The 55588-nt window shown below is 38.7% G+C and carries 66 protein-coding genes (1 of these 66 cut by a window edge); 54 read left to right on the top strand and 12 right to left on the bottom strand.

Annotation, left to right across the window (positions count from 1 at the left end; translation table 11 throughout):
* From EG849_RS02020 to EG849_RS02010, 3 genes are all read right to left on the bottom strand, one after another.
* Positions 1-814, bottom strand: the 5' portion of a protein-coding gene (locus tag EG849_RS02020) for a SusD/RagB family nutrient-binding outer membrane lipoprotein (protein WP_125011417.1). The gene continues 905 nt to the left of window position 1, outside the view; the window shows 814 of its 1719 coding nt (coding positions 1-814); the start codon lies at positions 812-814; the stop codon falls past the left edge of the window.
* Between the two features lie 13 nt (positions 815-827).
* Positions 828-3974 carry a SusC/RagA family TonB-linked outer membrane protein gene (locus EG849_RS02015; RefSeq protein ID WP_125011416.1) on the bottom strand — a complete coding sequence of 1049 codons (3147 nt, stop codon included), beginning with the start codon at positions 3972-3974 and terminating at the stop codon, positions 828-830.
* A gap of 117 nt (positions 3975-4091) precedes the next feature.
* A complete protein-coding gene (locus tag EG849_RS02010; protein ID WP_233581736.1) occupies positions 4092-5690 on the bottom strand; it encodes a BamA/TamA family outer membrane protein in 1599 nt (532 codons plus the stop codon).
* 412 nt (positions 5691-6102) lie between these two features.
* Between EG849_RS02010 and rpsL the strand changes: the two genes are divergently transcribed.
* The 4 genes from rpsL to rpsJ all read left to right on the top strand — a co-directional run bounded on the left by rpsL (position 6103) and on the right by rpsJ (position 9521).
* Complete coding sequence (rpsL, locus tag EG849_RS02005) at positions 6103-6486, top strand: 30S ribosomal protein S12 (RefSeq protein ID WP_022828353.1); 384 nt, start codon at positions 6103-6105, stop codon at positions 6484-6486.
* 74 nt (positions 6487-6560) lie between these two features.
* Positions 6561-7037 (top strand): 30S ribosomal protein S7, encoded by a 477-nt coding sequence (gene rpsG / locus EG849_RS02000; RefSeq protein WP_121376831.1) that lies wholly within the window; start codon positions 6561-6563, stop codon positions 7035-7037.
* A gap of 10 nt (positions 7038-7047) precedes the next feature.
* Complete coding sequence (gene fusA / locus EG849_RS01995) at positions 7048-9204, top strand: elongation factor G (protein ID WP_125011414.1); 2157 nt, start codon at positions 7048-7050, stop codon at positions 9202-9204.
* Between the two features lie 11 nt (positions 9205-9215).
* Complete coding sequence (rpsJ, locus tag EG849_RS01990; RefSeq protein ID WP_011963470.1) at positions 9216-9521, top strand: 30S ribosomal protein S10; 306 nt, start codon at positions 9216-9218, stop codon at positions 9519-9521.
* A 62-nt stretch (positions 9522-9583) separates the two neighbouring features.
* Here rpsJ and EG849_RS15805 read toward each other — a convergent pair whose 3' ends face one another.
* The gene (locus EG849_RS15805; RefSeq protein ID WP_233581735.1) at positions 9584-9739 is read right to left on the bottom strand and encodes a hypothetical protein; all 156 of its coding nucleotides are present in this window, start codon (positions 9737-9739) and stop codon (positions 9584-9586) included.
* 184 nt (positions 9740-9923) lie between these two features.
* Between EG849_RS15805 and rplC the strand changes: the two genes are divergently transcribed.
* From rplC to EG849_RS01840, 30 genes are all read left to right on the top strand, one after another.
* On the top strand, positions 9924-10538 hold the full coding sequence (rplC, locus tag EG849_RS01985) for a 50S ribosomal protein L3 (protein WP_125011413.1): 615 nt from the start codon (positions 9924-9926) through the stop codon (positions 10536-10538).
* On the top strand, positions 10538-11167 hold the full coding sequence (gene rplD, locus EG849_RS01980; protein WP_125011412.1) for a 50S ribosomal protein L4: 630 nt from the start codon (positions 10538-10540) through the stop codon (positions 11165-11167). Before rplC ends, rplD begins: the two co-directional genes overlap by 1 nt.
* Before the next feature lie 6 nt (positions 11168-11173).
* The gene (rplW, locus tag EG849_RS01975) at positions 11174-11464 is read left to right on the top strand and encodes a 50S ribosomal protein L23 (protein ID WP_125011411.1); all 291 of its coding nucleotides are present in this window, start codon (positions 11174-11176) and stop codon (positions 11462-11464) included.
* Between the two features lie 14 nt (positions 11465-11478).
* Complete coding sequence (gene rplB, locus EG849_RS01970; RefSeq protein WP_125011410.1) at positions 11479-12303, top strand: 50S ribosomal protein L2; 825 nt, start codon at positions 11479-11481, stop codon at positions 12301-12303.
* A 6-nt stretch (positions 12304-12309) separates the two neighbouring features.
* Positions 12310-12588 (top strand): 30S ribosomal protein S19, encoded by a 279-nt coding sequence (gene rpsS, locus EG849_RS01965; RefSeq protein WP_125011409.1) that lies wholly within the window; start codon positions 12310-12312, stop codon positions 12586-12588.
* Between the two features lie 6 nt (positions 12589-12594).
* Positions 12595-13008, top strand: a complete 414-nt coding sequence (gene rplV, locus EG849_RS01960; protein WP_026706244.1) for a 50S ribosomal protein L22 — start codon at positions 12595-12597, stop codon at positions 13006-13008.
* Position 13009: 1 nt separating this feature from the next.
* Positions 13010-13771 (top strand): 30S ribosomal protein S3, encoded by a 762-nt coding sequence (gene rpsC / locus EG849_RS01955; protein ID WP_125011408.1) that lies wholly within the window; start codon positions 13010-13012, stop codon positions 13769-13771.
* Between the two features lie 18 nt (positions 13772-13789).
* Positions 13790-14215: a 50S ribosomal protein L16 gene (rplP, locus tag EG849_RS01950; protein ID WP_125011407.1), complete on the top strand. Its 426-nt coding sequence runs from the start codon at positions 13790-13792 to the stop codon at positions 14213-14215.
* A gap of 12 nt (positions 14216-14227) precedes the next feature.
* Positions 14228-14419 (top strand): 50S ribosomal protein L29, encoded by a 192-nt coding sequence (rpmC, locus tag EG849_RS01945; RefSeq protein WP_125011406.1) that lies wholly within the window; start codon positions 14228-14230, stop codon positions 14417-14419.
* A gap of 17 nt (positions 14420-14436) precedes the next feature.
* Positions 14437-14697: a 30S ribosomal protein S17 gene (rpsQ, locus tag EG849_RS01940; RefSeq protein ID WP_125011405.1), complete on the top strand. Its 261-nt coding sequence runs from the start codon at positions 14437-14439 to the stop codon at positions 14695-14697.
* A gap of 2 nt (positions 14698-14699) precedes the next feature.
* Positions 14700-15068 carry a 50S ribosomal protein L14 gene (gene rplN / locus EG849_RS01935; RefSeq protein ID WP_072945394.1) on the top strand — a complete coding sequence of 123 codons (369 nt, stop codon included), beginning with the start codon at positions 14700-14702 and terminating at the stop codon, positions 15066-15068.
* Positions 15069-15079: 11 nt separating this feature from the next.
* Complete coding sequence (gene rplX / locus EG849_RS01930; protein ID WP_125011404.1) at positions 15080-15394, top strand: 50S ribosomal protein L24; 315 nt, start codon at positions 15080-15082, stop codon at positions 15392-15394.
* A gap of 2 nt (positions 15395-15396) precedes the next feature.
* Positions 15397-15948, top strand: coding sequence for a 50S ribosomal protein L5 (gene rplE / locus EG849_RS01925; RefSeq protein WP_125011403.1), 552 nt, complete (start codon positions 15397-15399; stop codon positions 15946-15948).
* A 3-nt stretch (positions 15949-15951) separates the two neighbouring features.
* Positions 15952-16221: a 30S ribosomal protein S14 gene (gene rpsN / locus EG849_RS01920; RefSeq protein WP_026706250.1), complete on the top strand. Its 270-nt coding sequence runs from the start codon at positions 15952-15954 to the stop codon at positions 16219-16221.
* 172 nt (positions 16222-16393) lie between these two features.
* Positions 16394-16792: a 30S ribosomal protein S8 gene (gene rpsH / locus EG849_RS01915; protein ID WP_125011402.1), complete on the top strand. Its 399-nt coding sequence runs from the start codon at positions 16394-16396 to the stop codon at positions 16790-16792.
* Positions 16793-16806: 14 nt separating this feature from the next.
* Positions 16807-17349 carry a 50S ribosomal protein L6 gene (gene rplF, locus EG849_RS01910; protein WP_125011401.1) on the top strand — a complete coding sequence of 181 codons (543 nt, stop codon included), beginning with the start codon at positions 16807-16809 and terminating at the stop codon, positions 17347-17349.
* Positions 17350-17362: 13 nt separating this feature from the next.
* Positions 17363-17713, top strand: a complete 351-nt coding sequence (gene rplR, locus EG849_RS01905) for a 50S ribosomal protein L18 (RefSeq protein WP_125011400.1) — start codon at positions 17363-17365, stop codon at positions 17711-17713.
* A 6-nt stretch (positions 17714-17719) separates the two neighbouring features.
* A complete protein-coding gene (rpsE, locus tag EG849_RS01900) occupies positions 17720-18247 on the top strand; it encodes a 30S ribosomal protein S5 (protein ID WP_125011399.1) in 528 nt (175 codons plus the stop codon).
* Positions 18248-18259: 12 nt separating this feature from the next.
* Positions 18260-18442, top strand: a complete 183-nt coding sequence (gene rpmD, locus EG849_RS01895) for a 50S ribosomal protein L30 (protein ID WP_017495010.1) — start codon at positions 18260-18262, stop codon at positions 18440-18442.
* 12 nt (positions 18443-18454) lie between these two features.
* Positions 18455-18910: a 50S ribosomal protein L15 gene (gene rplO / locus EG849_RS01890; RefSeq protein ID WP_125011398.1), complete on the top strand. Its 456-nt coding sequence runs from the start codon at positions 18455-18457 to the stop codon at positions 18908-18910.
* Positions 18911-18924: 14 nt separating this feature from the next.
* Complete coding sequence (secY, locus tag EG849_RS01885) at positions 18925-20262, top strand: preprotein translocase subunit SecY (RefSeq protein WP_125011397.1); 1338 nt, start codon at positions 18925-18927, stop codon at positions 20260-20262.
* Between the two features lie 3 nt (positions 20263-20265).
* Positions 20266-20481, top strand: a complete 216-nt coding sequence (infA, locus tag EG849_RS01880) for a translation initiation factor IF-1 (protein WP_007136545.1) — start codon at positions 20266-20268, stop codon at positions 20479-20481.
* A gap of 4 nt (positions 20482-20485) precedes the next feature.
* Positions 20486-20602, top strand: a complete 117-nt coding sequence (gene ykgO, locus EG849_RS01875; RefSeq protein WP_002987490.1) for a type B 50S ribosomal protein L36 — start codon at positions 20486-20488, stop codon at positions 20600-20602.
* 2 nt (positions 20603-20604) lie between these two features.
* Positions 20605-20979, top strand: a complete 375-nt coding sequence (rpsM, locus tag EG849_RS01870; protein ID WP_125011396.1) for a 30S ribosomal protein S13 — start codon at positions 20605-20607, stop codon at positions 20977-20979.
* Positions 20980-20987: 8 nt separating this feature from the next.
* On the top strand, positions 20988-21371 hold the full coding sequence (gene rpsK / locus EG849_RS01865) for a 30S ribosomal protein S11 (RefSeq protein ID WP_024981527.1): 384 nt from the start codon (positions 20988-20990) through the stop codon (positions 21369-21371).
* An 88-nt stretch (positions 21372-21459) separates the two neighbouring features.
* Positions 21460-22065 (top strand): 30S ribosomal protein S4, encoded by a 606-nt coding sequence (rpsD, locus tag EG849_RS01860; protein ID WP_125011395.1) that lies wholly within the window; start codon positions 21460-21462, stop codon positions 22063-22065.
* 18 nt (positions 22066-22083) lie between these two features.
* On the top strand, positions 22084-23076 hold the full coding sequence (locus EG849_RS01855; protein ID WP_121376811.1) for a DNA-directed RNA polymerase subunit alpha: 993 nt from the start codon (positions 22084-22086) through the stop codon (positions 23074-23076).
* Positions 23077-23139: 63 nt separating this feature from the next.
* Positions 23140-23646: a 50S ribosomal protein L17 gene (gene rplQ / locus EG849_RS01850; RefSeq protein WP_125011394.1), complete on the top strand. Its 507-nt coding sequence runs from the start codon at positions 23140-23142 to the stop codon at positions 23644-23646.
* A gap of 525 nt (positions 23647-24171) precedes the next feature.
* The gene (gene carA, locus EG849_RS01845; protein ID WP_125011393.1) at positions 24172-25284 is read left to right on the top strand and encodes a glutamine-hydrolyzing carbamoyl-phosphate synthase small subunit; all 1113 of its coding nucleotides are present in this window, start codon (positions 24172-24174) and stop codon (positions 25282-25284) included.
* Positions 25285-25386: 102 nt separating this feature from the next.
* Positions 25387-26193 carry an NYN domain-containing protein gene (locus EG849_RS01840; RefSeq protein WP_125011392.1) on the top strand — a complete coding sequence of 269 codons (807 nt, stop codon included), beginning with the start codon at positions 25387-25389 and terminating at the stop codon, positions 26191-26193.
* 60 nt (positions 26194-26253) lie between these two features.
* Here EG849_RS01840 and EG849_RS01835 read toward each other — a convergent pair whose 3' ends face one another.
* From EG849_RS01835 to EG849_RS16100, 3 genes are all read right to left on the bottom strand, one after another.
* Positions 26254-26625 carry an iron chaperone gene (locus tag EG849_RS01835; protein WP_125011391.1) on the bottom strand — a complete coding sequence of 124 codons (372 nt, stop codon included), beginning with the start codon at positions 26623-26625 and terminating at the stop codon, positions 26254-26256.
* A gap of 339 nt (positions 26626-26964) precedes the next feature.
* Positions 26965-27351 carry a hypothetical protein gene (locus EG849_RS01830; protein ID WP_125011390.1) on the bottom strand — a complete coding sequence of 129 codons (387 nt, stop codon included), beginning with the start codon at positions 27349-27351 and terminating at the stop codon, positions 26965-26967.
* A 49-nt stretch (positions 27352-27400) separates the two neighbouring features.
* Positions 27401-27907, bottom strand: coding sequence for an Abi-alpha family protein (locus EG849_RS16100; protein ID WP_233581744.1), 507 nt, complete (start codon positions 27905-27907; stop codon positions 27401-27403).
* Positions 27908-28461: 554 nt separating this feature from the next.
* Between EG849_RS16100 and eno the strand changes: the two genes are divergently transcribed.
* Positions 28462-29754, top strand: coding sequence for a phosphopyruvate hydratase (gene eno, locus EG849_RS01820; RefSeq protein WP_125011388.1), 1293 nt, complete (start codon positions 28462-28464; stop codon positions 29752-29754).
* Between the two features lie 581 nt (positions 29755-30335).
* Entirely contained in the window at positions 30336-31619 is a 1284-nt protein-coding gene (locus EG849_RS01815; protein ID WP_125011387.1) for a citrate synthase, read from the top strand.
* 15 nt (positions 31620-31634) lie between these two features.
* Here the strand turns inward: EG849_RS01815 and EG849_RS01810 are convergent, their stop codons facing one another.
* Positions 31635-32951 (bottom strand): hypothetical protein, encoded by a 1317-nt coding sequence (locus EG849_RS01810; RefSeq protein ID WP_125011386.1) that lies wholly within the window; start codon positions 32949-32951, stop codon positions 31635-31637.
* Positions 32952-33046: 95 nt separating this feature from the next.
* Here EG849_RS01810 and EG849_RS01805 point away from each other — a divergent pair, with 95 nt between their 5' ends.
* From EG849_RS01805 to ctlX, 4 genes are all read left to right on the top strand, one after another.
* Positions 33047-34597: an NAD(P)/FAD-dependent oxidoreductase gene (locus EG849_RS01805; RefSeq protein WP_125011385.1), complete on the top strand. Its 1551-nt coding sequence runs from the start codon at positions 33047-33049 to the stop codon at positions 34595-34597.
* A gap of 95 nt (positions 34598-34692) precedes the next feature.
* Positions 34693-35607 carry a dimethylarginine dimethylaminohydrolase family protein gene (locus EG849_RS01800; RefSeq protein WP_125011384.1) on the top strand — a complete coding sequence of 305 codons (915 nt, stop codon included), beginning with the start codon at positions 34693-34695 and terminating at the stop codon, positions 35605-35607.
* A 16-nt stretch (positions 35608-35623) separates the two neighbouring features.
* Positions 35624-36208 (top strand): hypothetical protein, encoded by a 585-nt coding sequence (locus EG849_RS01795; RefSeq protein WP_125011383.1) that lies wholly within the window; start codon positions 35624-35626, stop codon positions 36206-36208.
* A 51-nt stretch (positions 36209-36259) separates the two neighbouring features.
* Positions 36260-37195: a citrulline utilization hydrolase CtlX gene (gene ctlX / locus EG849_RS01790; RefSeq protein WP_125011382.1), complete on the top strand. Its 936-nt coding sequence runs from the start codon at positions 36260-36262 to the stop codon at positions 37193-37195.
* Between the two features lie 32 nt (positions 37196-37227).
* On the opposite strand, the gene EG849_RS01785 is transcribed toward ctlX, so the two are convergent.
* Both EG849_RS01785 and EG849_RS01780 read right to left on the bottom strand, forming a co-directional pair.
* Complete coding sequence (locus EG849_RS01785) at positions 37228-38673, bottom strand: SDR family oxidoreductase (RefSeq protein ID WP_125011381.1); 1446 nt, start codon at positions 38671-38673, stop codon at positions 37228-37230.
* 34 nt (positions 38674-38707) lie between these two features.
* Complete coding sequence (locus EG849_RS01780) at positions 38708-39340, bottom strand: MarC family NAAT transporter (protein WP_125011380.1); 633 nt, start codon at positions 39338-39340, stop codon at positions 38708-38710.
* A gap of 152 nt (positions 39341-39492) precedes the next feature.
* Here EG849_RS01780 and EG849_RS01775 point away from each other — a divergent pair, with 152 nt between their 5' ends.
* A complete protein-coding gene (locus EG849_RS01775) occupies positions 39493-40590 on the top strand; it encodes a carboxypeptidase-like regulatory domain-containing protein (RefSeq protein WP_125011379.1) in 1098 nt (365 codons plus the stop codon).
* 70 nt (positions 40591-40660) lie between these two features.
* Entirely contained in the window at positions 40661-41026 is a 366-nt protein-coding gene (locus EG849_RS01770; RefSeq protein WP_125011378.1) for a CoA-binding protein, read from the top strand.
* A 57-nt stretch (positions 41027-41083) separates the two neighbouring features.
* Here the strand turns inward: EG849_RS01770 and EG849_RS01765 are convergent, their stop codons facing one another.
* Positions 41084-42586, bottom strand: a complete 1503-nt coding sequence (locus EG849_RS01765; protein WP_125011377.1) for a sodium:solute symporter — start codon at positions 42584-42586, stop codon at positions 41084-41086.
* Positions 42587-42836: 250 nt separating this feature from the next.
* Between EG849_RS01765 and EG849_RS15555 the strand changes: the two genes are divergently transcribed.
* From EG849_RS15555 to EG849_RS01740, 5 genes are all read left to right on the top strand, one after another.
* Entirely contained in the window at positions 42837-43280 is a 444-nt protein-coding gene (locus EG849_RS15555) for a hypothetical protein (protein ID WP_125011376.1), read from the top strand.
* Positions 43281-43308: 28 nt separating this feature from the next.
* Positions 43309-43821 carry a hypothetical protein gene (locus tag EG849_RS01755; protein ID WP_125011375.1) on the top strand — a complete coding sequence of 171 codons (513 nt, stop codon included), beginning with the start codon at positions 43309-43311 and terminating at the stop codon, positions 43819-43821.
* 115 nt (positions 43822-43936) lie between these two features.
* On the top strand, positions 43937-44725 hold the full coding sequence (locus EG849_RS01750) for a fimbrial biogenesis chaperone (RefSeq protein WP_125011374.1): 789 nt from the start codon (positions 43937-43939) through the stop codon (positions 44723-44725).
* The gene (locus EG849_RS01745) at positions 44718-45740 is read left to right on the top strand and encodes a hypothetical protein (RefSeq protein WP_125011373.1); all 1023 of its coding nucleotides are present in this window, start codon (positions 44718-44720) and stop codon (positions 45738-45740) included. Before EG849_RS01750 ends, EG849_RS01745 begins: the two co-directional genes overlap by 8 nt.
* Before the next feature lie 10 nt (positions 45741-45750).
* Positions 45751-48543: a hypothetical protein gene (locus EG849_RS01740; protein WP_125011372.1), complete on the top strand. Its 2793-nt coding sequence runs from the start codon at positions 45751-45753 to the stop codon at positions 48541-48543.
* 173 nt (positions 48544-48716) lie between these two features.
* Here the strand turns inward: EG849_RS01740 and EG849_RS01735 are convergent, their stop codons facing one another.
* Positions 48717-49154 carry a hypothetical protein gene (locus EG849_RS01735; protein WP_125011371.1) on the bottom strand — a complete coding sequence of 146 codons (438 nt, stop codon included), beginning with the start codon at positions 49152-49154 and terminating at the stop codon, positions 48717-48719.
* 199 nt (positions 49155-49353) lie between these two features.
* Here EG849_RS01735 and recR point away from each other — a divergent pair, with 199 nt between their 5' ends.
* The 7 genes from recR to EG849_RS01710 form a co-directional block, all read left to right on the top strand.
* The gene (gene recR / locus EG849_RS01730) at positions 49354-49974 is read left to right on the top strand and encodes a recombination mediator RecR (protein ID WP_125011370.1); all 621 of its coding nucleotides are present in this window, start codon (positions 49354-49356) and stop codon (positions 49972-49974) included.
* Positions 49975-50029: 55 nt separating this feature from the next.
* Positions 50030-50638 carry a polysaccharide biosynthesis/export family protein gene (locus EG849_RS01725; protein WP_317125177.1) on the top strand — a complete coding sequence of 203 codons (609 nt, stop codon included), beginning with the start codon at positions 50030-50032 and terminating at the stop codon, positions 50636-50638.
* On the top strand, positions 50625-50819 hold the full coding sequence (locus tag EG849_RS16015) for a hypothetical protein (protein WP_317125176.1): 195 nt from the start codon (positions 50625-50627) through the stop codon (positions 50817-50819). Before EG849_RS01725 ends, EG849_RS16015 begins: the two co-directional genes overlap by 14 nt.
* A gap of 14 nt (positions 50820-50833) precedes the next feature.
* The gene (locus tag EG849_RS16010; RefSeq protein WP_317125175.1) at positions 50834-52162 is read left to right on the top strand and encodes a GumC domain-containing protein; all 1329 of its coding nucleotides are present in this window, start codon (positions 50834-50836) and stop codon (positions 52160-52162) included.
* A 12-nt stretch (positions 52163-52174) separates the two neighbouring features.
* A complete protein-coding gene (locus EG849_RS16005; protein WP_317125181.1) occupies positions 52175-53140 on the top strand; it encodes a polysaccharide biosynthesis tyrosine autokinase in 966 nt (321 codons plus the stop codon).
* Positions 53141-53258: 118 nt separating this feature from the next.
* Positions 53259-54152 carry an ABC transporter permease gene (locus EG849_RS01715; RefSeq protein ID WP_125011369.1) on the top strand — a complete coding sequence of 298 codons (894 nt, stop codon included), beginning with the start codon at positions 53259-53261 and terminating at the stop codon, positions 54150-54152.
* Positions 54153-55009: 857 nt separating this feature from the next.
* Positions 55010-55588, top strand: a 579-nt coding sequence (locus EG849_RS01710; protein ID WP_125011368.1) for an NAD-dependent epimerase/dehydratase family protein, incomplete at its 3' end; no start/stop codon positions are given.

Here is a 55588-nt window from a genome sequence, read left to right as displayed (position 1 = left end):
TACTGTTATATGAAGCTAAGAAAAATTTGTTTCTTTCATCTGTTGGTGATTGGTTTCTTGTTTGTGTAAACTGAAAATCATCAGCATTAGACGTAAAGAAGTTACCTTCAGATACAAGAGCGTTAAAATCAGCAGCGTTAAACAAACTTGACAAACGGATTTGATTGTATAACTTTAATTTAAAAGTATTTGCAAATTTAATCCATTTTGTAGTGTTTCCAGAGTAATATAAATCATCAACTCCTGGTTTGTTTAAACCTTGATTGCTTGCAATATTTTCTTTTGCAGTTTCAATTAATTCTAAGATAGAAGCATAAATTTCTTGCTGGTCATCAAATGCAGGACTGATAATGGTTTGTAATTGTGTTGCTTGAGAATAAGGAACATCTCCCCATAAATCAACAGCAACAGACATTAAATACGCTTTTTGCATTTGCGCAAGGCCCACATAAACTAAATCTCCAGATTCAGTTCCTTGTTTGATTAATGTTTCAATATCGTTTAAAGTAAGATAGATATTGTTCCATTCGTTTGACAACAAGCTATTGTCAACTTTAGTTCCATATTGATCTTGCTCTTCTCTAACCACCATTTGATGGGTATATACTTGCAATATATCTCCGGCATAAAATTGAAAATCTGTTGCATTTCCAACGTTAACTTCGATATTTGTAAGTAAAAGATTTAATGGTGCTACCGTTGGGTTGTCACGATCGGTATCTACATCGAGATAGTCGTTACAACTTAAAAGAGAAAGTGCTAATCCGAAGACTAAGACCTTGCTTTTTTGGTTTTTAATATTTTTAAGTGTCATAGTGATTTTTTTTTTAGAAAGTTAAATTAAGCTTAAACCCGTATCTCTTAGCTGTTGGAGCTGTAGAAACTTCAATACCTTGAAGGTTTGATGAGCCATAACTTGTTGTGTCTGGATCAAAGTTTGTGTACTTAGGAACGTTAGGTGCATAATACCAAAGGTTATTTCCCATTACACTAAAACTAATTCTACCAAATGGAGTTTTCTCTAAAAGTTTTGTTGGTACATCGTAAGTTAAGCTTATTTCTCTTAATCTGATTACTGTTCCGTCATAAATTCTTGCTTCATCCACACTATTAATTCCGAATGTGTTTCCTCCTGCAGGAGAGAAATAAAGTTCGTTCATGCTAAGTTGTGTCGTATTTGGAATTTGATTTCCGTTTCCATCCAAAATAGGATTTCCGTCATTATCTCCATAAAAACCAGGAATAACAAAAGTTCTTTCTCTGTCTTCCGTATCTTTTGTTACACCACGACCAAGTAATGATTCGATACTAGAAGAAGAAACGTCTCCGCCTTGTTTCCAATCCACTTGTGTTCTTAATGAGAAACCTTTGTATGAGAATGTATTGATAAAACTCATTTTGAAATCTGCGTTAGGATCACCGATGATTCCTGGCTGTAAATCTTGGATGATTCCTCCTCCAGCTTGGTTAATCAAGTAATTTCCGTTAGCATCTCTTGCGAATTTTGTGCCATAGAAAACACCGAATGCTTCTCCTGGAATTACATATCCAATTTCGTTTACATCCAATGCAAATCGATCAAGTCCGTCAATAAGTTTTGTAACTTTATTTACGTTTTTAGTGAATGTTGAGAATAATGTCCATTTAAAGTTTTCAGTTTGAAAAGGTACAAGAGTTAATCCAACCTCAATACCTTTATTTTCCATTTCTCCAAGATTTGTATTGTAAGTTGTGAATCCTGTAGATGCAGGTACGCTTACTGGAGTAATAAGGTCAGTTGTTACTTTTTTGTATAAACTGAAATCCAAAACTACTCTTCTGTTGAAGAATTCTAAATCGGCACCAACTTCAAATTCTTCAGTAAACTCTGGTGTAATTTGTTGATCTGCAAAATCAGCTCTGTTTCCTAAAACAGGATTTCCGTTATAAGCTTGTCCTAAAGAGAATGTTGTATTTAAAAATTCTGCTGGAGCATCACGACCTACTTTTGCATAACCTCCTCTTAATTTTGCAAATGTCAAGACTTCACTTTCCAAATTTAGAGCTTCGGTTAAAATGAAGGAAGCACTTGCAGAAGGGTAGAAGTAAGATCTGTTGTCTGTTGGTAATGTTGAGCTCCAATCATTTCTTCCGGTTGCATTTAGGAATAAAAAGTCTTTATAAGATAAAGTAATATCAGCAAATACCGCTACGTTTCTTTTTCTGGCACTTTCATCAAGAAGGTTTGATACTGCAAGTGCATTTCTCAAATTGAAAACATCAGGAACAATCAATCCTCTACCATAATTAGCAAGTCTTGTTGTTGTATTCTGCAAAACGTTGTTTCCTAAGATTGCGTTAAGACCAATATCTTCAGTCAACTTATAGTCGAAATTTAATAAAAATGTTGACTCAATGTCTTCATTAGAAAAATCATCATAAGTTAATGAACCAACACCACCTTCAGCTCTTGAGCCAATGTCACGAATTTGTTTTCTGTTTAAGTTGTACTTGTTGTAACCAATTCGGTAGGAAGCGGAAATATTGTCGCTAAATTGATAGTTTAAGTTTAAACCAGCTACAGCTCTATCAGTGCTAGTTTGAATTTGATCATGTTCCCATGACCATAATGGATGATCGTAACCCGCATTTGGAGTTACTGATCTTCCGTCAACAGGATTAACATAAGGTAGATTGAAATCCCAGTTTCTAGCTAAGAATAATGTTCTAGCAAAAGAAGAAGAGGAGCCGTCAAATTGATTTTCTCCAAGGAAACCTCCTAATTGATCCGTTGTAGAGTAGCTTAAATTGGCTCCAACGGTTAATCCATTAGCTAATTTAAAGTTACCACCGGCAGAAATAGATGTTCTGTCATAAGTGTTAAATGGAACATATCCGTCTTGTTTTAAATCAGAAATTGTTGCGCTGAAACTTCCGTCTTCACCAGTATAATTGAATCCAATTGTGTTGTCAACAACGATACCTGTTTTGAACAAGTCTTTAACGTTGTTTGGATTAGCGACATAAGGACGTGTAGCTCCTAATTCAGGAAAAGCAGCAAGCATTGCTGGCCATGTAGGAATTGTTTCTAAGGAATCAAATCTTGGTCCCCAAGAACCATTTGCATTTTGGTAATTGAAATTTGCACCTGCTCCATAAGTATTTTGGTAATCAGGTAGATTCGCAATACTTTCAAAGTAAGTACCTGTCCCAACATTTACGCTAAGTTTATTTCCTTTTTTAGAACCAGGAGATCCTGATTTTGTAGTAATTACGATTACACCATTTACAGCTCTTGAACCATATAATGCCGCTGCAGCAGAGCTTTTAAGCACGTTTACAGAAGCAATGTCATTCGGATCTAAACTTGAAAGGGCGGATTCATATCCTCCACCACCAGTTACCTGGCTTTCTGTTGTTACTTGAGTATTGTTATAGGCGATACCGTCAACAATAATCAATGGTTGAGTGTCTCCAGTAAATGAAGTTGTTCCCCTGATAGTAATCTGACTCGCAGCTCCTGCCATACCAGAAGATACATTAACATTTACACCCGCAACTTTTCCGTTCAATGAACGAATTAAGTCTGGCTCCGCGTCTTCTGTAAGATCTTCAGCTTTAATACTACTCACAGAGTATCCCAAGTCTTTTGGGTTTCTTTTGATACCAAATGCCGTTACAACAACTGCTTCAAGTTCAGTAGCGTCATCGGCTAATTTTACATTAATTGCAGTATTAGAGGCAAGGATTTCTTGAGTTTTCATGCCTATAAAAGTGAATACTAATGTTTGTGTCGATGAAGCTTGAACTTGAAACTTACCATCTAAATCTGTTTGCGATCCAGCAGTTGTGCCTTTCACAGTAACACTTACTCCGGGAAGTGGCAGACCATTTGCGTCAGTAACAGTACCGCTAACTGCTCTCTCTTGAGCAAAAGCAAACTGTGCCACCAGAACCATGAAAAATGTCATGAGCCAGTTAATTTTTGTTTTCATTTTATTAAGGTTTGATTAGTTTATTCAAAATTCTTAATAAAACATTAACAAAACAACATTTTTTTTTAATACTTTTTTTGTATATTTATTGAATTTCAATTCTTAAGAAGAATAAGCTTAGAATTTAGCTTTAAAACTGATATGGATAATTGAGTTAGATAGCTTAATTTGTTGGTCATCTTTACTACCATTAGCATATATTAAATTAAATAATCCGTTTTTTGTTAAAAGTCCAAATCCGAAACCTAAACCCAGTAAATTCCCTTCGTTTTTAGTGGTTTTGTCTTGAAAGTATCCAAAGTCAATAATCGAATGCAGATAAATTGTGGGAGCGACAACATATCGATATTCCGTTAGAATCGAATACAAAGCATTGGCTTGCAAGCTATTTTCATTAAATCCGCGAATGGAGTTGATGCCACCAAAGCGATACAATTCATTGGTAATGTAATCTTCGCTTTGAAGATAAAAACTCTGGCTTCTGATATATATAATGTTTTTGTCATTCAAATATAAGTTTTTACGCAAATCAATATTGGCGAAAAACTGATTGTTGTTTGAGTTTTCAGACGTTCTTTTCCCGGTTCCGCCTTTTATGTTTACCAATGTTTTCTCTGGAAAAAAATAATCATCGTTTTTAAATTGTGTAAATTCAAAATTCCCTGTCAGGAAAGAATTTTCGAAATCACGGATAGTAGAGCCTTGTAAATTTTGAATATCGTTTGAAGTTGCGGACTGATAGCCGATGTAGGCTCTGGTGTTGTAATTGAAATAATAGCCCAAATCAATGGCAGTTTGCGTATTTTGAAACGTGCTGTCTTGTTTGAAAATGGTTAGCGAAGCCTTCATTCCGACCGGAGTCCTAAACATGTAGGGCAGTTCGAGCGCGGCATTAAAAGTAGTCTGTTTGTTTCCATCACTTTTCCAATACAGGTTAAAACGTTCGCCGACATTTAAAGAATTGACCAAAAGCAAATCTAGGTAACCGTTTATTTTTAAGTCGCCCTTGTCGTCATTTCCAAAACCGATAAATCCGTCAAAGCGGTTTGGTTTGGCTTTTTCGACATAAACATACACTTTCGTCGTATCGGTTTTGAATAAAATCTCCGGATATTTGGTTTGTGTCACAAACTGAAATTTCTCAAAATCAGCGTGAATGCTTTTCAGGGTTTCTTGGTTGAAAATTTTATTTTTATAACGCCTCCTGATTTCTTTTTTGTGGCCTTCTGGAAATTTATCATAGCCGTTAATTACGATATCGTTTACTTCCCGAAGCTTTTCGGTTTCAAAATTCAAATCGGCAGTCAAAATATTCTTTTCCGATTTTAAATTTACCAAACGCAATTTGGCTAAAGAATAGCCTTTTTGTTCTAGTTTGTTTAAAGTGGCGTTCAAAAAAGTTTCCGTTTCAGAAAAAGCCATCTTCAAAGTATCTTTTTTGCTGTCTAAAACGCCCAAGTTTTTCAGCTCTGAATTTGAACGTATGTTTATATATATGAAATCCGTTTTTTTGCCCAGCTTAAAATTGAAGACAAAAGTGCTGTCGTTCGTTTTTTTATTCGACACAATCTCATTCTCTAAAAAACCAATACGTTTCAGCTTTTCTGAAAATGAATTCGCTTCGTCAGTAATTCCTTTGGCGTTTGCATGAATTTTTTTATAAGAGATAGAGTCAATTGTCCTTAATTCCGAAGTGGCATCTGCCGTAATTTTCAAATACAGGTTTTGTCCCAAAACATTGAAACTAAAAAAAATAAACACAAAAAGGGGTAGGCTTTTTTTCAAAACAATAAAAATTTTTAGAAGCAAAAGGTTCTGGCTTTATCAGTAATCGGTTTTCTTGCTGAAGCCAGTACTCTTTTATTTTGACCCGAAAAAGAATTTAGGTTCCAGAAAAAAATAAAAGGATACTGGCTACCGTCACGGTTAAATGAAAAACGATTTGTATCTTTTTAAGCCTCAGTAAAAGTAACGCAAAAAAACACGAAAAAATATATAAAAAAATAAAGCAGTGCTAATGTGTGTGAAAATTAATTGATTAAGGTTTGTTTAGAAAAAAAATATTCATACATTTGCAACCCCGTAAAAAGCGGGAAATTTAAATCATAAGAAATTTTTAGTATTAATTATGCCAACAATTCAACAATTAGTAAGAACTGGAAGAACTCAGATGACTAAGAAGAGTAAATCGGTTGCTTTAGATTCTTGTCCTCAAAGAAGAGGGGTTTGTACGCGTGTTTACACTACTACACCAAAAAAACCAAACTCTGCAATGCGTAAAGTAGCGCGTGTACGTTTGACAAATGGTAATGAAGTGAATGCTTACATCCCTGGAGAAGGACACAATTTACAAGAGCACTCGATAGTATTAGTTAGGGGTGGAAGGGTAAAAGATTTACCAGGAGTTAGATACCACATCGTTCGTGGAGCGCTTGATACGTCAGGTGTTGCAGGAAGAACGCAAAGAAGATCTAAGTATGGTGCTAAACGCCCAAAAGAAGCAAAAAAGTAATCTTAAACACGTTATAAGTTAAAAGGGCACGTTTTTATACGATGTACATTAGCGAGTAACAAAAAAACGAAGAAATGAGAAAAAGACAGGCCAAAAAAAGACCTCTTTTGCCAGATCCTAAATTTAACGATCAGTTAGTAACACGTTTCGTGAACAACTTGATGTGGGATGGTAAAAAATCAACTGCTTTCAAAGTATTCTATGATGCATTAGAAATCGTAGAAAACAAGAAACAAGACGCAGAAAAATCTTCATTGGAAATCTGGAAAGATGCCTTGACAAACGTTATGCCTCACGTAGAAGTACGTAGCCGTAGAGTTGGTGGAGCTACATTCCAAATCCCAATGCAAATTAGACCAGACAGAAAAATCTCTATGGCAATGAAGTGGATGATACTTTATGCACGTAGAAGAAATGAGAAATCTATGGCTCAAAAATTAGCTTCTGAAGTTTTGGCTGCTGCTAAAGAAGAAGGTGCTGCTGTTAAAAAGAGAATGGATACTCATAAAATGGCTGAAGCAAATAAAGCATTTTCACACTTTAGATTTTAATTTATAGAAAATGGCTAGAGATTTAAGATATACAAGAAACATAGGAATTGCTGCTCACATTGATGCTGGTAAGACAACAACAACTGAGCGTATATTATTCTATACAGGAAAAAATCACAAAATTGGTGAAACGCACGAAGGTTCTGCAACAATGGACTGGATGGCGCAAGAACAAGAGCGTGGTATTACTATTACATCTGCAGCGACAACTTGTGAGTGGAATTTTCCATCAAACCAAGGTAAAGTGTTGCCGGAATCTATTCCGTACCATTTTAATATTATTGATACTCCTGGACACGTTGACTTTACCGTAGAGGTAAACCGTTCGTTACGTGTACTTGATGGGTTGGTTTTCTTGTTTAGTGCAGTTGATGGTGTTGAGCCTCAATCTGAAACAAACTGGAGGCTTGCTGACCAATATAGAGTTCCTCGTATGGGATTCGTAAATAAAATGGACCGTCAAGGTTCTAACTTTTTGAATGTTTGTCAACAAGTTAGGGATATGCTAAAATCAAACGCAGTTGCAATCACTTTGCCAATCGGTGAAGAGAATGATTTCAAAGGTGTAGTTGATTTGGTAAAAAACCAAGCTATTATCTGGCATGATGAAAATCATGGTGCTACATATGATATCGTTCCGATTCCGGAAGATATGGTTGATGAAGTTAAAGAGTACCGTTCAGCATTGATTGAAGCAGTTGCTGATTATGATGAGAATCTTTTGGATAAGTACATGGAAGATGAAACTTCTATTACTGAAGAAGAAATCAACAAAGCTTTAAGAGCGGCTACAATTGACATGGCTATTATTCCAATGTTATGTGGTTCCTCATTTAAAAATAAAGGTGTTCAGTTTTTATTAGATGCAGTTTGTAAATACTTGCCGTCTCCAATGGAGAAAGAAGGTATTTGGGGAATCCATCCAGATGACGCTGAATTGCTAGAAGAAGATCAAACGCCTATTTTGCGTAAGCCAGATGTTAAGGAGCCATTCGCTGCTTTAGCATTTAAGATTGCAACTGATCCTTTCGTAGGACGTTTAGCTTTCTTCCGTGCTTATTCAGGACGTTTAGATGCTGGTTCTTATATTTTGAACACGCGTTCAGGTAATAAAGAAAGAATTTCTCGTATCTACCAAATGCATGCTAACAAGCAAAACCCAATCGAGTATATCGAAGCGGGTGATATTGGGGCTGCAGTTGGATTTAAAGATATCAAGACAGGAGATACAATGTGTGATGAAAAACACCCAATTATTCTTGAGTCAATGAAATTCCCAGATCCTGTAATTGGGGTTGCAATTGAGCCTAAAACAAAAGCTGACGTTGATAAAATGGGTATGGCTTTGGCTAAATTGGCTGAAGAAGATCCAACATTTACGGTAAGAACAGATGAGTCTTCGGGCCAAACTGTTATTTCTGGAATGGGTGAGCTTCACTTAGATGTACTTATTGACCGTATGAGACGTGAATTTAAAGTTGAGGTAAATCAAGGTGAGCCTCAGGTTGAATACAAAGAAGCTTTCACTAGGTCTGCTCAACATAGAGAAACATACAAAAAACAATCAGGTGGTCGTGGTAAATTCGGTGATATCGTATTTAAACTTGAGCCAGCTGAAGAAGTGGACGGTAAAGTTCCTGTAGGTTTACAGTTCATCAATGCAGTTAAAGGTGGTAACGTTCCTAAGGAATATATCCCATCTGTAGAAAAAGGTTTCAGAGAGGCAATGAAAACGGGTCCTTTAGCAGGATACCAAGTTGATAGCTTGAGAGTAACTTTATTGGATGGATCTTTCCACCCGGTGGATTCTGATGCGCTTTCTTTTGAATTAGCGGCAAGAATGGGTTATAGAGAAGTGGCTAAGGCTGCTGGAGCTGTAATTCTTGAGCCAATCATGAAGATGGAAGTAATCACGCCAGAAGAAAACATGGGAGATATCGTTGGTGATATCAACCGTCGTAGAGGTCAGGTGAATGATATGGGTGATAGAAATGGTGCTAAAACAATTAAAGCTGATGTGCCATTATCTGAAATGTTCGGTTATGTAACAACATTAAGAACATTGTCATCAGGTAGAGCTACTTCAACAATGGAGTTTTCTCACTATGCTGAAACGCCTTCTAGTATTTCAGAAGCGGTAATCAAAAAAGCAAAAGGTAACGCTTAATTCTAAAGAAAATGAGTCAAAAAATCAGAATAAAATTAAAATCTTACGATCACATGTTGGTAGACAAGTCTGCTGAAAAGATTGTAAAAACCGTAAAAAGCACAGGTGCGGTTGTAACGGGTCCAATTCCATTGCCAACGCACAAAAAACTTTTCACAGTATTGCGTTCTCCGCACGTTAACAAAAAAGCGAGAGAGCAGTTTGAAGTAATGTCATACAAAAGATTGATTGACATTTATTCTTCTTCTTCAAAAACTATTGACGCGCTAATGAAATTAGAGTTGCCAAGTGGGGTTGAAGTTGAAATCAAAGTATAATTTTATTATATTTTCATAAAAAAAAGCGAGACAGAAATGTTTCGCTTTTTTTGTGTCTATCATTAAAGAAAAATAGTTTTCTTAAAATTATTTTGTGATATTTTATATTTCAAAGCAATTGCTTGTTTCAAGTATATTAGGGCTTTAGCTGTTTTTTTTGGTTTTATTCCGGGATTTTTTCTACCTATTTTTGGCGGTTTAAAATTCTTTCCAGCCATGCAGTTCTTGAGATTGCATTGGGTTTTTAAAGTGCAATTGTTTTGAAATCAGCTATATATTCAATTTAATTTTTTGTAACTGTTTGGTATATTCGATTTTAATAGCTACTTTTGCACTCCCTGTTTGGAAACTTATGTGGTTTTCAAATTGAAGGGAATTTTAATAATCAATAATTAATTATTTATGTCTGGGTTAATTGGTAAAAAAATCGGCATGACTAGTATTTTCGACGAAAACGGGAAAAACATTCCTTGTACAGTAATCGAAGCTGGACCATGCGTTGTTACCCAAGTCAGAACCAAAGGTGTTGACGGGTATGAAGCGTTACAGCTTGGTTTCGATGACAAAAACGAGAAGCACTCCACTAAAGCGGCTGTAGGCCACTTTAAAAAAGCTGGAACTGTTGCGAAGAAAAAAGTCGTTGAATTCAAGTTTGAGAACGAGTACAATTTAGGTGATGTATTGACAGTTGATGTCTTTGCAGAAGGTGAATTTGTAGATGTTCAAGGTGTATCTAAAGGTAAAGGTTTTCAAGGGGTTGTGAAACGTCACGGTTTTGGTGGTGTTGGACAAGCAACTCACGGTCAGCACAACCGTTTAAGAGCGCCAGGATCTGTAGGAGCTTCTTCTTATCCTTCTAGAGTATTCAAAGGAATGCGTATGGCGGGAAGAATGGGTACTGACAATGTAACGGTTCAAAACTTAAGAGTTTTGAAAGTTGTTGCAGATAAGAACCTACTTTTAGTAAAAGGATGTGTTCCAGGACACAATAACTCTTATGTAATCATTCAGAAGTAATGGAAGTAAAAGTTTTAAATTTCAACGGAAAAGAAACTGGCAGAACGATCACTCTTTCTGATTCAGTATTCGCAATTGAGCCAAATAATCACGCAGTATACCTTGATGTGAAGCAATATCTTGCTAATCAAAGACAAGGAACGCACAAAGCTAAAGAAAGAGCTGAAGTTGCGGGATCTACTCGTAAGATTAAAAAACAAAAAGGAACCGGTACGGCTCGTGCTGGTAGTGCAAAAAACCCTTTGTTTAAAGGTGGAGGTACAGTTTTCGGTCCAAGACCAAGAAGTTATTCATTCAAATTGAATAAAAGCTTGAAAAGATTGGCAAGAAAATCAGCTTTCTCTATCAAAGCAAAAGAATCAAATATTACAGTTCTAGAAGACTTTACTTTTGATGCTCCAAACACTAAAAATTTCATTAACGTTTTGAAAGCTTTAGGGTTAGAGAATAAAAAATCTCTATTCGTGTTGGGTGACTCAAATAAAAATGTATATTTGTCATCACGTAATTTGAAGTCATCTAGCGTTGTAAGTAGTTCAGAATTAAGTACTTATGCTATTTTAAATGCAAATAATTTAGTGCTTTTAGAAGGATCTTTAGAAGGAATTGAAGAAAATTTAAGCAAATAATAAGCTATGAGTATTATAATTAAACCAATTATCACAGAAAAAATCACCAAAGAAGGTGAGCTTTTCAATCGTTTTGGATTTATTGTAGATAAAAAAGCAAACAAAATTCAAATTAAGAATGCTGTAGAGGCTGCTTATGGAATTTCGGTTGTTGAAGTAAATACAATGAACTACAGAGCTGATAGATCAACGAAGTACACAAAGAGTGGTATCATTAATGGAAAGACAAATGCTTACAAAAAAGCAATCGTTCAAGTACAAGAAGGAGAAACCATCGATTTTTATAATAATATCTAAAATAAGGCAGAAACATGTCAGTTAGAAAATTAAAACCTATTACCCCGGGTCAGCGTTTTAGAGTTGTTAATGGTTTTGACGCCATTACAACTGATAAGCCGGAGCGTTCATTGATCGCACCGATAAAAAACTCAGGCGGTAGAAATAGTCAAGGAAAGATGACCATGCGTTATACGGGTGGTGGTCACAAGCAGAGATATCGTATCATCGATTTCAAAAGAACTAAAGATGGGATTCCAGCTTCAGTAAAATCTATTGAATATGATCCAAATCGTACTGCATTTATCGCTTTGTTGGCTTATGCTGATGGAGCAAAAACTTATGTTATTGCACAAAACGGATTGCAAGTAGGTCAGAAAGTAGTTTCTGGTGTAGATGCTTCTCCTGAAATCGGTAATACATTACCATTGAGTAAAATTCCTTTGGGAACTGTTATCTCTTGTATCGAATTGCGTCCAGGTCAAGGAGCTGTAATTGCTCGTTCTGCTGGAACTTTCGCTCAATTAATGGCAAGAGATGGGAAATACGCAACAATTAAAATGCCTTCAGGTGAAACAAGATTAATCTTGCTTACTTGTTCAGCTACAATTGGAGCGGTATCTAATTCTGATCATCAATTAGTTGTATCTGGAAAAGCAGGTAGATCAAGATGGTTGGGTAGAAGACCAAGAACAAGACCAGTAGCGATGAACCCTGTTGATCACCCAATGGGTGGTGGTGAAGGACGTTCTTCTGGTGGACACCCTCGTTCTAGAAACGGAATACCTGCTAAAGGTTATAGAACCCGTTCTAAGAAAAACCCGAGTAACAAGTATATCGTAGAACGTAGAAAGAAATAATAAGATATGGCACGTTCATTAAAAAAAGGACCTTTTGTTCACTATAAATTAGATAAAAAAGTTCAAGCAAACGTAGAAAGCGGTAAAAATAGTGTGGTTAAGACTTGGTCTAGAGCATCTATGATTACTCCAGATTTTGTTGGACAAACTATCGCAGTTCATAACGGTCGTCAGTTTGTACCAGTTTACGTAACAGAAAACATGGTAGGTCACAAATTAGGAGAATTTTCACCAACAAGATCTTTTAGAGGTCACGCTGGAGCAAAAAACAAAGGTAAAAAATAAGAAGCAATGGGAGTTCGTAAAAGAGAAAGAGCTGAAGGCATCAAAGAAGCTAACAAGCAGATTGCCTTCGCAAAATTGAATAACTGCCCTACTTCACCTAGAAAAATGCGTTTAGTAGCAGATCTAGTAAGAGGTCAGAAAGTGGAAAGAGCTTTGAATATTTTAAGATTCAGCTCTAAAGAAGCTTCAAGAAAGTTAGAGAAACTTTTGTTATCTGCAATCAACAATTGGGAGCAGAAAAATGCAGAAGGTAACGTAGCTGAAGCAGGCTTAATCGTTAAAGAGATCAGAGTAGATGGTGGAATGATGTTGAAAAGACTTCGTCCAGCTCCACAAGGTCGCGCACACAGAATTAGAAAACGTTCTAACCACGTAACAATCGTATTAGGGCAATTAGATAACACACAAGCAAATAATTAAGATGGGACAAAAGACAAATCCAATTGGAAATAGACTTGGTATCATCAGAGGATGGGACTCTAACTGGTATGGTGGAAATGACTACGGTGATAAACTTGCCGAAGACTACAAAATCAGAAAGTATATCCACGCTCGTTTATCAAAAGCTAGTGTATCAAAAGTAATCATCGAGAGAACTTTGAAACTTGTAACCGTTACTATCACTACTGCTAGACCTGGTATCATTATCGGAAAAGGCGGACAAGAGGTAGACAAGTTGAAAGAAGAACTTAAGAAAGTTACTGACAAAGAGGTTCAAATTAACATCTTTGAAATCAAAAGACCTGAACTAGATGCTTACTTAGTAGGTACTTCTATCGCGCGTCAAATTGAAAGCAGAATTTCTTACAGAAGAGCTATCAAAATGGCAATTGCGGCTGCAATGCGTATGAATGCTGAAGGTATCAAAGTATTGATTTCTGGTCGTTTGAATGGAGCTGAAATGGCTCGTTCAGAAGGTTTTAAAGAAGGACGTATTCCTCTATCAACTTTCAGAGCTGACATCGATTACGCTTTGGCTGAAGCACATACTACTTATGGTAGAATGGGAATCAAAGTGTGGATCATGAAAGGTGAAGTTTACGGTAAAAGAGATCTATCTCCACTAGTTGGAATGGATAAAAAACAAGCCGGTGCTGGTGGAAAAGGTGGCGATTCTTCAAGAGGAGATCGTAAGCCTTTCAACAAAGACAGAAAACCAGGTGGAGATCGTAAAAGAAAGTAATTTTTAAATTAAAGAAAAATGTTACAGCCTAAAAGAACAAAATACCGTAAGGTACAGAAGGGTAAAATGAAAGGGAATGCCAACAGAGGTCATGAACTTTCTAATGGAATGTTTGGTATTAAATCTGTCCATGAAGATGGAATGTTCTTGACTTCTCGTCAAATTGAAGCAGCTCGTATTGCTGCAACTCGTTTCATGAAAAGAGAAGGACAATTATGGATCAAAATATTTCCAGACAAACCAATCACAAAGAAACCTCTAGAGGTACGTATGGGTAAAGGAAAAGGTGCCGTAGAATATTGGGCAGCTGTTGTTAAACCAGGAAGAATTATGTTTGAAGTTGGAGGAGTTCCTTTGTCAGTTGCAAAAGAGGCGTTGCGTCTTGCGGCTCAAAAACTTCCAGTAAAAACTAAATTCGTCGTTGCTAGAGATTTCGAAGCATAATTAATATTTATTATGAAACAATCAGAAATTAAAGATCTGTCTATTGCTGAATTACAAGAGAAATTATCTCAGCTTAAGAAGACATATGCCGACTTAAAAACCGCTCATACTATCTCACCAATCGAAAACCCACTTCAGGTAAGAAGCGTTAGAAGATCGGTTGCTAGAGTAGCTACTGAGATAAGCAAAAGAGATTTACAATAATTGTATTCTGCTCAAAGATGGAAGATAAAAGAAATTTAAGAAAAGAAAGAGTTGGGGTTGTTACTAGCAACAGAATGGAGAAATCTATTGTTGTTTCTGAAACAAGAAAAGTAAAACACCCACTATACGGTAAGTTCGTGTTGAAAACAAAGAAATACGTTGCACACGACGAAACAAACGACTGTAACATTGGAGATACTGTAAGAATTAGCGAAACGCGTCCTTTAAGTAAATCAAAATGTTGGAGATTAGTTGAAATCATTGAAAGAGCTAAATAATTATGGTACAACAAGAATCAAGACTAAAAGTAGCAGATAACACAGGAGCTAAAGAAGTTTTAACTATCCGTGTTTTAGGAGGTACCAAAAGAAGGTATGCCTCTGTTGGTGACAAGATTGTAGTTTCTATCAAAGATACAACTCCAAACGGAAGCGTTAAAAAAGGAGCTGTTTCAACTGCAGTTGTTGTGCGTACCAAAAAAGAAGTGAGAAGAGCCGATGGTTCTTATATCCGTTTCGATGACAATGCATGTGTTCTTTTGAACGCTGCAGGAGAAATGAGAGGAACTCGTGTTTTTGGACCAGTAGCAAGAGAGCTTCGTGAAAAACAATTCATGAAGATTGTATCATTAGCACCAGAAGTGCTTTAATTATTTACAAGATGATAAAGCTAAAAATCAAATCAGGAGATACAGTAAGAGTAATTGCTGGAGACCATAAAGGTACTGAAGGTAAAGTTCTTCGCGTTGACCGTGAGAAAAATAAAGCGATCGTTGAAGGTGTTAACTTAGTTTCAAAACATACGAAACCAAGCGCAAAAAGCCCTCAAGGTGGAATCGTTAAGAAAGAAGCTCCAATTCACATTTCTAACCTATCTCTTATAGATCCTAAAACTAAGGAAGCTACAAAGACAGGTACAAAAATTGAAGGAGATAAGAAAGTAAGATTTGCAAAAAAATCTAATCAAGTACTATAGTAATGGAGTATACACCTAGACTAAAACAGGAATATAAGGACAGAGTAATCTCTGCACTTAAAGAAGAATTCGGTTACAAAAACGTAATGCAAGTTCCAAGACTTGAAAAAATCGTTTTAAGTAAAGGAGTTGGTGCTGCTGTATCTGATAAAAAACTTATTGACTATGCGGTTGATGAGTTGACAAAAATTACAGGTCAAAAAGCAGTATCTACTATCTCTAAGAAAGACGTTGCGTCTTTTAAATTGAGAAAAGGAATGCCAATTGGTGCAAAAGTAACTTTACGTGGAGAAAGAATGTATGAGTTTTTAGATAGACTTATCACTTCGTCTTTGCCACGTGTAAGAGATTTTAGCGGAATTAAGGCTACTGGTTTTGACGGAAGAGGAAATTACAACCTTGGAGTTTTGGAACAAATCATTTTCCCAGAAATTGATATTGATAAAGTTAACAAAATCTCAGGAATGGATATCACCTTCGTTACATCTGCAAAAACAGATAAAGAAGCAAAATCATTATTAGCAGAATTAGGTTTACCTTTTAAAAAGAATTAAGACATGGCTAAAGAATCAATGAAAGCCCGTGAGGTGAAAAGAGAAAAAACGGTAGCAAAGTATGCTGAGAAAAGAAAAGCTTTGAAAGAAGCTGGAGATTTTGAAGGTTTACAAAAATTACCGAAAAATGCTTCTCCAGTTCGTATGCACAACCGTTGCAAATTAACAGGAAGACCTAGAGGGTATATGCGTCAATTCGGAATTTCACGTGTAACTTTCCGTGAAATGGCTAATAATGGATTGATTCCAGGTGTTAAAAAAGCAAGCTGGTAAAAAATATTATTTGCAATTTTGATATTTCAACAGATAGTTGTAAGTTTGCACGTTTTTAACGGTAAGCTGACAGCTATCTGTTGATTATTAATAATTTGATAATTAGAGTTTTAATGGTTTCAGGTTCTACCGGATGGTCCGGAAAGAATACCAAAACCGCAATTTTATACATATGTATACAGATCCTATTGCGGATTATTTGACAAGGGTAAGAAACGCCGTGGCTGCAAACCACAAGGTTGTTGAGATCCCTGCATCTAATCTAAAAAAAGAAATAACAAAGATCTTATTTGATCAAGGTTATATCTTAAGTTACAAATTTGAAGACAACGCTGTACAGGGTTCGATCAAAATTGCTTTGAAGTATGATAAAGATACTAAAGAGTCAGTGATTAAAGACCTACAGAGAATTAGTAAACCAGGTTTACGTAAGTATGCAGGTTCTAGCGAAATTCCACGTATCCTTAACGGATTGGGAATCGCAATTGTTTCTACATCAAAAGGTTTGATGACTGGAAAACAAGCCAAACAACTTAATGTTGGTGGTGAGGTAATTTGTTACGTATACTAATAAAAAGCTAAACGATGTCAAGAATAGGAAAAAATCCCGTTGTAATCCCTGCTGGAGTAACTGTTGAAGTTGCTGAAGGTTTGATTACAGTAAAAGGAAAATTAGGTCAGCTTACTCAGGAATATTCTGATGTAACTGTAAAAGTTGAGGACGGTCAAGTTCTAGTTGAAAGATCATCAGATCACAAAGACCACAGAGCAAAGCACGGATTATACAGATCACTTGTAAACAATATGATTATTGGTGTTTCTGAAGGTTTTACTAAATCATTAGAATTGGTTGGAGTTGGTTATAGAGCTTCAAACCAAGGAAATAAATTAGATTTAGCTCTAGGATTTTCACACAATATCGTTTTAGATATCGCTCCAGAAGTAACTTTGGAAACGGTTTCAGAAAAAGGTAAGAACCCAATCGTGAAATTAACCTCTTTTGATAAACAACTTGTTGGACAGGTAGCGGCAAAGATTAGAGCTTTCCGTAAGCCAGAGCCTTACAAAGGAAAAGGAGTTAAGTTTGTTGGTGAAGTATTAAGAAGAAAAGCAGGTAAATCAGCTTAAAAATAAAAAGATTATGTCATTAACAAAATCTGAAAGAAGACAGAGAATTAAATTCAGAATCAGAAAAATCATTAGCGGTACTGCTGCTAAGCCAAGATTAACTGTATTCAGAAGTAATAAAGAAATCTACGCACAACTAATTGATGATGTGAACGGAGTAACTTTATTAGCTGCATCTTCAAGAGAAAAAGAAGTAAGTAAAGGTACAAACGTTGAAGTAGCTGCAGCAGTTGGAAAACTGATCGGTGAAAAAGCAAAAACTGCTGGTATTGATGCAGTAACTTTCGATAGAGGAGGTTATTTATACCACGGACGTATCCAATCATTAGCAGAAGGCGCGAGAGCGGCTGGACTTAAATTCTAATATAGTATGTCTAATAGCAAATACAAAAATGTAGAGTTAGTAAAGCCGAGTGGTCTTGAATTAAAAGATCGTTTGGTAAGTGTGAATCGTGTTACTAAAGTTACAAAAGGTGGTAGAGCTTTCGGTTTTTCTGCAATTGTAGTGGTAGGTGATGAAAATGGAGTAGTGGGTCACGGATTAGGAAAATCTAAAGACGTTTCTGAAGCAATTGCGAAAGCAGTAGAAGATGCAAAGAAAAATCTAGTAAGAATTCCTTTGAACGGTCAATCAGTTCCTCACGAACAAAAAGGTAAATTTGGTGGTGCACGTGTATTCTTAATTCCTGCCTCTCATGGTACAGGAGTTATTGCTGGTGGAGCTGTTCGTTCAGTTCTTGAATCAGTAGGTATTCACGATGTATTGTCTAAATCTCAAGGTTCTTCTAATCCTCATAACGTAGTGAAAGCAACTTTTGATGCTTTATTGCAAATGAGAAGCGCTTACACTGTTGCAAAACAAAGAGGTGTTTCTTTAGAGAAAGTTTTTAAAGGTTAATTCAAGGAAATTATGGCAAAATTATTAGTAAAACAAGTAAGAAGCAAAATCAATTGTCCTCTATCTCAAAAAAGAGGTCTTGAAGCTTTAGGTCTTCGTAAAATGGGACAAGTTGTAGAGCATGATTCAAACCCTGCTATCCTTGGGATGATAAACAAAGTAAAACACTTAGTTTCTGTAGAGGAAGCTAAATAACAAATTATAGTTATGAATTTAAGTAACTTACAACCTGCTGAAGGTTCTACACACAATCAAAATAAAAGATTAGGTAGAGGAGAAGGTTCTGGAAAAGGTGGTACTTCTGCAAGAGGTCACAAAGGAGCAAAATCTCGTTCTGGTTATTCTAAAAAGATTGGTTTTGAAGGTGGACAAATGCCACTTCAAAGACGTGTACCTAAGTTTGGTTTTACAAACATCAATCGTAAAGAATACGAAGGTGTAAACATTGATACGCTTCAAGCTTTAGTGGATAACGGAATTATTACTGACGGTACTGTTGATATGACAGTATTTGTAGCAAACCGTTTGGCAACTAAAAATGAAATCGTTAAGATTTTAGGTAGAGGTGAATTAACAACTAAATTAAAGGTAACCGCTCATAAATTTACTGCGACTGCGAAAGCTGCTATTGAAGCTGCTGGTGGAGAAGCCGTAACTTTATAATTCTTATAGTTAAGATGAAGAAATTTATAGAATCGTTAAGCAATGCTTGGAAAATTGAAGAACTAAGAAATAGAATTTTAGTGACTCTTGGGTTGTTATTAGTGTACCGTTTTGGTGCGCAAGTGACACTTCCAGGTATTGATGCGACTAAGTTAAATGGACTTACTGATCAGACTAAAGAAGGGATTGGATGGCTAATCGATGTATTTACAGGTGGTGCGTTTTCGCAAGCATCTGTATTTGCATTGGGTATTATGCCATATATTTCTGCATCTATTGTTGTGCAATTGATGGGTATTGCTGTGCCTTACCTTCAAAAGCTACAAAAAGATGGAGAAAGTGGCAGAAAGAAAATGAATCAAATTACACGTTGGTTGACTATCGTTATTACTTTAGTTCAGGCTCCGGGTTATATTTACAATCTAAACAGGACATTGCCACAAGATGCTTTCCTGTTAGGTTTTGATTCAGCACCTTTCTTAATTTCTTCTGTAATTATCTTAGTGACGGGTACAATTTTTGCAATGTGGCTAGGAGAAAAAATTACGGATAAAGGAATTGGAAACGGAATCTCGTTATTAATTATGGTCGGAATCATCTCAAGAATGCCGCAAGCATTCATTCAAGAGTTTTCAACTAGAGTAACAAACAATAATGGTGGGCCGATGTTATTAGTTTTCGAAGTAATAATTTGGCTTTTAGTTATCGTAGCTTGTATCTTATTGGTAATGGCTGTTAGAAAAATCCCGGTACAATACGCTCGTCGTACTGCATCTGGAGAGTTTGAAGAAGCTGGAAATAGACAATGGATTCCTTTAAAGCTGAATGCTTCTGGAGTTATGCCTATCATTTTTGCGCAAGCAATCATGTTTATTCCTGCAGCTTTGGCTGGTCTATCTAGTTCAGAGACAGCGACTTCTGTAAGTACGGCTTTCCAAAATATCTTTGGATGGCAGTATAATTTAGTTTTTGCCTTGTTAATCGTGGTTTTTACTTACTTTTACACCGCAATTACGGTACCTACAAATAAAATGGCTGATGACTTGAAAAGAAGCGGCGGTTTTATCCCGGGAATTCGTCCTGGAGCTGAAACTTCTGAATTTTTAGATAGAATTATGTCTTACATAACGTTTCCAGGATCATTATTTCTTGCTTTAATAGCTGTGTTCCCAGCAATTGTTGTGAGTGTTTTGGATGTTCAACCATCTTGGGCATTGTTTTACGGAGGTACATCGTTATTGATTATGGTGGGAGTTGCAAGTGATACGATCCAGCAAATTAATTCATATTTGTTGAACAAGCATTACGACGGTCTGATGAAGAGCGGTAAAAACAGAAAAGCAGTAGCTTAATTTATGGCAAAACAATCAGCAATAGAACAAGACGGATCAATCATTGAAGCATTGTCAAATGCGATGTTCCGAGTAGAGTTAGAAAATGGACATATTGTGATCGCTCACATTTCTGGTAAAATGCGCATGCATTACATCAAATTATTGCCAGGCGATAAAGTGAAATTAGAAATGAGCCCTTACGATTTGTCAAAAGCAAGAATTACTTATAGATATTAAGGATATGAAAGTTAGAGCTTCAGTAAAAAAGAGAAGTGCCGAGTGCATCATTGTGCGTAGAAAAGGCAGATTATACGTGATTAACAAAAAGAATCCTAGATTTAAACAAAGACAAGGATAGTTATGGCAAGAATAGCAGGGGTAGATATCCCGAAAAACAAAAGAGGAGTTATCGCTTTGACTTATATCTTCGGAATAGGATCAAGCAGAGCTATCGAGATTTTAGAAAAAGCTCAAGTTAGCCAAGATATCAAAGTTCAAGATTGGAATGATGAGCAAATCGGAGCAATTCGTGAGGCTGTTTCATTTTTCAAGATAGAAGGTGAATTACGTTCAGAAATTTCATTAAACATCAAACGTTTAATGGATATCGGATGCTACAGAGGAATTCGTCACAGATCTGGTCTTCCATTAAGAGGACAAAGAACTAAAAACAATTCTAGAACAAGAAAAGGTAAAAGAAAAACTGTTGCGAACAAGAAAAAAGCAACTAAATAATAAGTAATATGGCTAAAGCAACTGCAAAAAAACGTAAAGTTATCGTTGAATCAACGGGAGAAGCTCATATTTCTGCTACCTTTAATAACATCATCATTTCTTTGACTAACAAAAAAGGTGAAGTTATTTCTTGGTCTTCAGCTGGTAAAATGGGCTTTAGAGGTTCTAAAAAGAACACTCCATACGCAGCTCAGATGGCAGCAGAAGATTGTAGTAAAGTAGCGTTAGAGGCTGGACTTAAAAAAGTGAAAGTATACGTGAAAGGACCAGGAAACGGGCGTGAGTCTGCGATCCGTTCTTTACACAACGGTGGAATCGAAGTGACTGAAATCATTGACGTTACTCCAATGCCTCACAATGGATGTCGTCCTCCAAAAAGACGTAGAGTTTAATAAATATTTAAGTATAACTAGGTAGATAATAGATTATCGGAGGATATGACCTGAATTCATAATCTCTACCTTAATTAATTTTTTAGAAATGGCAAGATATACTGGTCCAAGTACAAGAATCGCACGTAAATTCGGTGAAGCGATCTTCGGAGATGACAAATCTTTCGAAAAAAGAAATTACCCACCTGGACAACACGGGATGGCTAAAAAGAGAGGTAAGAAATCTGAATATGCAATCCAGTTGATGGAAAAGCAAAAAGCTAAATACTCTTATGGTATCTTAGAAAAACAATTCAGAAACTTATTCGAAAAAGCATCTGCAACTAAAGGTGTTACTGGTGAAGTTCTTTTGCAATTATGTGAAGCAAGATTGGATAACGTAGTTTTCAGAATGGGTATCGCTCCTTCTAGAAGAGCTGCGCGTCAAATCGTTTCTCACAGACACATCACTGTTAACGGTGAACTTGTAAATATTCCTTCTTACCACTTAAAACCTGGAGATAAAGTAGCAGTTCGTGAAAAATCTAAATCTTTAGAGACTATCGACCGTTCATTATCTAATTCAAGTCAAGTTTACGAATGGATCACTTGGAATAATGACCTTAAAGAAGGTGTTTTCGTTTCAGTTCCAGCTAGACTTCAGATTCCAGAAAACATTAAAGAGCAGCTAATCGTAGAGTTGTATAACAAATAATAGACACTAGTCGAACATATGGCAATATTTAATTTTCAGAAGCCCGATAAAGTTATCATGATCGATTCAACCGATTTTGAAGGTAAATTTGAATTCAGACCTTTAGAACCTGGCTATGGATTGACTGTTGGTAATGCACTTAGAAGAGTCTTGCTTTCCGCTTTAGAAGGATATGCAATCACATCTGTTCGTATCGAAGGTGTAGATCACGAGTTTTCTACAATTTCAGGAGTAGTTGAAGACGTTACAGAAATTATCCTTAATCTTAAGCAAGTACGTTTCAAACGTCAGATTGAAGATATCGATAACGAATCTGTTTCCATCTCAATTTCTGGTAAAGACCAGATTACTGCTGGAGATTTTCAAAAATTCATTTCTGGTTTTCAAGTTTTGAACCCAGAATTGGTTATCTGTAATTTAGATAGCAAAGTTAACTTGAATATGGAGTTGACTATTGAAAAAGGTAGAGGATACGTTCCTGCAGAAGAGAACAAAAAACAAAATGCTGCAATCGGTACTATTTTTACAGATTCAATCTTTACTCCGGTAAAGAATGTAAAATATGCAATTGAAAACTTCCGTGTAGAGCAAAAAACAGATTACGAAAAATTAGTTTTTGAAATTAAAACTGACGGATCGATCAATCCAAAAGACGCTCTTACTGAAGCTGCAAAAGTTTTGATTCACCATTTCATGCTGTTCTCTGATGAAAGAATAACACTTGAAGCTGATGAAATCGCTCAGACAGAATCTTATGACGAAGAGTCATTGCACATGAGACAATTGCTTAAAACTAAGCTTGTTGATATGGATCTGTCAGTGAGAGCATTAAATTGCTTAAAAGCGGCTGAAGTGGATACACTCGGAGATCTAGTATCTTTCAACAAAAACGACTTAATGAAGTTCCGTAACTTCGGTAAAAAATCATTGACTGAGCTTGATGAGCTTGTGGCTGTGAAAAACCTGCATTTCGGAATGGATTTAGCAAAATACAAATTAGATAAAGAATAAATTACTTCATATTTTGCTCTCCAAAGAGGATAGAAGCAAGATGAAGTTAAATAAAAACACGTCATGAGACACGGAAAAAAATTCAATCACTTAAGCAGACAGACAGCGCACAGAAAAGCAATGTTAGCTAATATGGCTTGTTCTCTTATCGAGCACAAACGTATCAACACAACTGTCGCTAAAGCAAAAGCGCTTAAACAATTCGTTGAGCCTTTGATCACAAAATCAAAAGAGGATACAACTCACAACAGACGTATTGTTTTCGCTTACCTTAGAAGCAAATATGCGGTAACTGACTTGTTCAGAGACGTAGCTGCTAAAGTTGGAGATCGTCCAGGTGGATACACTCGTATCATCAAACTTGGAAATCGTCTAGGAGATAACGCTGATATGGCGATGATCGAACTAGTAGATTTCAACGAACTTTACAACGGAGGTAAAAAAGAAGTTAAAAAAGCTAAAAGCCGTCGTGGTGGAAAAGCTAAAAAAGAAGAAAATGCTGTTGAAGAAGCTCCAAAAGCGGAACCAACTGCAAAATCAGAACCAACTTCTACTGACGCTGCTGAGTAATGAAGAAATTCATATCATAAATAAAAAAAGGATAAGCTATTATAGTTTATCCTTTTTTTTTGCTTTATCCTAACAGGTTTTCAAAACCTGTTAGGTATTAAATAATTTTTTTAGAAGCGAATGGTCAGGCTTTTTTAGCCATCGCAATTCCCGGTGCAATTGCCTGAGCTCTTACTGCTGTTCGGCCACAGCAGTAAGAGCTCAGGCAATTGCAGCATCGGGGCTATCTGACAAGCCATTTAAATAATTGTAAGCGCCAGTCCCAACCGTTGTCAACTAACATAACGAATAAACTAATTAAAAAAATATCAACGCCAATCAGTCTAATTCACCAAAATCCGGGTTGCAATTTTTACGCAAAAAACACCTGGCCTTGCTTTTCTAAAGGCGTTAATGATTAAAAAAAATAAATTTTCAAATCACCGCAAATTAAATTAAATTTGCACCCGCAACTACACAGCAACTACGAGGAAACGAAGCAAAGCAAGTTCCACTAAACCGTTAAAAAATAAATAGCTACAACCAATGAAATACACAACACGACAAAAAGCAGTTCTACTATTAAGTGACGGAACCATTTTCCACGGTAAATCAATGGGAATCAGCGGAACCACTTTTGGAGAAGTTTGCTTTAATACGGGAATGACCGGTTACCAAGAAATCTTTACCGATCCTTCTTATTTCGGACAGATAATGGTAGCTACCAATGCACACATCGGAAACTACGGTGTCAATGAAGAAGATATTGAAGCCGACAGCATCATGATTTCGGGTTTGGTTTGCAAGAACTTCTCGTTTAATCATTCGCGTGTAAATTCTTCTGAAAGCTTGGAAGAGTACTTTAAAAAACAAAACCTGGTTTGCATTTCTGATGTCGATACCAGAGCTTTGGTAAGCTACATCCGTGACAACGGAGCGATGAACGCCGTTATTTCAACAGACGGAAAATCAATCGAAGAATTAAAAGCGCTGCTTGCAGAAGTTCCAGATATGAAAGGTTTGGAATTAGCTTCTAAAGTTTCCACAAAAGAGCCTTACTTTATCGGAGAAGCAACAGCCAAATATAAAATTGCAGCCTTAGACTTGGGAATCAAGAAAAACATATTGAGAAACTTGGCTAAAAGAGACTGTTATATTAAAGTTTTCCCTTTTGACACGACTTATGAAGAAATGAAAGCTTTCAGTCCTGATGGATTTTTTCTTTCGAATGGTCCTGGTGATCCTGATCCATTATTCGGAGCGATTGAAATTGCTAAAAAAATCTTGGAGAATGACGAGCCGGTTTTCGGAATCTGTTTGGGCCACCAAGTATTGGCCTTGGCAAACGGAATCTCGACGTATAAAATGTTCAACGGACACCGCGGTATCAATCATCCGGTAAAAAATGAATTGACTGGAAAAGGCGAAATTACGTCTCAAAACCACGGTTTTGCGGTAAACAGAGAAGAGCTTGAAAAAAATCCTGATCTTGAAATCACGCATACGCACATCAATGACGGCACCGTTGCCGGAATGCGTATGAAAAATAAAAACTGTTTTTCTGTACAATACCATCCAGAAGCGAGTCCCGGTCCACACGATTCTTCTTATCTGTTTGATATTTTTATAGAAAATATAAATAAGGCGGTAAAAGCTTAAGTAAAAAGACGCTCCTGCAGCGTCTTTTTTTGTTTCCAACGGAAATGCGAATGATGCGCTTAGAAAATTTTTAGTACTTTTATTCAAAATAAATTTTTTAAAATGTCTCAAAACAGCAAAGAATTAAAGCTTGCGGTACTGATTGATGCCGACAACGTTCCTTACAGCAATGTGAAGGGGATGATGGAGGAAATCACGAAATATGGAACGCCGACCACCAAAAGAATTTATGCCGATTGGACGCGCCCAAATGCCAACGGTTGGAAAAACGTGCTGCTTGAACACGCCATCACGCCCATTCAGCAATACAGTTACACTTCAGGGAAAAACTCTTCTGATTCGGCATTGATTATTGACGCAATGGATTTACTCTATTCTGGAAAATTAGACGGATTCTGTATCGTTTCCAGCGACAGCGATTTTACGCGTTTGGCCATCAGGCTTCGCGAATCAGGAATGAAAGTCATTGGAATTGGGGAGCAGAAAACACCAAAACCGTTCATAAGCGCCTGCGACCGATTTATTTTTATAGAGGTTTTAGACGGGGCTATAAAGAAAAAGACCGTTAAAACCGCCAACGTGGCTGCCGGAATCAAAAAAGCAGCCGAAAAAGAGATTGCCAAAATTGCTGAAAAGCCCGCCCAAAAACCGCTTAATAAAATTGACGAAGATAGTATCGAATTGATCGAATCTACCATTGAAGACATTGCTGATGATGACGGATGGGCTTTTTTAGGTGACGTCGGGAACCTGATTGTGAAGAAAAAACCAGAATTTGATTCTAGAAATTATGGTTTTATAAAACTGACTCCCATGTTGAAATCGCTGACCGATATCTTAGAAATAGATGAAAGAGAATCGGACAAAAAAGGTATCAAGCATGTGTATGTGAGGCTAAGGTTTAGCTGATTAGTACTTTCAATGAATTATTAAAGAGTAGATAAACGTTCGGTTAAAACAATTGTAACTTCAGTGAGGAAGCTGCTTGTTAGATTTCTCTTCATTCGCAACAACTCTAAATTGCACCATTTTCTCCACCAATTCAAACGGAACAGCATCTAACGGAAATTGAACCGAACCTTTTCCTTGTTTGTATTTTGAAAGTTCGTTTGCAAATTCACTATGGCCTGTTGGCGTAGCATAAAACCCGATGTGATTTTTATATGCTGCAAAATACACCAACGGTTTCCCAAAAGTTTTGTACGCTGGCATTCCGTACGAAATACTTTCCACCGCATCAGGAGCATTTTCTAAAATGACCGCACGAAGTTTTTCTAGAAGAATTTGAATCTCTTTTGGAAAGCTTTTGATGTAGTCGTTGACAGTGGTGAAAGGTGTCATGATATTTGAACTTTAAATTTATCATTTTTAAATATGGAACTACAATATAAATATAGCAATTCTATATTTTATTTGGAAGACTAAGACCTAGAACAAAATCACAGCTTGTTAAAGATTTGTGGTTTTTGGATTTTTGCTGATTTAATTTAAAATCTCATTTTTTATAGATTTCATTTGCTACAAAGTATGGAAAGAACAGTTTATAATATGAAATGGCAGTCGGGAAGAAGAAAAGCGAACGCAAGAAGACTAGACCTAAAGCAAAATAAATTGAAAACCCATTTACGAGAGTAAATGGGTTTTTTATAATACTAATTCTCTAGTCCAATCTGTACTTTTTTATAGTTTCGTTAAAAGAATTTCTGTTGGACTAATAAAATCAATTTGAACTTGATCTCCAATTTGAGCATTTATATGGTACCAATCTCCTAAGAGTTTTAAATCTCCTGAACCGTGAAATTGTTTTGCAAATTCTTCTCTATTTTGATTACCTGAAGCTAATAATTTAGAATTTGAAATAAAACCATCGGAGGTGCTAAAGTCATATTCAGCGCTTCTGATGTTAGATTTGGTGTTTGTTATTTCTATGTTATAAGCAAAGTCTGAGGGTATTTGTAAATAACCTTCTCCATATATAATTCCTCTGGAATTGGTATGTCTCAGACTTCCACATTCTAGATGGGCTTGTAGCAATGTTGTTTTAAATGAGTCTCCTGTTTTTGGCATAATGATAAAAATTATAATTAATAAAGGTGTAAAAATTATTTTTAGTTGTTTATACTTTACATTCTTTTATAAAGTATTTGCCATAAGATGTTAGGTTAAAATCATCTGATTTAATGTAGCTTGCAGAAACATCGATGTCTACATTGATTTTTTGCCCTTGTTTGTCTTCTTCTAATGCTGCTTCTGGATAGCCATTGTCAATTTCAATTTCTGGGTCTTCGTAACGAACCAATCTCAGAGATTCCAAGTTATCGATGTAGATTGTAGTAAATTCGTCATTGAGATTAAATTTTTCTTTTATGGATTTAGAAGTAATTTGGACAAGATTAGGATTTATATCATCGATGTTGTTAAATCTACTTCGTTTAGAATTAATAGATCTTTCAAATATTCTTTTACGCTTGTATTCGAATTCTTCGAAAATTGTGTCCAAAATTGATGCCTCTAAAGAGGAAAGATTTGAAAGTGTATTTAATAATTTTGGTTCTAATCCTGTTTCGGGAGTTGAAGCTATGTTAGCAATCCAAATTAGCCCATTTGTCTTGCAATTTTTCATCATCCTCTAGTGAGGATTTTTCAATAAGTGGAATAAGTGTTTTTAAATTAAGTTGTCTAGTTTCTAATCCATTTTCATCAAGAATTTTAATTGTCTTAGTGAAAATTTTAATTTGATTATTCAGTCGTTTCGATCTCACTTTATCTGCGAAAAGTTCGCTAAATTCTTTAATTGCAGGACCAAATAACGTCGATAAAAATTTGTCTGTTTTGTAAAATTTGTTTAGGAAGATTTAGACCTTCAATTATTTCTTTCATAGTTTCTCAATTTTAGAATGTAATCTTATGGAATGAATTAGAAAATTGCATTTCAGAAAAATTTCTTCATTACAATAATAATTAAATTCAATGAATAATTCCTACAAAATCGACCAACTCACAAAATACTCCTTAAAATTACTATACCAAAAACAAAAACCATTTCCAATAAATTAATCTCCTAAATCGTTTGCGTTTATAAGTTTTTAAAAATAGTAGGAATCTGTTTTTTAAATTGCTTAAATTTGTTTTTCGTTCCAAAAAAGCAAACAAATAGTATCAAATAAACAAAACAAAATGAGCATAATTATCAAAGTTCACGCAAGACAGATTCTTGATTCAAGAGGGAACCCTACAATTGAAGTTGATGTAGTAACAGAACATGGCGTTCTTGGAAGAGCGGCTGTACCTTCTGGAGCTTCAACGGGAGAGCACGAAGCGGTGGAATTAAGAGACGGCGGCAAAGCATTCATGGGTAAAGGTGTTTTGAAAGCAGTGGAAAATGTAAACATTAAGATTGCTGAAGAATTATTGGGGACATCAGTTTTTGAACAAAACTTGATTGACCAAAAAATGATTGAATTAGACGGAACTCCAAATAAATCGAATCTTGGCGCCAATGCAATCTTGGGTGTTTCTTTGGCAGTGGCTAAAGCAGCGGCTAATGAATTAGGAATGCCATTGTACCGTTATGTAGGCGGAGTTTCTGGAAACACGCTTCCGGTACCGATGATGAATATTATCAACGGTGGTTCGCATTCTGATGCGCCGATCGCATTTCAAGAATTTATGATTATGCCTGTAAAAGCAAAAACGTTCACGCACGCAATGCAAATGGGAACGGAGATTTTCCACAACCTTAAAAAAGTATTGCACGACAGAGGTTTGAGTACGGCTGTAGGTGATGAAGGTGGTTTTGCTCCCAACTTAGCTGGTGGAACTGAAGATGCTTTAGATTCTATCAAATTGGCAGTTGAAAACGCTGGATATACTTTTGGTGATGACGTGAAAGTGGCTTTGGATTGTGCTGCTTCTGAGTTTTTCCTAAACGGAAACTATGACTACACAAAATTTGAAGGAGAAACAGGAAAAATCCGTTCTTCAAAAGAACAGGCTGAATATTTAGCTGAATTGGCTTCTAAATACCCAATCATCTCTATCGAAGACGGTATGCAAGAAAACGACTGGGACGGTTGGAAATACTTGACTGAATTGGTGGGAGATAAAGTACAGTTGGTTGGAGATGATTTGTTCGTAACCAATGTAGAGCGTCTTAAAAAAGGAATCGATTTAGGAATTGCAAATTCCATCTTGGTAAAAGTAAATCAAATCGGAACGTTGACGGAAACGATCGCAGCAGTAAACATGGCGCACAACGCTGGTTATACATCTGTAATGTCACACCGTTCAGGAGAAACCGAAGACAACACGATTGCTGACTTGGCTGTAGCATTAAACTGCGGGCAAATCAAAACGGGTTCTGCATCCCGTTCTGACCGTATGGCAAAATACAACCAATTGCTTCGCATCGAGGAAGAATTGGGAAAAACGGCATACTTCCCTGGAGAAAATGCTTTTAAAGTGAAATAAGCTTCTTTTTTAGTTTAAAAATAAAACCCTGATTGCCATCAAAAGCAGTCAGGGTTTGTTATTTAGAATAATCTAATAAACGGCTGTTTATCATAGTTTTGTTAGATAGGTGTCGTGACTTTCGCTCAATAAATTAGCCTATAATTTAAAGATGAAATAGGAGTGCTAAAAAGTCAAAACACTCGCAAGTAAAGCCCAAAGCACCAAAAGCAATGGAGTTGGTCGAAAGTTCAAAATTACTTATTTTGACCACCTTTGATGGTGATGAAAATCCAGTTTCAAGTTACGCGCCATTTGCTTTCATCAACGGAAGCTATAGGCGGCCACGGTCACGGAATACCTCCGGAAAACTAGCGATTTCAGAAATGAAGTTGCTTATTTGTTCCTTATAAGTTTGAAAAAGAAGATAAAAGTAGTAAAAAGTAGCTTCGGGCTTTTTAATTTACGATTTATGTATAGCAAATTCGCAAAATTTAATGAAATATTAACGAAATCGTTTCCGTATTACTTTTCAGTTAATAATGAATTGCTTAATTTTGTTAAATTAAATTTCACAATTTTAAAAAATTCCCACATATATTATGTCAAAAACAGCAATATTAGAGCTCGATGGTAACAAGTATGAATTTCCAGTAATCGTTGGAACAGAAAACGAAGTTGCAATTGATATCGATAAGTTACGCAGTGCAACAGGTGCAATAACAATTGATCCAGGTTATAAAAATTCAGGATCTTGTAAAAGTGAAATTACTTTTCTTGATGGTGAAGAAGGAATTTTGCGTTACAGAGGTTATTCAATTGAGCAATTGGCTGGAAATGCAAACTTTCTTGAGGTTTCTTATTTAGTTATCTTCGGAGAATTGCCCACTGCAAAACAATTAGAGCAATTTGAAACTGACATCAGAAAATATACTTTGATCAACGAAGAAATGAAAAACATCATTGATGGTTTTCCAAAAAACGCACATCCAATGGGCGTTTTATCTTGCTTGACAAGTGCATTGACAGCTTTTAATCCAAAATCGGTTAATGTTGAAAATGAAAAAGAAATGTATGAGGCTGTTTGTAAAACGATGGCTAAATTCTTAGTTATTGCAACTTGGACGTACAGAAAAAGCATGGGTTATCCATTAAATTATTATGATAACACAAAAGGTTACGTTGAAAACTTCATGAGATTGATGTTTGAATTGCCAACCGGACCGTATGCTGCAAACCCAACAATCGTTGCTGCTTTAGATAAATTATTCATCCTTCACGCTGATCACGAGCAAAACTGTTCGACTTCAACAGTAAGAATGGTGGGATCTTCTCACGCAGGTTTGTTCGCATCTATTTCTGCGGGAGTTTCTGCGCTTTGGGGACCGCTTCACGGTGGTGCTAACCAAGCGGTTTTAGAAATGCTTGAAGAAATTCAAAAAAATGGTGGTGACGCTGACAAATATTTAGAAAAAGCAAAAGATAAAAACGATCCTTTCCGTTTGATGGGCTTCGGACATAGAGTTTACAAAAACTTTGACCCAAGAGCAAAAATCATTAAAAAAGCAGCGGACGAAGTTTTAGCAACTTTAGGAGTTAACGATCCAATCTTGAATATTGCTAAGAAATTAGAAGAATCAGCTTTGGTGGACGAATACTTCGTATCAAGAAAATTATATCCAAACGTAGATTTCTATTCTGGAATTATTTACAGAGCTTTAGGTATTCCTACAGATATGTTTACGGTTCTTTTCGCAATCGGCCGTCTTCCGGGATGGATCGCACAATGGAAAGAAATGCGTGTGAACAAAGAGCCAATCGGCCGTCCAAGACAAGTATATACGGGTCCGGCTTTGAGAGAATTTGTTCCTTTCGAAAAAAGATAATAGCATTAAATAAATTTAAAAAGCTTCGCTTAATCGTGGAGCTTTTTTTTGCCTGAAATTTTCCCAACCTAATACAGCAATTATAATAACAATGCCTTGCAATAGAACCATGTAACGGCAGGTGTTTACAGGTCCAGATATTAAAATTGAATATCCACAAATCAGAATCAGATACATATTTCTAAAATTCCAAAGCTTTCTGTTATTCCATAAATAAGAAAGGGCGAAAAACCATTTAAAAATATTTGTCAGAAATATAGGAATCAAAATTAAGATTACGATTTTATATTTGTATTCTAAAAGGCCTTTTAAAACAGACATGAAATCTTCTTTGTTTAATAATTGCATAAAACCTTGGGAAGCATCTTGCTGTTCGTGAAATGTAATCAAATCAAACCTCCCTGGGTCAAACATGCCTCTAATCGCACCTTTTACATGGAAAAATGCATAAGGAATCAAGTTGTTTTTAATTTCGGATTTTCCTGTTTTGTCTAGATAGGAACTATATTCTTCAAAAGTTTTAAATTTTTCGGATTCTTCATAAACACTTTTTTTCCATAGTTCAGCTTTATCTATACCTTCTTGTTTCATCTTGAATAAATACAGATTATAGTCAATTAAGTTGATGTTTTGTATCGAAGAAAAATGTGAAAAACCAGTTCGGTGTTGATTGTATCCGATGTAAGAAATAGACATCAACAGCGGGACGAAAACAGAAATTTGGAATGTTTTTGTACGGATAAAATAAAAAATAAAAAAAAGCAAATTCACAATCGTGAAAAGGTAAAAGGCAGGTTTTAAAAAGAAGAGTAAACAGAGTAAAATTTGGATATAAACAATTTTTCGATTGTCCAATTTATTTTGAAATTGCCTAAAAATCAAGAGCATCACTGTACTAGCAATTGTTTCCGTCATAATCAAATGCGTGTTGATAAAGATTGATGGCGTGAGAAAAAGTAAAATGGTGATTAGATAATATGATTTTCCTCCAAGATTCTTGAAAATTTGCAAGACTAAAAATAAGTTAAAGATGCCTAAAATTGTTTGAAAAAGAACGATGACCAAATCGTTCAAAAAACCAAGGAACAAAATTAAAAGGGGGTATAAAAAAGGACGTTTTGTCAAGTTTATGGATTCAATGATATCAGTTGTTTGACCGAAATACTTTCCGTTTTTTAGTAATTCTGCTGTTGCAAAATATTCGTTGGAATCTGTTAATCTAAAATTCCCATGAACAATTCGGGCTATCAAAAAAGCAATCATAATAAAAATCAAAACTAAAAAGTTTTTTTTGAATTTAGAATTAGAAAATAGGTTTTGAATGCTTTTCAAATTGCTTTTTTTTAAGATTTTTAAGACAAACAAACTTACTGAAATTATTGGAAACTAAGTTTAGGAAATGTAGATTTGTCAATCGTTGTAATGATATGAAAAATAAAAAAGCAATAATTATTGGAGGTGGTCCTGCAGGTTTAACTGCTGCTTTTGAGTTTATTCAAAATACCGATATTCAGCCAGTAGTTTTAGAGCAAAGCGAATATTGGGGAGGTATTTCACGAACGGTAAATTACAAAGGAAATCGAATCGATATTGGCGGGCATCGTTTTTTTTCAAAGTCGGATGTTATTATGGATTGGTGGTGTAAAATTTTACCAATACTTTCTGAAGAAAAATCCATTAAAATTTCATATCAAAATAAATCTAAAGAACTAAATACGATTGGTTTTCCTTCGGATGGAAAAAATAACGATAATGTAATGTTAGTCCGAAGCCGAAAATCAAGAATTTATTATCAAAAACAATTCTTTGATTATCCTATTTCTTTGACTCCAGAAACCGTTTTGAAACTGGGCATTTTTAATACTTTTTTAATCGGAATGAGTTATCTGAAAAGCGTAGCATTTCCGATAAAAGAAGAGAGAAACTTAGAAGATTTTTTCATAAACAGATTTGGAAAAAAACTGTATCAAACTTTTTTTAAAGATTATACTGAAAAAGTTTGGGGAATAAAATGTACAGAAATTAGTTCAGAATGGGGCGCTCAACGCATAAAAGGACTTTCGATCAGAAAATCAATTGCTCATTTTTTAAATAAAAAATTTTCTAAATCGGATGAAACCCTAAGTCAGAAAGATACCGAGACTTCATTGATTGAATATTTTTTATATCCAAAATTTGGTCCAGGACAGATGTGGGAAGAAGTTGCTGAAAAACTAATTTCAAATAATGGGGAGTTACATCAAAATTTAAAAGTAAAAGAAATAAAAACAGACGGAAATAAGATTGTTTCTGTGATTGCTCAAAATCAAATCACGAAAGAAGAAATTCTTTTTGAAGGCGATTATTTTATTTCTACAATGCCTGTCAAAGAACTGATTTCTTCCTTAGATTGTGAAGTTCCAGAAAAAATAAGTGAAGTTTCTGAAGGATTGATTTATCGCGATTTTATTACTGTTGGATTGCTTTTAAGTAAGATGAAGAAGCAGGAAATAACTGATAATTGGATTTACATTCAAGAGCCTTATGTTAAAGTTGGGAGATTGCAGATTTTTAATAATTGGAGTCCGTTTTTAGTTAAAGATGAAAATACAACTTGGGTAGGTTTAGAATATTTCTGCTATGAAAATGATGCGCTTTGGAATAAAAATGAAGTACAAATGAAAGAATTAGCAATCAAGGAAATGGTCGAAATCGGGATGATTAACCGAGAAGATGTTTTAGATAGCGTGGTCATCAAAATGCCGAAAACATATCCAGCTTATTTTGGGACTTATGAAAAATTTGATCAAATTATTGATTATACCAGTCAATTTGAAAATTTATTTTTGATTGGTAGAAATGGAATGCATAAATATAATAACCAAGATCATTCGATGTTAACAGCAATTCAAGCAGTTCAAAATATTAAGAACGGAATATTTTCAAAAGAAAATCTCTGGTCAATTAATACAGAGCAAGAATATCACGAAGAAAAGTAAGCAAGAGCTATTAATCAATAATTTAAGAGGTTAAAATTTAGGAAAAGTGCATTAATAAAGTCCGATTTTCTATATTTGCCTAAAGCCATTTTTTTATGCTACAAATAAATGTAAAGAATGAAACTTCAAGATTGCGGGCTGTCGTTTTGGGATCTGGGATCAATAATGGTCCAACTCCCACAGCCGATGAAGCGTATGATCCCAAATCATTAGAGCATATTTTGGCAGGAACGTATCCTGTTGAAAAAGATATGGTCAATGAAATGGAAGCTTTCAACCAAGTTTTTCAAAAATATGGCGTAAAGGTTTTTCGTCCGCAAATGATTGAAAATTACAACCAGATTTTCGCCAGAGATATCGGTTTTGTAATCGATGACACCTTTATAAAAGCCAATATCCTTCCGGATAGAGAAAGAGAATTAGATGCAATCCAATATGTAATCGACCAAATAAATCCAGCAAAAGTAGTGCGTCCGCCCGAAGAAGTTCACATTGAAGGTGGCGACGTGATGCTTTGGAACGACTATATTTTTATCGGAACTTACAAAGGTTCTGACTATAAAGATTATATCACGGCCCGAACCAATATGGAAGGCGTGAATTACATCAAAGAATTATTTCCAAACAAAATTGTAAAAGAATTTGACTTGGTAAAATCTAAATTAGAAGCCCGCGATAACGCGCTCCATTTGGATTGCTGTTTTCAGCCCGTTGGTAAAAATAAGGGAATTATATACAAAAGCGGATTCCGCGAAGAAGCCGATTATTTGTTTTTAGTCAAGCTGTTTGGAAAAGAAAACCTTTTTCATATTGACAGAAACGAAATGTATAATATGAATTCCAATGTGTTTTCTATTGCCGAAGACGTGGTGGTTTCTGAAAGAAATTTTACACGACTTAACAATTGGTTAAGAAGCCAAGGATTTACAGTGGAAGAAATTCCTTATGCAGAAATTGCAAAACAAGAAGGATTATTAAGATGTTCAACATTGCCATTAATTAGAGATTAATATATCCAAAATTAGTATGAAAAAAGCACTTTTAATCTTCTTAATCCTTCTGTCAATTAATTGCGTTGGGCAAAAGAAAACTGAGAAAGCGAACGGTATTCAAGTTCAAAATCAAGTTACGGCTAATGATTCTGCAATTAAAGTGATTTATAAAGAAAATAAAAACAATGCTAATGAAGCAGCTTTTTTTCTAAATGGAAAATTAATCGACCAGACTGCTTTAAGGACGATAGATCCGAAAAACATAGAAAAAGTTGACGTTAAAAAAGGAGAATTTGAAATTGAGAATGTCAAATTTTCTGGAAAAGTTTTAATTCAAACAATTGAAAAATATAATCCAATATGGATTTCTTTAAATGACTTGAAATTAAAATATACCAGTATTAAAAATGATTTGGTGATTTTTAAAATTGATGATAATATTATAAATACTGATTATGATAAAGCTATTGTGGATGAAAATTACTTGCTTAGAATTATAGTAGAAGATTTCGAAAATAAAAATGATATCAAATTAAAATTTATAAAACTGACCACGAAGTCAGAAGAAAATATAAAAAAATCAAAGCAAATCAGTGTTCGCGGAGATGAAGAATTATAATAAAAAAAAGAGATTTTGCCTTAAACTTTTCACACTAAACCCTAAAAGAAAATGAAACAGACAACAAATTCCATTTTAATGATTCGTCCGGTGGGGTTCAGAATGAACGAGCAAACAGCGGTTAACAATTATTACCAAAAAGTTTTAGACGGATTGCTTCCGGAAACGGTCAATTTAAAAGCACAGTTAGAATTCGACGAATTTGTCGTGAAATTGAGAAATGCGGGAATCAGCGTAACGGTTGTTGAAGACACAAAAAGTCCAGACACGCCAGATTCTATTTTTCCAAACAATTGGATTTCTTTCCATGAAAACGGCGATGTGGCTTTGTACCCAATGTTTGCTGAAAACCGCCGTGAAGAACGCCGCGAAGACATCTTGGATTTATTGGAAGAAGATGGCTTCAAGATTGAAAACATCGTGGATTACACTTCTGCGGAAGAAGATCAAATTTACTTGGAAGGCACCGGAAGCCTCTTGATCGACCGTCCAAACGGAAAAGTATACTGTGCGCTTTCGCCTCGTGCTGATGAAGAATTGGTCATTGAATTTTGTGAAGATTTTGATTATGCGCCCGTTATTTTTGAAGCGTTCCAAACTGTAAATGGCGAAAGAAAATTGATTTACCACACCAATGTAATGATGTGCCTAGGTGAAACTTTTGCGGTAATCTGTGCCGATTGCATCGATGATAAAAAAGAGCGCAAGATGGTTTTGGACAATCTAAAAGCAGATGACAAAGAAGTGATTTTGATCACAGAAGATCAAGTGAACAACTTTGCAGGAAATATGCTAGAGGTAAGGGGAAAAGACGACAAAAGATATTTGATTATGAGTGACGCAGCTTACAAAAGCCTGAAGCCAACTCAAATCGAAAAGTTAGAATTTCATTGCGAGATTTTGACTTCAAGCTTGGACACGATTGAAGCGTGCGGTGGCGGAAGCGCTCGTTGCATGATGGCAGAAATCTTTTTGCCAAAAGAATAATTTGATTCTAATTATAAAAAAAAATCCCAAATCTAATTTGGGATTTTTTTTGTTTTAGCGATATTCTTGATCATTCCGGCAAAAATAAAATAATGAAAGGGAACCAGTGAATACCAGTACAGTCTTCCGAAAATGCCTTTGGGCCTGAAAGTTGCAATTTGGTGCAAGACATTTTTATCATCAATTCTAAATTCAAGCCACGCTTCACCGGGAAGCCGCATTTCGGCAAAAAGCAACAATCTTTTCTCGGATCTATTTGCTAACAAAACACGCCAAAAATCTAACGCGTCGCCATTGTCCAAATGTGTTGGATGCGTCCGGCCTCGGCGAAGGCCCACGCCGCCAAATAATTTATCCATAAAACCGCGCGCGCGCCACATCCAATTTCCATAATACCAACCGCGCAGGCCGCCGATGGCCCAAATATTTTCTAAAACTTGTTCGGTATCAGCCAATTTTAGCTCTAATTTTTGATGGTCTTTCAAACAGCCATATTTGGGAATTTCTATAAACTGCGACAGATTTTGTTTAAACCGGCCCGAAACCATGCTGTCTTTCCAGCTGGAAATTACTAAATTCTGTTCGATTTTTTTGAATGCTAATTTAATCGCATCGGTGTAAGAAAGGGTTTTTATTCCTAATAATTCCTGCAGTCTTTTGTCTTTGGCCACGACTTCCATTTTCATGCTGTCGACTAAATTCAGGGCTAGTTTATAAGAAGTGGAAGTCACGAAGTAAAGCCAATAAGAAGAAAGCTTGGGCGTCATCACGGGAACGGTAATGATCCAGCTTTTAATGCCACGTACTTTAGCATACAATTGCATCATCTGTTTGTAAGTCAAAACATTTGGCCCGCCGATATCAAAGGAATCGTTGTAACATTCTTTTCTACCTAAAACGCCGATTAAAAACTGAATCACATCCCGAATGGCAATGGGCTGTGTTTTGGTCAAAACCCACTTTGGAGCAATCATCACGGGTAATTTTTCGCATAAATCTCTGATGATTTCAAACGAAGAACTTCCAGAGCCGACAATAATTCCGGCTCTTAAAACCGTCATGTTGAAGTTGCCTTTGTATAAAATGTCTTCAACGTCTTTTCGGGATTGTAAATGTTTTGAAAGTGTTTTGTTGTTCACAATGCCGCTTAAATAGATCGACTGTTCAATGCCGATGTGATTCATGTACGCATTGAAATTTTGAGCTGATTGGGCTTCCATGGCATCAAAAGTTTCTGTGGAAGAGGACATGGAATGAATTAAATAATAGGCAGCATCGGCTTCCTTTGGGCAGTTGTCAAAGTTGGGTTCTTGCAGAAAATCAACTTCCCATAACGTTACGGCTTCTAGCAAATTTTCTTCCAAGCCAAAACGGTTTTTATCCCGCACGCAACAAATCACTTCGTGGCCTTGCGCAATTAATTCGGGCAATAAGCGCCTTCCAACGTAACCATTTGCGCCAGTAAGAATAATTTTCATGGGATGTTTTTCTTAAAGTTAAGGAGAAAAACGTCTAAACAGTAGTTAAAGTTTTGAGAATGTTAACCACCGCGCTACTGATGTACTGTACTCCGATAGCGATAACAATAAAACCAATGATCCTTGAAATGGCAACGATTCCTGAAGCGCCAAGAATTCGAGACAGATAATTTGCGCTGCGCAATACTAAAAAGATGACAATCGCAACCGCAGCAATGGCGATACAAACCAAAATCTGCTGGTTTAGTGCTTCATAATCTTGATAAAGCGCAATCAAAAGAGACATGGAACCAGGTCCTGCAAGCATGGGAATGGCTAATGGAGTCAGGGCAATATCATTTCTTTTTTGGGCATCATTTTCTACCTTTTTGTTCACGCCCCGCGTTTTGTTAAACCTTCCGGTAAGAAGTGCAAAACCTGAATTTAAGATTATCAGTCCACCAGCAATTCGCAAGGCATCAATACTGATTCCGAAGAAATTTAAAACATATTGGCCTATGAAAAACGAAATAATCAATATGATGAAAACATTAACTGCCGTCCACAAGGAAATTCGGGACCGTTCTTCTTTGGTATCATCTTGTGTTAATCCTACAAAAATTGGAACGGCTCCAAGCGGGTTGATTACTGAAAAAAGCGCAGCAAAAACATAAATAAAAATCTCCATAGTTTTTTTGTAAAATTAAATCGCAGACTGGTGGTTGTGAGTAAAGTTAAAAATAATTAATCATTATCAAATAGAAACCCGTATTTTCTTAAATCATTTACGTTGCGGTATAATTCTTATATTTGTCAAAATTGTGTGACTTAAATGATTTTATGAAAAATATTTTGCTTGTATTGTTTTTAGGATGTTTCATAAATGTTTTTTCACAAACCCTGGAAGGAACAATTTATATAAAAGGTACTGAAATTCCGTTGCAATCAGCGAATGTTTATTTGGACGGAACCACAATTGCAACTACAACAAACGACCAAGGATATTTTAAAATTGACAGTCGAGGAAATACAAAAAGTGACTTGGTTATCAGTTATATTGGTTTTCTCACGACAAGAATTCCGTATCCATCCCAGCAAAAAAAGAGGATTATTTTTTTAGAAGAAGATGCTATCGCTATAGAAGAAGTGGTTATCGGTCGAGGTCCTTTCTCTAGAAAAAGTATGCTAAAAGCTTTTAGAGAACAATTTCTCGGAACTTCAAAAGCAGCTCTTTCCTGTAAGATTTTAAATGAAGATGATATCAATCTTTATTTTGATATTGACACCAATATTCTTTCGGCAACAGCAAGAAATCCGTTAAAAATTAAAAATTCTTATTTGGGTTATGAAATTAATTTTGATTTGGTTGATTTTCAAGTAAAATATAAAGTGCAAAGCTTGAGTAGTTTTTATATTCAAAATAGTATGTTTGCAGGAACTACTTTTTACAAAGATTTATCTAAAAAAAATAAGGCTGCAAAAAAGAGAAAAGATACGTATCTGGGTTCTTCTCCGCATTTAATGTATGCTATTGCTCAAGAAAATTGGCAAAAAGAAAAATTCAAGCTTTTTGTAGACCGCTTTCAAGTGGATCCAAAAGAATATTTTCAAGTTAAAGACACTTTAGATATGAAGCAGATTAGCATCATAAAAGAGCCAATGATGAAAGTTGAAAAAGTGAAAAAAAATGCGGTCAATTTTATAGATACTTCAAAACCTCAAGTGGTTGAATATGAAGATAAAAAAGCATACTTTCAGATTTTGTACGACGGAAATTTACAATCAATAGCAGACTTTGGAACAAAACTATTTTATGTTGATGAAAACGGAAATTACGATGCTTTTTACAACATACTTTTTGGAGGATACATGGGAAGTCTAAAAGCAGGAGATATGCTTCCTTCGGATTATTTCCAAACCATAAAAGAGAATCATTGATGTTATATTTTTTATAAATAGAACAAAAAAGAATACAAAATTAATTAAATTTATAGAATATAAAAAAGTTATGAGAAATAAAAAAACATTGGTACTGGGAGCTTCGTCAAATCCGGCGAGATATTCTTACATGGCCATCAATAGCCTTACGGCAAAAGAACATTCGGTAGTAGCCATCGGCCAAAGGGAAGAAGAAGTTTTGGGCGTGAAGATCCAGACAAAACAGATTCCGTTTACCAATATTGATACAGTGACATTGTATTTAAATCCGTCGCGTCAGAGAGATTATTACAACTATATTGTTTCGCTTTCGCCAAAAAGAGTCATCTTTAATCCCGGAACCGAAAATCCAGAGTTTTATCAGCTCTTGAAATTAAACAATATCAAAGTTGAAGTGGCTTGCACATTAGTGATGCTTTCCACAAAACAATATTAAGATTTCAGTAATTATAAAAAAAACGGCAACCTATTTAAGTTGCCGTTTTTTTTATGTTTAAAATTTAGTCTGTCCTTCGGCAGGTTTGCTGATCAGCATCAAGCCTAAGAAAGTCAAGGCTCCGTTTAAAATAATGAGTTCTTCTGCAAATTCATAATTTCCAAAAATAACTTTTGAATTCAAGCTGATTAAAAAAGTGATTGCGGGTGCCAAAATACATACAATTGGAACAAATTTATCTTTGACGGTTTTGTTTTTCATAAATAATCCGAAAGTGTATAATCCTAAAAGAGGGCCGTAAGTATAAGCAGCAATCTTAAATATCAGGCTCACCACAGAATCAGAATTGGCCCAATAAATTACTAAAATCACTACAAACATCAATAATGAAAAACCAACGTGAACAAAATGTCTTGTTCGCACCATATTTGGTTTTGATGCATTTTCAGGCTTGTCCATTCCTAAGAAATCTACGCAAAATGACGTTGTCAAAGCGGTTAAGGCAGAATCTGTCGTTGCAAAAGTGGCAGCCGTTAATCCGAGTAAAAAAATTACTGACGGAATAATGGTTAAGTAATTGAAAGCGATTTCTGGAAATAATAAGTCTGTTCTCGGTTTTCCGGTAACGGCATCCATCGGAACATTAATTCCATTTTTTTCTGCGTATAAATAAAGCAAAGCTCCCACGCTCAAGAAAAAGATATTGATAACCACAAAAATGCCGGTAAAGGTGAACATGTTTTTTTGGGCTTCGCCAATGTTTTTACAGCTGAGGTTTTTTTGCATTAAATCTTGGTCAAGACCTACCATTGCAATGGTTACAAAAATACCGCCTAAAATTTGTTTCCAGAAAAAATTACTTTTCAGCCAATCTTCAAAGAAGAATATTTTAGAATAATTACTTTCTTTTACTGCTTCAAAAGCTTGTGGGATATTGTAATCTAAACTGTCGCAAATAAAATAAATTGTAAAAATAACAGAGGAAACTAGAAACAAAGTTTGCAAAGTGTCGGTGATAATAATCGTTTTCAATCCGCCACGATAGGTGTACGCAAAAATAAGTGCCAAAGAACCTAAAACGGTAACCCAAAACGGAACCCCGAACGAATCAAAAACATAGCGCTGCAAGACAATTACCACCAAATAAAGACGTGCGGCCGAACCAATTGTACGGCTTATCAAAAAGATTGTAGCAGCTGTTTTATAAGAAGCAAAACCCAATCGCTGTTCGATATAACCATAAATAGAGGTCAGGTTCATTCGATAGTAAAGTGGTAAAAGCACTTTGGCAATCAAGATAAATCCGATGGCGTTTCCTAAAACAAACTGAAAATATTTAAATTGAATATCTGGCGAACCCACTTGCCCTGGAACCGAAATAAAAGTCACGCCAGATAAGGCAGTTCCAATCATTCCAAAGGCAACAAAATACCATTTTGAGTTTTTATTGGCTTTAAAAAAAGCATCATTTCCAGAGTCTTTTTTGCTGACGGCATTGGAAATCAGGATTAAAATTCCAAAATAAACTATGATGATGAGTAAAATCGTTAGCGGCTGCATGTTTGAGTGTTTGCTGCAAAGCAACTAAATTTTAGGGAAATAATTGTGTTTTTTGCATTTATTCTTTGGCTGTTTCCCGAACGGCTTTCATACAGTATCCATACATTAACCATGCTTTATCCATACATTAACTATGCTCTGTGTCTCGTCCTGACCCGTCCTAAAATAACTATACAGGTTATTAAATTAATCCTGCTTTAGCTATACAAATATAATTTTTAATCCTGAAGCAGCTATACCGCTGTCTTAAGTGTTGCTGCCCTTTGGGATTCCCTCTTTTTTCCGATTGCAGGTGCGTTCCGGAGCCGGGCAGGTGAATTTTCCTTTCTTATTTTTCGAGGCCTGGCCAAGAATTTCCCTGACGTGGGCCGCACGGATGTCCGGCTCTGCCATCATGGGTGTTGCGCGGCTTGATGTTCATCTGGGCCTTCCCAATGTTTTTTTTAAGCTTCGGGCTGTGCGGTTACGGGTTTTTTTTTTGCTGCTGCCGGTTCGGCTATCCGCCAACGTGTGCCTTTTTTGGGCTTGCGGCCGCCGCCTTAAAACACGAATCGGGGAAAAAAAGGCGCGCCCAAATGCCATTTTTGTGTTGTTAATCGGCGATAAAGGCTTTTCATCGAAAAACCGAACGATTTTATTTTTGAGGTGTTTTTTGATTCTACCTTTGCACAGAATTTTAAAAAAAACAAATTAAATTTAATACCACATTCCCCATGAAAAAAATGATTTTAGCCTCTTTTATAGTACTAGGCATGGTTCAAGTTAACGCACAAACCGCTACCCTGAATGTAAAATTGAAACCGATCCAAACCTTGACGGTCAATACCGCACAACAAACCGTTAATTTAGAATACGTGACTACCGCGGATTACCAGGACGGTGTAACGGCATTAAAGCAAGACCACCTGTCTGTGTACAGCACCGGAGGATTTCAAGTACAAGTAAAATCTGCCGAAGCAGCCATGCAGACCGGTACGAAGACTATGCAAGTGAGCACCATTAAAATTAAGGCAGCGGCAGGGAGCGATGCTGTAGGAAATGCGAGTTATGCGCCGGCCATCAGCTTGTCGAACCAAGAAACGACCTTACTGTCTTCCAGCAACGGTGCCGTAAATAAAAAGATCAATGTGGAGTATAAAGGTGCCGGTGACAATGCTTATATCGACAACTATATTGCAGGCCAGAACCCAACGGCTTATACGACTACACTTACGTATACCATTGTAAGCCAATAAGCTTGCCGATCCAAAATAAATAATAAGTGCTGCAAGTAATTGCGGCACTTTTTTATTTCGCTAACTTTGTGCCCTAAATCACTCCGGCGCCACGGCGCTGCCAATTCGATATGAAATGAAACAGCTTACTTTATTATTTTGCCTGTTCCTTGCCCAGGTGCAGGCGCAAACGGGTATTTCAGTATCCCCGCCCCGTGTTTATTTTGATTCCAGTCCGGGAAGCAGCGGCACCCAGAAAATAACCATCACCAATGTGAGCGATAAAAATTCGCTGGACCTGGCGGTAAGCCTTGGGGACTGGGAGTATGATTTCAAAGGGGAAAATATGATGTATCCCGCCAACACGCTGCAGCATTCCTGCGCGAGCTGGCTTTCTGTCAAGAACGAGGACACTTATTTTACCCTGGAGCCGGGACAGCGAAAAGAGCTGGACGTCACGCTGACGCCACCCATGGCCCAAGACAGCCTGGCGGCGCACACGGCTATCTTGTACGTGAGCCAAATGAACCCCGTGGATGATGTTGACAGCAAAGGCACCAATATAAAGGTAAGCGTCCGTTCTGGCATCAAGGTATTTCACAAGGCACCCGAGGCGGACAGCCGAAAGATTGAGATTGAAGATTTGAAATTCAGCCAGGCTGCCCATGCCTTTACCCTGAAATTTCAAAACCAATCTAAAATTTGGGTGGACGGAAAGGTGATCACGGAAATCCTCAATACCCAGACGGGAAAGAAAACAGACGTTGATACCCTCGTATTTTATACCCTGCCGGGCAACCCGCGGCAGCTGACGATTCCGCTCGGGAAGACACTCGAGAAAGGAAACTATACCGCTTCGGTCCTGATTGATTATGGCGACGCCTCGACTATGGAAATGGCAGAATTAAACTTTACGTATGAATAGGCTATTCTTTCTGGCGGCGGCCTGCAGTTCTTTTTTTGGCTATGCGCAGGTGTCTTTCGGCTCCTGGACGAACGGCTATATGCAAATCAACTCCTACAACGGCACCACCAATGCTGACGCGATCACCATGACGCTGTCTGGAAACGGCACCATCAACATGCCCCATTGGCGCATTGCGGCCAAGGTGCTGCAGCCCATTACCAGTGCCAACGGGCAGCATGTGATTCCTGCGAACAAAATTTCTGTACAGCCGATTTCCTCTACCGGGCAGGCCCATCCCAATCCGATTCCTACGATTTCTGAGATCGGCGCCCCCCTGAACGTGTTTTTACAGCAGAGCACCGACGTTTTTTTAATCCCGCAATCCAATGTGCCCCTTTACAATGCACCCGCGCAGCCCAACGGCTATTACAACCTGCAGCTGAAGTACGCCATGACGCTGAACGGCGGGGCGTACCTGGGAAGTTTTCCAGCGTGGACTGATTTTTACGCGCCCATCGAGCTTACGGCCTACGACCGGTACAATACGGTTATCGGCAGGATGACCCATACCTTCCGGTTCCAGATCGGCAACATTACCGATGCTCCCGCACCGGCGGTGCTGTCGCTGACTGTCACTATGGGGGCGTCTAACGGGGTGCTGGAATTCAACAGCATGCAGGATTACAGCAACGGCGTCAGCGTAACCTATCCCAACGGCCTTGAAGCGCGCAGCAGCACCGCCTTCCAGATCAAGGTCAAGGCGCAGGGGGATCTGCGGTCTGCCATCGGCAACGTTGTTCCTATCGGCGCGGTGCACCTGGCCCTTTTGCCGGCGGCCGGGGCTTCGCAGAGCAGCGGGCCGCCTGTAGCGCTGAGCCTGACCAACCAGATTCTGGCCACCGGCAGCCACACCAATGGCGGCGCCTACCGCTATGATGTCAAATACTACACCCTGGCGCAGGACGAACGCTTGGTCAATGCAAAGCCAGACCACTATGCCGCTACCTTGCTCTATGAGATTACTCCCCAATAATATCCCACCCATGCCCCGTTCTTTTTTTACAGCCGCCGCCTTCCTGCTTGTTTTTTTTATGGCGGGCCAGGCTGTGGCGCAAGACGGCGCGCGCGGGATTTCGATCGCGATCGAAAAAGACCTTTCCCCTAAAAATTCCAGGCTGGTTACACTGGTCGTGGTCCTTAAAAACCTGGAATCCAAAAGCGTTTCCGGTCAGCTGACCTTCAGTGTGCCCGAAGGCCTCCAAAACATCAATGCGGCGGCCATTGCCGTGGCACTGCAGCCTCTGGAAACCCGCTACCTTCCCGTGAAGTTTCTGGTGGGCACTGATGCGGCGGCCGGCGCCTCCGTGCTGGTGGCCAAATTGACCGGCGCCTCCGGCGAATTGCTTGCGTCTGCCCGCACGGTCCATTCGATCGAGATCAACAAGGATCTGGTCATTGCCCCGCTGGCCGGCACGATCTACCGATCGGATGCCCATGGGCCGGTAACGGTCAGCGTAAAAGTGGATAATTTGGGCAATGTGGCCCAAGACGTCACGATCCTCTGCAAGTTTCCGGATCCGGCAACTGCCCACCCATTTGCAACGCAGCTGGGCACGATCGGTGCCCGGAAAGATTCTGTTTTTACCTTCACGTTCCTTCCTTCCAAACTTTTGGCCGCGCAGCCGCGGTATTCGGTCAGCATCTCCGGGTTCAGAAATCCAGAGAACGAGCTGTTTGGGGGCAGTACCGTTGTCGTGCAAAATACCTCCAGCGTTCAGTTTTTCCAGCAGACCGACTACAATCGGTTTTCGGACGAAACGCAAAATTACGTGACCACCAGCTATCGGTCTGTTGGGAGCGATACGAATGTATTCCAGCTTTCTGGAGCGGGCGGCGCCAATCTGCCTGGAGGCAGCCTTTTTGTGCGCGGCAACATTGCCCTGATCGACGGCCAGGAAAATCCGCTTGTGACCAACACCAGCATCACGTTTGCCCAGGCACGCAACCAGCTGACTGTAGGCAGCATCAACAAGCAGCTCGACATGCCGCTGTCGGGAAGGGGCGTGTCGTTCAGCCACGTGTTTGAAGACACCAAAAAAATTACGTTCGGCTTTGTGGACCAGAACTACAACCTGGCCGAGAAGGACAGCTGGCTGCGGCAGGGCTATGGCTTTTACGGCCAGGCCACGCTGTTCCATGACAGCAGCTCGAAAAACCTATCGGCCTCCTATGTCTACCGGCACGACCCTTTTGAAAAGGCAGTACACCAGACCCTTGGTTCTGAGCTTCAGTATGCGTTCCACCCGGACTGGCATTTCAATGCCAGTGTCAACGGCGGTCTCAGCCAGTACGATTCGAACGGCTCGGTACAGCCTTCTTTTGCCGTGCAGTCCAACTATTCCGGCAAAATAAAAAACGTCCGCCTGAACGGGAATTATTTCTTCAGTTCTGATTTTTATCCCGGCAACCGCCGGGGCAGCCTGCAACTGCAGCAGCATGCGGTGACGGAGTTCGGTGGCAACAGCCTGCGTGCCAGCGCTACCGTGTCCCACTTTTCGCCCAAGTTCCATCTGTATGACAACACCCAAAAGTCGGGCACTATGCTTTTGGAATTGGGGAACCGCTTCCCTAAGCTCAACGATTTTACGCTGGGCCTGGTCTATCAGTTCCAGAGCGAGCGTTCGAATACCTACGGTTCTTTTTTCGGAGGGGCGCCCCATGCGACGCTCCAGCAGCTGCGCGCGCACCGGCTGATCGAGCAGGTTTCGTGGGTGGGTACCGCTTCGCGTCAGGCGGCGGTGCTGGCGGCAGAAACCGGCCTGGCCTCGCGTTCGTGGGACCGCGGGCCTGAATTGCAGCTGAAGTTCAACGGGAATTACAGCTTTCGGAACGTGAACCTCAACGCGGTGTACCAGCGTGGCGGCTATTACCTGTCTGAATATGCTTTTTCCACCTTGCCGGGCGGGGATCGAAAGTATACCAAGCTCAATACCTCCTTATTTTACAACAGCCAATTCTGGAAGGACCAGGTGGTGGTGAATACGGGGCTTGCCTATATTGATGATGCGGTCTACGGCCAATCGCCATCGGTCTTTGTCAATTCGAAGTACACCGGGCGCCGCATCAGTTCATTTTTAAATACCTCCTGGTACCAATATTCGTCGGGCACGGTGCGCAACAGAATCCTTACGGTGGAAGTGGGGCTGACCGTACAATTGGGCAAAACGATTCTGAATCCCAATAAAAAAGGAACGCTGCAAGTCCTGGCCTTTTACGACCGCAACACGAATGGCGTTTTTGACGAGGGGGAGGCCGCTGCCAGTGATTTTAACATCAAGCTGGGCGCCATCGTGCTGCAGACCGACAGGGACGGCACGGCCTATTACAAGAGGGTGCCTTTTGGAAGCTATGCGCTCCAGCAGCTGACCCAGCAGGGCTGGTATTATGACGATGCGACGGTGGTGGTGGACCAGTACACTGATCTACTGCTGGTGCCGCTGCGCCAAAGCGGGTCGCTCCAAGGCGCGGTTGTTTTTGATTATAATGCCAAGACCGACCTGGTCTTTGAGCAGCGCGCTTCCGGGATTGCGTTTGCGGTCCTTAAAGACAACCAGCTGGTGAAGAAACTGTACACCGATGACGACGGCAAATTCACGTCGTTCCTGCCGACCGGTACCTATACGCTGGTGCTCGATGAACGCTCCCTGCCTGCCCAGACGTTCTGTGCTACCAAGAGCGCTGCCATCGAGGTGGCGTCGGGCCAGATTCTGGTGGTTCCCGCGTTCCACATCCGCGTCAAAGAAAAGAAAATCAACACTAAAAAGTTTACGAACTAGCCCTGCGGGGACGGGGCAGGCCCCGATCCGTGCGTTGCGGCGGTATCGGGCATCCCGGCGCCTGCCGTAACGGCCTGCGCTTTGCCTGCTGTTTTTGTTCCCTGAGCAATGCATTGCAACATCCGTCCAACGCGATTGCCGCTGCAACGGCCTGATTTTTTTTTGGGGAATTGCTACTGTCTGCCCTGAAGCATTTTTAAAATGGCTGCGGTGGCGAGCGCCCCAATTACGTAGTAGCCCACCGTCATTGCTTTTACCTGCGTGTTTTTTGCGACGGGCTTGGCATCCAGTCCAATCTGTTCCGGAACCGTAACGGCACCGATTCCGGCGACAAGTCCCAGGGAGACGGCTTTGCCAAACAGCTGGTTCGGACTGTTTCCAATCATGCTGTAATAGGCCGCATTGCTGATCAGATCGCCTGCCAGAGTCGCATTGTATATGGTCTGCCTGCTGTTCATTTGGCTTCCGAAAAAGCCCACGACCTTTTGCAGCGCTTCTTGCCCCACAAGATCCACCCTGGGCGCATCCACCTTTGATTTTTTAAACGATTCGTGCAGCAGGTTTAATACGATGGCGCCGCCAAGGCCGGCTAGAAAGTTTTTAGGACTCATAACTTTTACATTTTTAGGTTAGCTGTTTATAAAGTTCCCTTTTTTTTGGAAACCGGCCGTTATGCTATTTCTCCAATTGTTTACACGGTTTCCCCCTATTGCCCGGCGTTCAAGCTGGTGCGCCGCAGCCTCTTTTAAAAGCTCCAAAACGGCCTAGGAAATTTACATACTAAAAACTAAATACTTATCTTTGCGGCCTATGGAATTCAGCTCAAAACTTTTAGAAAAAGCCGTGTACGAAATGTCGCAACTGCCCGGCATCGGAAAACGGACTGCCCTGCGACTGGTGCTCCACTTGCTAAAACAGCCCAAGGAGCGGACCCGATTTTTATCGCAGGCACTCTTGTCGCTTCGCGAAGACATCCAATTTTGCCAGAGCTGCCACACTATTTCTGATACTGCCCTCTGCGAAATCTGTTCCAATGAAAAACGGGACAAAGCCCTGATTTGCGTGGTAGAGGATATCCGGGACGTGATGGCTATTGAAAATACGGGGCAATTTAGGGGGACCTACCATGTCCTAGGGGGCAAGATTTCGCCTATCGACGGCGTCGGGCCCAGCCAGCTAACCATTTCCAGCCTTGTTTCAAAGGTGCGGTCGGGGGGCATCCGCGAACTGATCTTTGCGCTGAGTTCTACGATGGAAGGCGATACCACCAATTTTTATATTTACAGGCAGCTGCAGGATGCGGACATCATTACTTCCGCGATTGCCCGGGGCATCTCTGTGGGCGATGAACTGGAATATGCCGATGAGGTTACGCTGGGGCGCAGCATCCTGCACCGCGTTCCGTTTGAGAATTCCCTGAAAAATAAGTAGAAAACTTGCCCCGGCTGTAATGAAAAACTATATTTGTTCCCTTAAAATCCCATCCATGAATAAGGCCTTATTGATCTTCGTGCTTCTGGCAGGTATTTTTTTTACTTCGTGCGTTCCGACACAAGACCTGATCTATCTTCAAGATAAAAATAATTCAGGCGCCGTTCCGGCCATACATCCAGTGGTGGCAAAACCCTACCGCATCCAAATCAATGACGTCCTGAGCATCAAGTTAAAGGCGCTTGATCCTTCGCTGGTGGCGATGTTTAACGCCGGAGATACCGGTGCGGCGGGGGAGACCGAGCAGTCGCTTTACTTCAGCGGCTATACTGTGGACGACCATGGAAACATCCGAATGCCTGTCTTGGGCGAGATGAACGTCCTGGGCTTTACCCTGGAAGAGATCCGCCTTATGATTGAAAAGCAACTGCTGGACGACTATTTCCATAAGGAAGCCAATATTTTTGTCACTTTGAAACTGAGCGGCCTGCGTTATACCGTGAATGGAGAAATCGGCTCGCCGGGAAGCAAAGTCCTGTTCCAGGAAAAGGCAAATGTCATGGAGGCTATTGCCAATTCTGGCGATATAACGATTACCGGAGACCGAAAAAATGTCATGATAATCAGGCAGTTTCCGCATGGGACTGAAAATGCACTCCCTTGACCTGACCGATATCAGCGCCATGAATTCTCCCTATTATTATCTGCAGCCCAACGACTACATCTATATCAAGCCGCTGAAGCAAAAATCTTGGGGAACCGGAACCACCGGAATTTCTTCGCTGGGCACTATTATCACGCTTATTTCGTTAGTAACCACTACCATCGTTCTGTTAACCAGATAAACTGATCTTAATTTATGCTTGATCCAAAAGACTTTTCTTTTTTTGAAAACCAAAATAATTTCGATTTCAAAGGCTTTCTGCTAAAAATATTGAGCTACTGGAAATGGTTCCTGCTCAGCCTTGCCCTCTGTCTTTTTGCCGCCTACCAGCTGAACATCCGGAAGCAAAAGATTTACGGAATGGAGAGCACGATAGCCATCCGTGAAGAAAGCAATCCGTTTTTTACTTCCAATACCAGCCTTGTCTTCAACTGGGGCGGCACTTCCGACAAGGTACAGAGTGTCATTACCACCTTAAAATCACGGTCGCACAATGAAGCGGTGGTGGCCAAGCTCCAGTATTACATCAAATACCTGAAGGACGGCGAATACCAGATGGAGGATGCTTATGGCGAATCGCCTTTCAGGGTCTCCATCGACCCGCACAAAGGCCAGCTATTAGGCCTTCCGATCAAGATCAAATTCGTCACGCCCACCGAATACGAACTGTCCGTGCCCTTTTCCTCGCCTTCGGCGGCGGTCATGACCTATGCGGACCAGTCGGTGCGCCACGTTGCGGTTTCGCCGCAAGAATCCGTCAAAAGGGCTGCGATCGGCACCCCGCTGGACCTGCCTTACCTCCACTGGAACCTGCAGCTGCAGCCCGATGCCAGCGGCTACGTGGGCCGGGAATTTTACGTGCGCTTTGATGATTTTAACGGGACGGTGGCCCAGTTCCAGGGAATCCAGGTGGAAGCCGACCTGAAAGCGGGATCCATCATCCGCCTGGGCATGCAGGGCACCAACAAAGCCGTTATGGTGGACTACCTGAACGCGACCGTTGACGTGCTCCGCAAGAACCAGCTCGACAGCAAGAACCAGTTTGCGATCAACACCATCGCCTTTATCGACAGCACGCTTGTTGCCATGGAAGGCGTGCTCAAGGGAACCGAAGGCCAGCTTAAAGAATTCAGAAAGGGAAAAAATGTGCTGCAGCTTGAGGAAGGCGGCGAAAAGATTTCGGAAAAACTGTCGGAGCTCGACCTTGAGCGCGACGGCATCCGCCGAAAACTATCCTACTATACTACGCTCAAGTCGTATCTGAACAACAGCGTCGACTATTCAAAGCTCCCGGCTCCGGCCGTAGCCGGAATCGAGGATCCCAATGTGGTGGGCAATGTTTCCCGCCTGATTGCGCTTTCCGTCCAGCGTTCGGAAAAGGCCTATGCCGTAAAAAATGCGCGCTTCTTCAAGGATTTTGACAATGAAATGGAAGCCATCAAAAAAGTGCTTCTTGAAAATATCGAATCGGCCAAGGCCGTCATGGAAAACGACCTCTCGCTGGTCAGCACGCGTATTGCGTGAACGGAAGGCACCATCCGGAAGCTTCCCGAGGAACAGCAGGACCTCCTGAAAATCACGCGCGCCCATGACCTGACCGAAACCGTCTTCAATACTTTTATGGAGAAGCGGAATGAGGCCAATATCGTCAAGGCAGCCAACCTTTCCGATATCCATTTTATCGATCCGGCAAAAGATACCGGCGGGGGGCTGATCGGGCCGAAGACCAGCGTCAATTATGTCATGGCCTTGTTTTTAGGGATGCTTTTTCCGCTTTCCGTGGCCTTTGTCATTGTTTTTCTTGACAACAGCGTGCATACTGCCGATGATATTGCCCAGCTTACCAAGATCCCGCTTCTGGGCGTCATCGGGAAGAAAAAAGGAGCAGGGAACCTTGCCGTCTTCGAGCGTCCGAAATCAGCGCTTGCGGAGTCTTTCCGGGCTATCCGGTCGTCGCTGCAGTTCCTTTACAAAAAGCAAAACCGCACCGGCGCCAAAACGCTGATGCTGACTTCCTCCGTGAGCGGGGAGGGGAAAACCTTCTGTTCGATCAATATCGCGACGGTTTTTGCCTTGAGCGAAAAAAAGACGGTCATCGTGGGGCTTGACCTTCGAAAGCCCAAGATCTTTGCTGATTTCAACCTTCAAAACGAGGTGGGCGTCGTCCATTACCTCATCGGGCAAAAAACGCTTGCGGCCATCACGCAGCGGACCGAAATTCCGTATCTTGACGTCATCACTTCGGGGCCGATCCCTCCCAATCCGTCGGAACTTCTTTTGGGGGAATCGATGTCCGAGCTTTTGGAGGAGCTGAAAAAAGAATATGATTATATCATCCTGGACACGCCGCCCGTAGGGCTTGTTTCCGATGCGCTGGAACTTGCCCCTTTCTGCGACGCCATCCTTTATGTGGTACGCCAGCACGTTACCAAAAAAGCCATGCTGCACCTGGTCAACGACAAGCACAAGCGCGGGGGCTTTCCAACATCAGCATCATTTTAAATGGTTTTGAGAGCAATGCGCGTTCTGGCTACGGCTACGGCTACGGTTATGGCGATTACGGTAAGGGCTACCATGAAGAAGGGGGCGCACCCGGCGTCCTGAACCAAATAAAAAGCAAATGGCTCAAAAAATAGCACCGCCCGAAGCCGCACTTGAAAACGAGCCGTGGCTGTATGAAATCGCGCCGAAGAACAAGCTTCTGGCTTTTAATTTTAAGGAAATCTGGCGCTACCGCGACCTGCTTTTTCTTTTTGTGAAGCGGGATATCGTGACGTATTACAAGCAGACCATCCTGGGCCCGCTCTGGTTCCTGATCCAGCCGGTCCTTACCTCGGCGGTGCAATTTGTCATTTTTAACAAGATTGCCCAGATCGAATCTGACGGGATCCATTATTTTCTGTTTGCTTTGGCAGGAAATACGCTCTGGTTTTATTTTGCAGATTGTTTTAAATCTACTTCTGATACTTTTAAGTCCAATCAAAACGTTTTTGGAAAGGTTTATTTTCCAAGGGTAATTGTGCCGATGTCGGTTACTATTTCCAATTTGCTGAAGTTCGGAATACAATTTCTCTTTTTTATTTGCATGCTGGCTTATTTTATTTTTAAAGGTAAGGCACCGCTTCCCAATTGGGAAATTGTTTTCTTGCCCATTTTATTGTTGCAGATGGCTTTGCTTTCCTTAGGTTTTGGGATGATAATTTCTTCAATGACCACAAAATATAGAGATCTTTCTTTCTTGGTTGGTTTTGGCGTGCAATTGTATATGTATTTGACGCCGGTAGTTTATCCCACTTCTTTAGTAGTTAGTAAATTAAAGCCATATGGATATGAAAATTTGGTCTATCTGAATCCTTTGACTAGTATTTTTGAATTTTTTAAATACTCTTTTTTAGGTAGCGGAGAATTTACTGCTTTCGGGCTCATTTATTCTGCAACATTTTCTATAGTTATTTTTTTAGTAGGACTTTTAGTTTTCAATAAGACTGAGAAAAATTTTATTGATACGGTTTAAGTTGTGAGACACTTTTGGTATAATCCGATTTAAACTACTTTTTAGACAAAATTTCAAAGATGGATTTTTCATCAATGCAAAAAAAATATACTTCTGTTTTTAATTTTTACTGTACGCAAAGAAATTAGGCCGACCTTTAAGAAATGGTAAAATCTATACTGTAACTAAAACATTTTTATTTTCTATTTTACATAATTGTTTTCATACTCTCCCTATGCACTATCCATGCCTAGGATAGGGAGTATCTGGCGATGTGACCCGTCCTAAAATAACTATTGACCCGTCCTAAAATAACTATACAGGTTATTAAATTAATCCTGCTTTAGCTATACAAATATAATTTTTAATCCTAAACTTGCTATACAATTGTTTTTTGGTCATAAAAAATTCTGTTATAGTTCTTCCATCGTTTGTTTAATTTTTCTGATTGTAAATGTGTCTCGTCCTAATTTAGCCTCCTCGTGTGCAAATCTGCGCTATCGGGTTTGAAAAATATTGCGAGCACGGATTACTTCGTGAGTTTGGCTGACGCCTAGGGTACAAATCCGCGCTCTCGGATATTAAAATTTGGTCTATCTGTATTTTCGAATTTTTTAAATACTCTTTTTTAGCTAGTGGAGATTTTACTTCTTTCGGGCTCCTTTATTCTGCACTATTTTCTATAGTTATTTAGTAGGGACTTATAGTTTTTAATAAGATTGAGAAAAATTTTATTGATACAGTTTACTTTATATAAACTAAATTTTGTCTCAAAATGTTTATTGCTATGTGATTGATGTAGCTTTTGTTTTAAATTTTGTAACTTACCTACTGTTAAAATAATTACTTTTGCCAAAATTTAATTCCAACAGCGTTGTATGAAAACACTTAAAAAAGAAATAATCCTAATTACAGGCGGTGCAGGTTTCATTGGATCTAACCTTTGCGAGTATTTTCTTTTTAAAGGATATGCAGTTCGGTGTTTGGATAATTTTTCAACGGGTCATCATCATAATTTGGCTCCGTTTTTAGATAATGAAAATTTTGAGCTCATCGAAGGAGACATTCGTTCGATCTCAGATTGTGAAAAAGCAGTTTCCCATGTTGATTTTGTACTTCATCACGCTGCATTGGGTTCTGTTCCAAGATCCATTAATGATCCCATTACTAGTAATGAAGTCAATGTTTCAGGATTTTTAAATATGCTTGTCGCTTCTCGCGATGCAAAAATAAAACGCTTTATCTATGCAGCAAGTTCTTCCACGTATGGAGACTCAGAGGCATTGCCAAAAGTAGAAGACCGTATTGGTAAACCTCTTTCTCCTTATGCAATTACCAAATATGTCAATGAATTATACGCAGCGATTTTTGGAAAAACATATGGTTTAGAAACCATTGGTTTGCGCTATTTTAATGTTTTTGGAAGAAAACAAGATCCAAATGGTGCGTATGCGGCA

It is taken from the genome of Flavobacterium macacae (assembly GCF_003865365.1).
Taxonomy (GTDB): domain Bacteria; phylum Bacteroidota; class Bacteroidia; order Flavobacteriales; family Flavobacteriaceae; genus Flavobacterium; species Flavobacterium macacae.
This window is presented reverse-complemented; position numbering and strand designations above follow the sequence as displayed.

What these genes read in the sequence shown, in the direction of transcription:
- EG849_RS15805 (WP_233581735.1), bottom strand. Translation starts at nt 9,739, where the DNA reads ATGGCTGGAAAGAATTTTAAACCGCCAAAAATAGGTAGAAAAAATCCC.
- rplP (WP_125011407.1), top strand. Translation starts at nt 13,790, where the DNA reads ATGTTACAGCCTAAAAGAACAAAATACCGTAAGGTACAGAAGGGTAAA.
- rpsL (WP_022828353.1), top strand. Translation starts at nt 6,103, where the DNA reads ATGCCAACAATTCAACAATTAGTAAGAACTGGAAGAACTCAGATGACT.
- EG849_RS01750 (WP_125011374.1), top strand. Translation starts at nt 43,937, where the DNA reads ATGAAACAGCTTACTTTATTATTTTGCCTGTTCCTTGCCCAGGTGCAG.
- EG849_RS16100 (WP_233581744.1), bottom strand. Translation starts at nt 27,907, where the DNA reads ATGAAAAATTGCAAGACAAATGGGCTAATTTGGATTGCTAACATAGCT.
- EG849_RS01800 (WP_125011384.1), top strand. Translation starts at nt 34,693, where the DNA reads ATGCTACAAATAAATGTAAAGAATGAAACTTCAAGATTGCGGGCTGTC.
- EG849_RS01795 (WP_125011383.1), top strand. Translation starts at nt 35,624, where the DNA reads ATGAAAAAAGCACTTTTAATCTTCTTAATCCTTCTGTCAATTAATTGC.
- infA (WP_007136545.1), top strand. Translation starts at nt 20,266, where the DNA reads ATGGCAAAACAATCAGCAATAGAACAAGACGGATCAATCATTGAAGCA.
- rpsH (WP_125011402.1), top strand. Translation starts at nt 16,394, where the DNA reads ATGTATACAGATCCTATTGCGGATTATTTGACAAGGGTAAGAAACGCC.
- rpsD (WP_125011395.1), top strand. Translation starts at nt 21,460, where the DNA reads ATGGCAAGATATACTGGTCCAAGTACAAGAATCGCACGTAAATTCGGT.
- EG849_RS01830 (WP_125011390.1), bottom strand. Translation starts at nt 27,351, where the DNA reads ATGCCAAAAACAGGAGACTCATTTAAAACAACATTGCTACAAGCCCAT.
- EG849_RS01745 (WP_125011373.1), top strand. Translation starts at nt 44,718, where the DNA reads ATGAATAGGCTATTCTTTCTGGCGGCGGCCTGCAGTTCTTTTTTTGGC.
- rpsJ (WP_011963470.1), top strand. Translation starts at nt 9,216, where the DNA reads ATGAGTCAAAAAATCAGAATAAAATTAAAATCTTACGATCACATGTTG.
- EG849_RS01775 (WP_125011379.1), top strand. Translation starts at nt 39,493, where the DNA reads ATGAAAAATATTTTGCTTGTATTGTTTTTAGGATGTTTCATAAATGTT.
- rplQ (WP_125011394.1), top strand. Translation starts at nt 23,140, where the DNA reads ATGAGACACGGAAAAAAATTCAATCACTTAAGCAGACAGACAGCGCAC.
- rpsM (WP_125011396.1), top strand. Translation starts at nt 20,605, where the DNA reads ATGGCAAGAATAGCAGGGGTAGATATCCCGAAAAACAAAAGAGGAGTT.
- EG849_RS16015 (WP_317125176.1), top strand. Translation starts at nt 50,625, where the DNA reads ATGCACTCCCTTGACCTGACCGATATCAGCGCCATGAATTCTCCCTAT.
- EG849_RS01785 (WP_125011381.1), bottom strand. Translation starts at nt 38,673, where the DNA reads ATGAAAATTATTCTTACTGGCGCAAATGGTTACGTTGGAAGGCGCTTA.
- EG849_RS01735 (WP_125011371.1), bottom strand. Translation starts at nt 49,154, where the DNA reads ATGAGTCCTAAAAACTTTCTAGCCGGCCTTGGCGGCGCCATCGTATTA.
- ctlX (WP_125011382.1), top strand. Translation starts at nt 36,260, where the DNA reads ATGAAACAGACAACAAATTCCATTTTAATGATTCGTCCGGTGGGGTTC.
- EG849_RS01715 (WP_125011369.1), top strand. Translation starts at nt 53,259, where the DNA reads ATGGCTCAAAAAATAGCACCGCCCGAAGCCGCACTTGAAAACGAGCCG.
- EG849_RS16010 (WP_317125175.1), top strand. Translation starts at nt 50,834, where the DNA reads ATGCTTGATCCAAAAGACTTTTCTTTTTTTGAAAACCAAAATAATTTC.
- rpsK (WP_024981527.1), top strand. Translation starts at nt 20,988, where the DNA reads ATGGCTAAAGCAACTGCAAAAAAACGTAAAGTTATCGTTGAATCAACG.
- EG849_RS01740 (WP_125011372.1), top strand. Translation starts at nt 45,751, where the DNA reads ATGCCCCGTTCTTTTTTTACAGCCGCCGCCTTCCTGCTTGTTTTTTTT.
- rplB (WP_125011410.1), top strand. Translation starts at nt 11,479, where the DNA reads ATGTCAGTTAGAAAATTAAAACCTATTACCCCGGGTCAGCGTTTTAGA.
- rpsC (WP_125011408.1), top strand. Translation starts at nt 13,010, where the DNA reads ATGGGACAAAAGACAAATCCAATTGGAAATAGACTTGGTATCATCAGA.
- EG849_RS01815 (WP_125011387.1), top strand. Translation starts at nt 30,336, where the DNA reads ATGTCAAAAACAGCAATATTAGAGCTCGATGGTAACAAGTATGAATTT.
- EG849_RS01770 (WP_125011378.1), top strand. Translation starts at nt 40,661, where the DNA reads ATGAGAAATAAAAAAACATTGGTACTGGGAGCTTCGTCAAATCCGGCG.
- EG849_RS01755 (WP_125011375.1), top strand. Translation starts at nt 43,309, where the DNA reads ATGATTTTAGCCTCTTTTATAGTACTAGGCATGGTTCAAGTTAACGCA.
- recR (WP_125011370.1), top strand. Translation starts at nt 49,354, where the DNA reads ATGGAATTCAGCTCAAAACTTTTAGAAAAAGCCGTGTACGAAATGTCG.
- rpsE (WP_125011399.1), top strand. Translation starts at nt 17,720, where the DNA reads ATGTCTAATAGCAAATACAAAAATGTAGAGTTAGTAAAGCCGAGTGGT.
- EG849_RS01765 (WP_125011377.1), bottom strand. Translation starts at nt 42,586, where the DNA reads ATGCAGCCGCTAACGATTTTACTCATCATCATAGTTTATTTTGGAATT.
- rpsS (WP_125011409.1), top strand. Translation starts at nt 12,310, where the DNA reads ATGGCACGTTCATTAAAAAAAGGACCTTTTGTTCACTATAAATTAGAT.
- rpsG (WP_121376831.1), top strand. Translation starts at nt 6,561, where the DNA reads ATGAGAAAAAGACAGGCCAAAAAAAGACCTCTTTTGCCAGATCCTAAA.
- ykgO (WP_002987490.1), top strand. Translation starts at nt 20,486, where the DNA reads ATGAAAGTTAGAGCTTCAGTAAAAAAGAGAAGTGCCGAGTGCATCATT.
- EG849_RS01855 (WP_121376811.1), top strand. Translation starts at nt 22,084, where the DNA reads ATGGCAATATTTAATTTTCAGAAGCCCGATAAAGTTATCATGATCGAT.
- eno (WP_125011388.1), top strand. Translation starts at nt 28,462, where the DNA reads ATGAGCATAATTATCAAAGTTCACGCAAGACAGATTCTTGATTCAAGA.
- rplN (WP_072945394.1), top strand. Translation starts at nt 14,700, where the DNA reads ATGGTACAACAAGAATCAAGACTAAAAGTAGCAGATAACACAGGAGCT.
- rplR (WP_125011400.1), top strand. Translation starts at nt 17,363, where the DNA reads ATGTCATTAACAAAATCTGAAAGAAGACAGAGAATTAAATTCAGAATC.
- rpsQ (WP_125011405.1), top strand. Translation starts at nt 14,437, where the DNA reads ATGGAAGATAAAAGAAATTTAAGAAAAGAAAGAGTTGGGGTTGTTACT.
- fusA (WP_125011414.1), top strand. Translation starts at nt 7,048, where the DNA reads ATGGCTAGAGATTTAAGATATACAAGAAACATAGGAATTGCTGCTCAC.
- EG849_RS02015 (WP_125011416.1), bottom strand. Translation starts at nt 3,974, where the DNA reads ATGAAAACAAAAATTAACTGGCTCATGACATTTTTCATGGTTCTGGTG.
- secY (WP_125011397.1), top strand. Translation starts at nt 18,925, where the DNA reads ATGAAGAAATTTATAGAATCGTTAAGCAATGCTTGGAAAATTGAAGAA.
- rpmC (WP_125011406.1), top strand. Translation starts at nt 14,228, where the DNA reads ATGAAACAATCAGAAATTAAAGATCTGTCTATTGCTGAATTACAAGAG.
- EG849_RS01725 (WP_317125177.1), top strand. Translation starts at nt 50,030, where the DNA reads ATGAATAAGGCCTTATTGATCTTCGTGCTTCTGGCAGGTATTTTTTTT.
- carA (WP_125011393.1), top strand. Translation starts at nt 24,172, where the DNA reads ATGAAATACACAACACGACAAAAAGCAGTTCTACTATTAAGTGACGGA.
- EG849_RS01805 (WP_125011385.1), top strand. Translation starts at nt 33,047, where the DNA reads ATGAAAAATAAAAAAGCAATAATTATTGGAGGTGGTCCTGCAGGTTTA.
- EG849_RS01780 (WP_125011380.1), bottom strand. Translation starts at nt 39,340, where the DNA reads ATGGAGATTTTTATTTATGTTTTTGCTGCGCTTTTTTCAGTAATCAAC.
- rpsN (WP_026706250.1), top strand. Translation starts at nt 15,952, where the DNA reads ATGGCTAAAGAATCAATGAAAGCCCGTGAGGTGAAAAGAGAAAAAACG.
- rplE (WP_125011403.1), top strand. Translation starts at nt 15,397, where the DNA reads ATGGAGTATACACCTAGACTAAAACAGGAATATAAGGACAGAGTAATC.
- rplC (WP_125011413.1), top strand. Translation starts at nt 9,924, where the DNA reads ATGTCTGGGTTAATTGGTAAAAAAATCGGCATGACTAGTATTTTCGAC.
- rplD (WP_125011412.1), top strand. Translation starts at nt 10,538, where the DNA reads ATGGAAGTAAAAGTTTTAAATTTCAACGGAAAAGAAACTGGCAGAACG.
- EG849_RS01840 (WP_125011392.1), top strand. Translation starts at nt 25,387, where the DNA reads ATGTCTCAAAACAGCAAAGAATTAAAGCTTGCGGTACTGATTGATGCC.
- rplO (WP_125011398.1), top strand. Translation starts at nt 18,455, where the DNA reads ATGAATTTAAGTAACTTACAACCTGCTGAAGGTTCTACACACAATCAA.
- rpmD (WP_017495010.1), top strand. Translation starts at nt 18,260, where the DNA reads ATGGCAAAATTATTAGTAAAACAAGTAAGAAGCAAAATCAATTGTCCT.
- rplX (WP_125011404.1), top strand. Translation starts at nt 15,080, where the DNA reads ATGATAAAGCTAAAAATCAAATCAGGAGATACAGTAAGAGTAATTGCT.
- rplV (WP_026706244.1), top strand. Translation starts at nt 12,595, where the DNA reads ATGGGAGTTCGTAAAAGAGAAAGAGCTGAAGGCATCAAAGAAGCTAAC.
- rplW (WP_125011411.1), top strand. Translation starts at nt 11,174, where the DNA reads ATGAGTATTATAATTAAACCAATTATCACAGAAAAAATCACCAAAGAA.
- rplF (WP_125011401.1), top strand. Translation starts at nt 16,807, where the DNA reads ATGTCAAGAATAGGAAAAAATCCCGTTGTAATCCCTGCTGGAGTAACT.
- EG849_RS01835 (WP_125011391.1), bottom strand. Translation starts at nt 26,625, where the DNA reads ATGACACCTTTCACCACTGTCAACGACTACATCAAAAGCTTTCCAAAA.